54 protein-coding genes, 1 other RNA gene, 1 pseudogene and 2 riboswitches are annotated in these 54754 nt (G+C 48.5%); of the genes and pseudogenes, 19 read left to right on the top strand and 37 right to left on the bottom strand.

All coding sequences use genetic code 11. From position 1 onward, the window contains the following. Positions 1-146: 146 nt before the first annotated feature. The 15 genes from PCH02S_RS29205 to rpoE all read right to left on the bottom strand — a co-directional run bounded on the left by PCH02S_RS29205 (position 147) and on the right by rpoE (position 13172). On the bottom strand, positions 147-416 hold the full coding sequence (locus PCH02S_RS29205; RefSeq protein ID WP_246069293.1) for a pro-sigmaK processing inhibitor BofA family protein: 270 nt from the start codon (positions 414-416) through the stop codon (positions 147-149). Between the two features lie 2 nt (positions 417-418). Then, complete coding sequence (locus PCH02S_RS29210) at positions 419-706, bottom strand: DUF2508 family protein (RefSeq protein WP_127457619.1); 288 nt, start codon at positions 704-706, stop codon at positions 419-421. Positions 707-847: 141 nt separating this feature from the next. Then, complete coding sequence (gene recR, locus PCH02S_RS29215) at positions 848-1444, bottom strand: recombination mediator RecR (RefSeq protein WP_127457620.1); 597 nt, start codon at positions 1442-1444, stop codon at positions 848-850. A 45-nt stretch (positions 1445-1489) separates the two neighbouring features. Beyond that, positions 1490-1801, bottom strand: coding sequence for a YbaB/EbfC family nucleoid-associated protein (locus PCH02S_RS29220; RefSeq protein WP_127457621.1), 312 nt, complete (start codon positions 1799-1801; stop codon positions 1490-1492). 25 nt (positions 1802-1826) lie between these two features. Further along, positions 1827-3563, bottom strand: a complete 1737-nt coding sequence (gene dnaX, locus PCH02S_RS29225; RefSeq protein ID WP_127457622.1) for a DNA polymerase III subunit gamma/tau — start codon at positions 3561-3563, stop codon at positions 1827-1829. 174 nt (positions 3564-3737) lie between these two features. Then, an RNA gene (gene ffs, locus PCH02S_RS29230) (signal recognition particle sRNA large type) lies at positions 3738-4001 on the bottom strand. A gap of 67 nt (positions 4002-4068) precedes the next feature. Next, positions 4069-4482, bottom strand: a complete 414-nt coding sequence (locus PCH02S_RS29235) for a hypothetical protein (RefSeq protein ID WP_127457623.1) — start codon at positions 4480-4482, stop codon at positions 4069-4071. 91 nt (positions 4483-4573) lie between these two features. Beyond that, the gene (rpmE, locus tag PCH02S_RS29240; RefSeq protein ID WP_029197218.1) at positions 4574-4771 is read right to left on the bottom strand and encodes a 50S ribosomal protein L31; all 198 of its coding nucleotides are present in this window, start codon (positions 4769-4771) and stop codon (positions 4574-4576) included. Positions 4772-4899: 128 nt separating this feature from the next. Then, entirely contained in the window at positions 4900-6174 is a 1275-nt protein-coding gene (locus tag PCH02S_RS29245) for a radical SAM protein (protein ID WP_127457624.1), read from the bottom strand. A gap of 43 nt (positions 6175-6217) precedes the next feature. Beyond that, entirely contained in the window at positions 6218-7522 is a 1305-nt protein-coding gene (gene rho / locus PCH02S_RS29250; RefSeq protein WP_127457625.1) for a transcription termination factor Rho, read from the bottom strand. Positions 7523-7591: 69 nt separating this feature from the next. Beyond that, a complete protein-coding gene (locus PCH02S_RS29255; protein ID WP_127457668.1) occupies positions 7592-8851 on the bottom strand; it encodes a UDP-N-acetylglucosamine 1-carboxyvinyltransferase in 1260 nt (419 codons plus the stop codon). A gap of 273 nt (positions 8852-9124) precedes the next feature. Further along, positions 9125-9979, bottom strand: coding sequence for a class II fructose-1,6-bisphosphate aldolase (gene fba, locus PCH02S_RS29260; RefSeq protein ID WP_127457626.1), 855 nt, complete (start codon positions 9977-9979; stop codon positions 9125-9127). 132 nt (positions 9980-10111) lie between these two features. Then, positions 10112-10504, bottom strand: coding sequence for a response regulator (locus PCH02S_RS29265; RefSeq protein WP_079418635.1), 393 nt, complete (start codon positions 10502-10504; stop codon positions 10112-10114). Between the two features lie 156 nt (positions 10505-10660). Further along, positions 10661-12265, bottom strand: coding sequence for a CTP synthase (locus PCH02S_RS29270; protein ID WP_127457627.1), 1605 nt, complete (start codon positions 12263-12265; stop codon positions 10661-10663). Between the two features lie 325 nt (positions 12266-12590). Next, on the bottom strand, positions 12591-13172 hold the full coding sequence (rpoE, locus tag PCH02S_RS29275) for a DNA-directed RNA polymerase subunit delta (protein WP_127457628.1): 582 nt from the start codon (positions 13170-13172) through the stop codon (positions 12591-12593). Between the two features lie 389 nt (positions 13173-13561). Here rpoE and PCH02S_RS29280 point away from each other — a divergent pair, with 389 nt between their 5' ends. After that, positions 13562-14740: a S8 family peptidase gene (locus tag PCH02S_RS29280; RefSeq protein ID WP_127457629.1), complete on the top strand. Its 1179-nt coding sequence runs from the start codon at positions 13562-13564 to the stop codon at positions 14738-14740. A gap of 55 nt (positions 14741-14795) precedes the next feature. Here the strand turns inward: PCH02S_RS29280 and argS are convergent, their stop codons facing one another. The 4 genes from argS to speE form a co-directional block, all read right to left on the bottom strand. Beyond that, positions 14796-16469: an arginine--tRNA ligase gene (gene argS / locus PCH02S_RS29285; protein ID WP_127457630.1), complete on the bottom strand. Its 1674-nt coding sequence runs from the start codon at positions 16467-16469 to the stop codon at positions 14796-14798. A 5-nt stretch (positions 16470-16474) separates the two neighbouring features. Further along, positions 16475-16885, bottom strand: coding sequence for a DUF1934 domain-containing protein (locus PCH02S_RS29290; protein WP_127457631.1), 411 nt, complete (start codon positions 16883-16885; stop codon positions 16475-16477). Between the two features lie 217 nt (positions 16886-17102). Then, entirely contained in the window at positions 17103-17606 is a 504-nt protein-coding gene (locus tag PCH02S_RS29295) for a DinB family protein (RefSeq protein WP_127457632.1), read from the bottom strand. 902 nt (positions 17607-18508) lie between these two features. Continuing rightward, positions 18509-19336, bottom strand: coding sequence for a polyamine aminopropyltransferase (speE, locus tag PCH02S_RS29300; RefSeq protein ID WP_127457633.1), 828 nt, complete (start codon positions 19334-19336; stop codon positions 18509-18511). A 284-nt stretch (positions 19337-19620) separates the two neighbouring features. Between speE and PCH02S_RS29305 the strand changes: the two genes are divergently transcribed. Beyond that, on the top strand, positions 19621-21723 hold the full coding sequence (locus PCH02S_RS29305) for a transglycosylase domain-containing protein (protein ID WP_127457634.1): 2103 nt from the start codon (positions 19621-19623) through the stop codon (positions 21721-21723). Positions 21724-21905: 182 nt separating this feature from the next. Here the strand turns inward: PCH02S_RS29305 and PCH02S_RS29310 are convergent, their stop codons facing one another. Further along, positions 21906-22397, bottom strand: a complete 492-nt coding sequence (locus tag PCH02S_RS29310) for a YwhD family protein (protein WP_127457635.1) — start codon at positions 22395-22397, stop codon at positions 21906-21908. Positions 22398-22647: 250 nt separating this feature from the next. Between PCH02S_RS29310 and PCH02S_RS29315 the strand changes: the two genes are divergently transcribed. The 4 genes from PCH02S_RS29315 (at position 22648) to sugE (ending at position 26910) form a co-directional block, all read left to right on the top strand. Further along, positions 22648-24603, top strand: coding sequence for a M1 family metallopeptidase (locus PCH02S_RS29315; protein WP_127457669.1), 1956 nt, complete (start codon positions 22648-22650; stop codon positions 24601-24603). 57 nt (positions 24604-24660) lie between these two features. Next, positions 24661-25479 (top strand): hypothetical protein, encoded by an 819-nt coding sequence (locus PCH02S_RS29320; protein WP_127457636.1) that lies wholly within the window; start codon positions 24661-24663, stop codon positions 25477-25479. A gap of 168 nt (positions 25480-25647) precedes the next feature. Next, positions 25648-25786: riboswitch (cyclic di-AMP (ydaO/yuaA leader) on the top strand. Positions 25787-25789: 3 nt separating this feature from the next. Then, the gene (locus tag PCH02S_RS29325; RefSeq protein WP_127457637.1) at positions 25790-26263 is read left to right on the top strand and encodes a C40 family peptidase; all 474 of its coding nucleotides are present in this window, start codon (positions 25790-25792) and stop codon (positions 26261-26263) included. 130 nt (positions 26264-26393) lie between these two features. Beyond that, positions 26394-26496, top strand: a riboswitch (guanidine-I (ykkC/yxkD leader). A gap of 93 nt (positions 26497-26589) precedes the next feature. Beyond that, positions 26590-26910 (top strand): quaternary ammonium compound efflux SMR transporter SugE, encoded by a 321-nt coding sequence (sugE, locus tag PCH02S_RS29330; protein WP_127457638.1) that lies wholly within the window; start codon positions 26590-26592, stop codon positions 26908-26910. Between the two features lie 37 nt (positions 26911-26947). Here sugE and PCH02S_RS29335 read toward each other — a convergent pair whose 3' ends face one another. Further along, entirely contained in the window at positions 26948-27841 is an 894-nt protein-coding gene (locus PCH02S_RS29335) for a class I SAM-dependent methyltransferase (protein WP_246069294.1), read from the bottom strand. Positions 27842-28040: 199 nt separating this feature from the next. On the opposite strand from PCH02S_RS29335, the gene PCH02S_RS29340 reads away from it, so the two are divergent. Further along, positions 28041-28616, top strand: a complete 576-nt coding sequence (locus PCH02S_RS29340; RefSeq protein ID WP_127457639.1) for a hypothetical protein — start codon at positions 28041-28043, stop codon at positions 28614-28616. A gap of 59 nt (positions 28617-28675) precedes the next feature. Here the strand turns inward: PCH02S_RS29340 and PCH02S_RS29345 are convergent, their stop codons facing one another. From PCH02S_RS29345 to PCH02S_RS29355, 3 genes are all read right to left on the bottom strand, one after another. Then, positions 28676-29632: a hypothetical protein gene (locus PCH02S_RS29345; protein ID WP_127457640.1), complete on the bottom strand. Its 957-nt coding sequence runs from the start codon at positions 29630-29632 to the stop codon at positions 28676-28678. Continuing rightward, positions 29629-30705: an ABC transporter permease subunit gene (locus tag PCH02S_RS29350; protein ID WP_127457641.1), complete on the bottom strand. Its 1077-nt coding sequence runs from the start codon at positions 30703-30705 to the stop codon at positions 29629-29631. The genes PCH02S_RS29345 and PCH02S_RS29350 overlap by 4 nt, the downstream gene beginning before the upstream one ends. Before the next feature lie 486 nt (positions 30706-31191). Next, positions 31192-32907 carry an ABC transporter ATP-binding protein gene (locus PCH02S_RS29355; protein WP_127457642.1) on the bottom strand — a complete coding sequence of 572 codons (1716 nt, stop codon included), beginning with the start codon at positions 32905-32907 and terminating at the stop codon, positions 31192-31194. 136 nt (positions 32908-33043) lie between these two features. Between PCH02S_RS29355 and PCH02S_RS29360 the strand changes: the two genes are divergently transcribed. The 3 genes from PCH02S_RS29360 (at position 33044) to PCH02S_RS29370 (ending at position 34929) form a co-directional block, all read left to right on the top strand. Next, positions 33044-33823: a lipase family protein gene (locus PCH02S_RS29360; protein WP_127457643.1), complete on the top strand. Its 780-nt coding sequence runs from the start codon at positions 33044-33046 to the stop codon at positions 33821-33823. Between the two features lie 84 nt (positions 33824-33907). Further along, a complete protein-coding gene (locus PCH02S_RS29365) occupies positions 33908-34411 on the top strand; it encodes a hypothetical protein (RefSeq protein WP_127457644.1) in 504 nt (167 codons plus the stop codon). Then, the gene (locus PCH02S_RS29370; RefSeq protein ID WP_127457645.1) at positions 34408-34929 is read left to right on the top strand and encodes a hypothetical protein; all 522 of its coding nucleotides are present in this window, start codon (positions 34408-34410) and stop codon (positions 34927-34929) included. Before PCH02S_RS29365 ends, PCH02S_RS29370 begins: the two co-directional genes overlap by 4 nt. Positions 34930-34986: 57 nt before the next feature. On the opposite strand, the gene PCH02S_RS29375 is transcribed toward PCH02S_RS29370, so the two are convergent. After that, positions 34987-35448, bottom strand: a complete 462-nt coding sequence (locus tag PCH02S_RS29375) for a DinB family protein (protein WP_127457646.1) — start codon at positions 35446-35448, stop codon at positions 34987-34989. Between the two features lie 28 nt (positions 35449-35476). After that, positions 35477-35986: a HugZ family pyridoxamine 5'-phosphate oxidase gene (locus PCH02S_RS29380; RefSeq protein WP_127457647.1), complete on the bottom strand. Its 510-nt coding sequence runs from the start codon at positions 35984-35986 to the stop codon at positions 35477-35479. Between the two features lie 302 nt (positions 35987-36288). Here PCH02S_RS29380 and PCH02S_RS29385 point away from each other — a divergent pair, with 302 nt between their 5' ends. Further along, entirely contained in the window at positions 36289-38142 is a 1854-nt protein-coding gene (locus PCH02S_RS29385) for a putative bifunctional diguanylate cyclase/phosphodiesterase (protein ID WP_127457648.1), read from the top strand. A gap of 57 nt (positions 38143-38199) precedes the next feature. Here PCH02S_RS29385 and cysK read toward each other — a convergent pair whose 3' ends face one another. Beyond that, a complete protein-coding gene (cysK, locus tag PCH02S_RS29390) occupies positions 38200-39132 on the bottom strand; it encodes a cysteine synthase A (RefSeq protein WP_127457649.1) in 933 nt (310 codons plus the stop codon). Between the two features lie 237 nt (positions 39133-39369). On the opposite strand from cysK, the gene PCH02S_RS29395 reads away from it, so the two are divergent. Both PCH02S_RS29395 and PCH02S_RS29400 read left to right on the top strand, forming a co-directional pair. Beyond that, a complete protein-coding gene (locus PCH02S_RS29395; RefSeq protein ID WP_127457650.1) occupies positions 39370-40032 on the top strand; it encodes a PDDEXK family nuclease in 663 nt (220 codons plus the stop codon). 328 nt (positions 40033-40360) lie between these two features. After that, entirely contained in the window at positions 40361-41131 is a 771-nt protein-coding gene (locus tag PCH02S_RS29400; protein ID WP_127457651.1) for an exodeoxyribonuclease III, read from the top strand. On the opposite strand, the gene PCH02S_RS29405 is transcribed toward PCH02S_RS29400, so the two are convergent. Together PCH02S_RS29405 and PCH02S_RS29410 are read right to left on the bottom strand one after the other, a co-directional pair. Next, the gene (locus tag PCH02S_RS29405) at positions 41112-42110 is read right to left on the bottom strand and encodes a GerAB/ArcD/ProY family transporter (RefSeq protein WP_164819781.1); all 999 of its coding nucleotides are present in this window, start codon (positions 42108-42110) and stop codon (positions 41112-41114) included. The two genes, PCH02S_RS29400 and PCH02S_RS29405, sit on opposite strands and share 20 nt — an antisense overlap. A 179-nt stretch (positions 42111-42289) precedes the next feature. Next, positions 42290-42556, bottom strand: coding sequence for a hypothetical protein (locus PCH02S_RS29410; RefSeq protein ID WP_127457653.1), 267 nt, complete (start codon positions 42554-42556; stop codon positions 42290-42292). A 24-nt stretch (positions 42557-42580) separates the two neighbouring features. Between PCH02S_RS29410 and PCH02S_RS29415 the strand changes: the two genes are divergently transcribed. Then, the gene (locus tag PCH02S_RS29415; RefSeq protein ID WP_127457654.1) at positions 42581-42763 is read left to right on the top strand and encodes a hypothetical protein; all 183 of its coding nucleotides are present in this window, start codon (positions 42581-42583) and stop codon (positions 42761-42763) included. Between the two features lie 116 nt (positions 42764-42879). Continuing rightward, on the top strand, positions 42880-43458 hold the full coding sequence (locus PCH02S_RS29420; RefSeq protein ID WP_127457655.1) for a TetR/AcrR family transcriptional regulator: 579 nt from the start codon (positions 42880-42882) through the stop codon (positions 43456-43458). 311 nt (positions 43459-43769) lie between these two features. Here PCH02S_RS29420 and PCH02S_RS29425 read toward each other — a convergent pair whose 3' ends face one another. Then, the gene (locus PCH02S_RS29425) at positions 43770-44681 is read right to left on the bottom strand and encodes a MerR family transcriptional regulator (RefSeq protein WP_127457656.1); all 912 of its coding nucleotides are present in this window, start codon (positions 44679-44681) and stop codon (positions 43770-43772) included. Positions 44682-44855: 174 nt separating this feature from the next. Between PCH02S_RS29425 and PCH02S_RS29430 the strand changes: the two genes are divergently transcribed. Beyond that, on the top strand, positions 44856-45782 hold the full coding sequence (locus PCH02S_RS29430; protein WP_127457657.1) for a methyl-accepting chemotaxis protein: 927 nt from the start codon (positions 44856-44858) through the stop codon (positions 45780-45782). 69 nt (positions 45783-45851) lie between these two features. Here the strand turns inward: PCH02S_RS29430 and PCH02S_RS37075 are convergent, their stop codons facing one another. The 4 genes from PCH02S_RS37075 to PCH02S_RS29450 all read right to left on the bottom strand — a co-directional run bounded on the left by PCH02S_RS37075 (position 45852) and on the right by PCH02S_RS29450 (position 49199). Further along, positions 45852-46139 carry an Arm DNA-binding domain-containing protein gene (locus PCH02S_RS37075; RefSeq protein ID WP_127457658.1) on the bottom strand — a complete coding sequence of 96 codons (288 nt, stop codon included), beginning with the start codon at positions 46137-46139 and terminating at the stop codon, positions 45852-45854. A gap of 518 nt (positions 46140-46657) precedes the next feature. Further along, positions 46658-47497 (bottom strand): sulfurtransferase, encoded by an 840-nt coding sequence (locus PCH02S_RS29440; RefSeq protein ID WP_127457659.1) that lies wholly within the window; start codon positions 47495-47497, stop codon positions 46658-46660. A 482-nt stretch (positions 47498-47979) separates the two neighbouring features. Next, positions 47980-48453, bottom strand: coding sequence for a GNAT family N-acetyltransferase (locus PCH02S_RS29445; protein WP_127457660.1), 474 nt, complete (start codon positions 48451-48453; stop codon positions 47980-47982). 68 nt (positions 48454-48521) lie between these two features. After that, positions 48522-49199 carry a hypothetical protein gene (locus tag PCH02S_RS29450; RefSeq protein WP_127457661.1) on the bottom strand — a complete coding sequence of 226 codons (678 nt, stop codon included), beginning with the start codon at positions 49197-49199 and terminating at the stop codon, positions 48522-48524. A gap of 39 nt (positions 49200-49238) precedes the next feature. Between PCH02S_RS29450 and PCH02S_RS29455 the strand changes: the two genes are divergently transcribed. After that, a complete protein-coding gene (locus PCH02S_RS29455) occupies positions 49239-49742 on the top strand; it encodes a GNAT family N-acetyltransferase (RefSeq protein ID WP_127457662.1) in 504 nt (167 codons plus the stop codon). Here PCH02S_RS29455 and PCH02S_RS29460 read toward each other — a convergent pair. The 3 genes from PCH02S_RS29460 to PCH02S_RS29470 all read right to left on the bottom strand — a co-directional run bounded on the left by PCH02S_RS29460 (position 49739) and on the right by PCH02S_RS29470 (position 52251). Next, complete coding sequence (locus tag PCH02S_RS29460; RefSeq protein WP_127457663.1) at positions 49739-50047, bottom strand: 4a-hydroxytetrahydrobiopterin dehydratase; 309 nt, start codon at positions 50045-50047, stop codon at positions 49739-49741. The genes PCH02S_RS29455 and PCH02S_RS29460 overlap by 4 nt on opposite strands. 66 nt (positions 50048-50113) lie before the next feature. Further along, positions 50114-51922 carry a DNA helicase RecQ gene (recQ, locus tag PCH02S_RS29465; RefSeq protein WP_127457664.1) on the bottom strand — a complete coding sequence of 603 codons (1809 nt, stop codon included), beginning with the start codon at positions 51920-51922 and terminating at the stop codon, positions 50114-50116. 35 nt (positions 51923-51957) lie between these two features. Beyond that, the gene (locus PCH02S_RS29470) at positions 51958-52251 is read right to left on the bottom strand and encodes a hypothetical protein (RefSeq protein WP_127457665.1); all 294 of its coding nucleotides are present in this window, start codon (positions 52249-52251) and stop codon (positions 51958-51960) included. Between the two features lie 191 nt (positions 52252-52442). On the opposite strand from PCH02S_RS29470, the gene PCH02S_RS29475 reads away from it, so the two are divergent. Together PCH02S_RS29475 and PCH02S_RS29480 are read left to right on the top strand one after the other, a co-directional pair. After that, positions 52443-54035 carry an SWIM zinc finger family protein gene (locus PCH02S_RS29475; RefSeq protein WP_127457666.1) on the top strand — a complete coding sequence of 531 codons (1593 nt, stop codon included), beginning with the start codon at positions 52443-52445 and terminating at the stop codon, positions 54033-54035. Beyond that, positions 54032-54754 (top strand): annotated as a pseudogene (locus PCH02S_RS29480) (DEAD/DEAH box helicase); the annotation flags it as partial. The gene PCH02S_RS29475 and the pseudogene PCH02S_RS29480, both read left to right, overlap by 4 nt.

Raw genomic sequence — 54754 nt, forward strand, 5'->3', positions numbered from 1 at the left:
GTTCAATATACCATACTAACTTTTCATTTGCAACTTGTTTTTCTCAAGTTACTCGTTATTCCCGCATGTCTCAGCGGCAACTTTTATAAGATAACATAGATGCTGCTTCCGAGTCAACCCATATGACAACTGTATTTTCCTTCCACCTATAACAAGGTCAGTTTTAATCCAACAAGCAGAAGAACCCCCGGTACACCTAACACCGTCACCGTTCCTAGTGTAGCTGTATTAATCGGCAAGTCCACCTGCGTATAGGTGCTCAGCAAATTCAAAGCATATAGCAGGAAGGCTGCTACAACAACATTCAATGTCAGACCAGACAATAATCTGCCAGCCCCTCTGTTACGCAATACGGTAACTAGCAGCAATAGTGAGGATAGTATGAGTAATACCCATACCGCATATTTAATATACACGTCTACACCTCCAGTAATCGATCAGTGTCAATCATGCTCAGATTTAGCCTTTTAGCCTGCTTAATGAGCATTTCAAATCTCTTCTCAGCCGCCTCCATCGCATAGATGGCATAGTCAATCTGATCCTTGTCCAAGGCAAACTCGAAATGCGCCTGAGCTGCCACCCAATTCGCATGTGCCGAACGGATCTCTTGCAGCAGCAATTGCTTGTCCCGCAGAAGCTCCTCTTTTGCCCCTTTTTTCGTCTGTGGATTCTTCCTTCCGTGCATACCTAACAGAGCTGGTCTCATCAGCAAACCTCCATGACCCCAAATACGGGTTAATCTACCCTTATGCTTATGGGAGAAATAGAGCAAATAGAACTATGCACTTCTTTTCACGAAACAAAAAAAGAGAGCTCTTCAGCTCCCTTTTGCATGATTAACGGCTATTTATAATTCCCTGCGGCCTTCCATGGCTTTGGACAGTGTTACTTCATCGGCATATTCTAAATCTCCGCCAACAGGTAGTCCGTGCGCGATTCGCGTAACCTTCAGGCCAAAAGGCTTCACTAATCGAGACAGGTACATGGCCGTAGCTTCACCTTCAATGTTCGGGTTCGTGGCCAAGATTAATTCCTGTACGGTTTCATCCCCTAACCGCTTGAGCAACTCGGCGATATGAATTTGATCGGGTCCGATCCCTTCCATAGGGGAAATCGCCCCATGCAGGACATGATAGTAGCCTTCGAACTCTTTGGTGCGTTCCAAAGCAACCAAGTCCTTAGGCTCCTGTACGACGCAAATGACGGAACCATCCCTGTTCTTATCTTGACAGATCCGGCAAGGATCAACATCGGTAATGTTGCAGCAGACGGAACAGTAGTGGAGGTTTCTTTTTACGTTGACGAGCGCCTTCGCAAAATCAATCACATCTTCTTCTTTCATACGAAGTACATGAAAAGCAAGGCGTCCCGCCGTTTTGGGGCCTACCCCCGGCAAGCGGGAGAAAGCGTCGATTAACTTAGAAATCGGTTCGGGGTAATACAAAGGAAGTTCTCCCTCATCTTTCAGAATCGTAGCTCATGGTTGTGATTAGAACAAACCAGGGATGTTCATACCACCTGTGAATTTGCCCATATCTTTATTCGCGATTTCTTCCGCTTTGGTCATCGCGTCATTGACAGCTGTAAGCACAAGATCTTGCAGCATTTCAACATCATCCGGATCAACAGCTTCAGGCTTGATTGTGATGCTTTGTACTTTTTTGTGTCCATTCACTGTACAAGTAACAACGCCGCCGCCAGCTGTGCCTTCAATGATTTTCGTGCCCAGTTCTTCTTGAGCCTTCATCATTTGCTCTTGCATTTTCTTCACTTGTTTCATCATTTGGTTCATGTTATTCATTTTTGTTTGCTCCTTTGTATTTAGTCTAGTCTTCTTTAATGGTCACTAAATCTTCGCCAAACAGTTGAATCGCTTCGGAGATCCATTCCTCTTTGGGTGGAGATCCTGGACTGCCTTCTTCCGCCACAAGTTCCAGAACTTCAGGCTGACTGGTAGTCGCATCACTCTTCGCGTCGTCCCACTCTTTGCGCATAACCGTAAGCAAGCGCATGGACTTGCCGAATACTGAGCTGAGTACTTGCTCGATAATGAGTTTGTTCTCCGGTTTCTCTGTCGTGTTACGGTGCATTTCATTCTTGAACGCAACCAATACCACATCATCGAGCATTGAGACCAGATCACCATTCACAAACCAAGCATGGACTGTAATCTTCTTCTCCTTGACCAGACCCAACACCTGACTCCATTTCATAAGAGCTGCTTTGGTTTCCGGACCTTCCGAAGCCTTCAGGTATCCATCAAGCTTAATCCCTGACTTCTTGGACGGCGCAGAGGCCACCGGCATTTTGGGCGCTGGTTTCGTTTCAACAGCCGCACCCGATACTCCCGATTTTAACAGTCCAGCTATCTGGTCTTCAAGTTGTTTGAGCTTCTGGGTCATTTGAGCAAAAAGATCGCCTTGCGGCATCCGGCTTCCCAGATCTGCCCCTGCGCTGACAGCCGCATGTCCTTCGCCGCTATGACCGCCGCACATTTTCATAATTGAAATCTCGAGCAGGGTTTGGGGCTGGACGGAATACTTCATTTCACTCTGATAATGATTCAGTATTTCTATCATGCCCATCATTTCGTTTGGCGTAAAATGGCTGGCAATTTCACTGAGCTCGCGCATATCAAACACGCGTTCTGTAATGACCGGCGAATTCGGCACCATGCGAACCATGAGCAAATCGCGGAAATAATTAATCAAATTCTCGATGCATTTGTCAGCACTTTTGCCTTCTTGCATAAATGTATCGATTAGCTCTAGCGCGGCGCCAAGGTTCTTGTCTTTGATACAAAGCACGAGCTTTTTGAATTGATCGGAAGCCACCCCGCCGGTGATGGACAATATGTCCGAGAGCTGCACTTCCCCTGTTGCAAAAGAGGTCGCTTGATCCAGAAGGCTGAGCGCATCGCGCATCCCGCCATCGGACAATCTTGCAATATAATGGAGCGCTTCCTCGTTAATGGAAATCCGCTCCTGATCACAAATATATTTCAGCCGCTGCACCTGATCATCCATCGAAACACGTCGAAAGTCAAAGCGCTGACAGCGAGAAATAATCGTTGCCGGAATCTTATGCGGCTCCGTCGTCGCTAGTATGAACATCACATGGGCGGGCGGCTCTTCAAGTGTTTTGAGCAGTGCGTTGAAAGCCTCTGTAGTCAGCATGTGCACTTCATCGATGATATAGACCTTCTGTCTGACTTCGGTAGGAGCATACTTGACTTTATCCCTAATATCCCGAATTTCTTCAACACCGCGGTTAGAAGCGGCGTCAATCTCAACGACATCCATGACAGCGCCGTCCGTGATGCGTTCACAGGCAGAGCAAGCATTGCATGGCTCTTCAGCTGGACCGTTTAAGCAGTTAACTGCTTTGGCTAATATTTTGGCCGTACTTGTCTTCCCTGTTCCCCGTGGTCCGTTGAACAAATAAGCATGGGTAAGGCGATTTTCTCGCAAAGAATTCTGCAGTGTCTGCGTGATATGTTTCTGACCGACAACCTCACGAAACGTCTGAGACCTCCACGTTCGATATAGAGCAATATGTGCCATAGTGTTCCTCTCCATTAATCCCTGCGTGGAATGCTGAATCCATTATACTATATCGCAACAGGGGATGAAATAGAGGATCAAACATGGAATCCGGATCTGATGCGGATAGACAAAATAAAAAACGCCCCAAAAGAAGGCGTCCAAGTTCAAAGTCATATGAAATTTCATTATAAACCGTGCACCTGTTATTGATAAAGTGATACAAGCGAACTCTTATCGTTAGCTCAAGTCAGGCAGCCCCTCGGCACATGAAACATCTCACTTACGGCTGCTTCCTTCCAGACCTGACCGGGTTCATGAGCATTCATTGCGAAGGACCCAACTCTCAACACCACGTGTAAGAGCCAGACCTCACATCACAGTACCGCTAACAGGAATTCAACCCCGCTACAGCGGATTGCGAGTTACAGGGCACCGCTACCTCCCCGTCTAGCACAGTAAAAATAGTATAGCTGATTCACCTGTAAATAGCAACTAAGGGGGAAAATATACCTGATCGCCTTGATTACCGTGACATTTTCACCGTTGTTTTGTAACGCGGCATATTGGTATCAAAAGCGTTTTGCACTTGAGAGCGAAGCTCTTCAACTTGCGCCGCCGTCAAGTGCGGCTTTGCTTTTATTTTCACGCGAGCATTGGGTCCGTTGATGGCAATATTGGATTTCTCGATTCCTTGAAACTGTGCGAGCACATTTTTCATTAAGTTTGAATCATCCTCGTAGTGATGATACGTCGGATTCAGCGGGTCGTTTGGATTCACATTGGTGATGCCTAAATACCCGTCCCGCTTGTAATTTTGCGCTTTATAATTGCCCGTATCCGTCTGCGGCGGGTTTTTGTTACTCGAATTGATGCCGCACCCGGCCAAGCTCATGGTAAGCAGAATGGCTAAGGTTATTCTTCGCATACCCTTGAACATAAAAACACCTCCCATTGGACTCTAAGTCTAAACTTAGGATGACCAAGGGAGGACGTCTTATGCTGATTGGCAGCAAAGTAATTGATACCAATTAGATTCCGTATTTCTTTTTGAACTTGTCGACACGGCCGCCTACATCGATAAACTTTTGTTTACCAGTGTAGAAAGGATGGCAATTGGAGCAAATCTCAACGCGAAGATTTTGCTTGATTGAACCCGTTTCGAACACATTACCACAAGCGCAAGTCACTGTGGTTGCATGATAAGTAGGATGAATACCTGCTTTCATGTTGGTTCACCTCTTTCCGCCCTGAATCATTTGCTGAATCAGAGTTAATGGACGTACCTTAGGTACTTTTGCATTGTAGCATATTCGCAAGTTCGAATGCAATGGAAAAACGAGTGGAACCCCCTAACTTAGAGAACCATTGTCGTATTTCTGTCGCTGGCGTAGAACTTTGGCGTATGCGAGTAAGATCCAAGCACAACATCAGGCAATTCCTGCTCGAAAATCTCAATCATTTGCTTCATGCCAAGCAGCTCGCCCCGAGCCTTAGGGATAATCCCCAAATAACTTTCAGGGTCAATATTCAGGTTGCGCAATTGAATTAATTTTAATCCCGTTCTTCGCACGAATTCGATCATAGCCTCAATCTCTTCTTCCCGATCCGTTACACCTGGGAAAACAAGATAGTTGATTGAAGTAATTACACCTTTGTCCGTTGCGTAGCGAAGGGATTTCTCAACATTTTTCAGCGTATAAGCTCTAGGCTTGTAATAGGCATTGTAGTGATCATCCAAAGCACTGATCGTACTCACACGCATTAGGTCAAGCCCGGCGTCTACGATGCCGCGGATATGGTCTGTCAGCCCTGCATTCGTGTTGATGTTGATGTAGCCCATCTTCGTCTGCTCACGAACCTGCTTGATAGCCGGAACAATAAGCGCCGCTTGTGTACTAGGCTCACCTTCACACCCTTGTCCGAAGGAGATGATGCTATCAGGCGTGCGTAGATGCTCCAGCATGATCTGCGTGATCTCTTCGATCTGAGGTTTAAAATTCATACGCGTCTGCGGAGCCACAAAGCCGCTCTCATCCGGCTGTTCCGATATACATCCGAAGCAGCCTGCGTTACAGGAATAGGAGACCGGAACAGCGCCTTCCCAACGCTGCAGGAAGGTATTCGAAGCGGTCAGGCACTCATAACCGAGTGCGCAGTTGGATAAGTGTGCGTACAAGCGGTTTTCCGGATACTTGGCCGTCAAGGTTTTGACCTGGGACTCCAGCTCCGTCACATCGCAATGAATCGGATTCCAGAAGTAGGGATTATCCGTTAGTCGAGCAGCTACATAGAAGGCATCATCCTTCCATACAACAGCCGTATAACCGAACAGCGGCAGCGCCTTGGTCTTGTCGGATTTGACGTAACCAGGCAGCAGCAGGCGGGTAAACCCCTGCGGCAGCAGCGCACCGACAGCATGATAATCGCCTGGCACCAGCTTCATATCGCCAGTCTCAGCATCTATGCCTACTGGCCGTGTAAAAGGAAGACTGACAAGCGTCGCCCCTTCGGGCAGCGGAATCAACTCGTCTTCCATAATTTCTGTAATCATTTCAGCATTTCGACCAAGCGCCAAAAAATCCGGATGGTCAAAAACGTTTCCTTGTGAGTCTGAATAAACCAAATTCATAACGGTACTCCTCTTTATGCGTTAACGCATCTTCCGCATCTCATTAAGATGCTGAGTTTTTCACTTTCCCTTTGCTCGCCCCTGTGGACGGTGAAGAGCCCGTCGATGGAGAAGCCAAAGAATCCAGGAACTCTTGATTCGTTTTCGTTTCGGCAAGTTTTTTGATGAAGGACTCGGTGTATTCGTGCGAATCGTTCATACCTTTGCGGAGCGCCCATACCTTCTCGAGTTCATCTTTGCTCAGCAGCGCCTCTTCGCGGCGCGTACCGGATCTGCGAATGTCGATAGCAGGGAAAATACGGCGTTCCGCCATTTTACGATCCAGATGCAGCTCAAGATTACCTGTCCCTTTAAATTCCTCGTAGATGACGTCGTCCATACGCGAACCCGTCTCCACAAGTGCTGTAGCGAGAATCGTTAAGCTGCCGCCTTCCTCGATGTTACGGGCAGCTCCGAAGAAACGCTTCGGACGATGAAATGCGCCAGGATCAATACCACCGGATAGTGTCCGGCCTGTTGGCGGAACTACAAGGTTGTAGGCCCTAGCCAACCGAGTGATGCTGTCCAGCAAAATAACAACGTCTTTCTTATGTTCAACTAAACGCATAGCGCGTTCCAGGACTAATTCAGCAACTTTAATATGATTCTCAGGCAGCTCGTCAAAAGTAGAAGCAACAACTTCTCCTTTCACAGAACGCTGCATGTCCGTAACTTCCTCAGGACGCTCATCGATCAACAGAACGAAAAGCTCAATGTCAGGGTAGTTCGTAGAAATACTGTTGGCAATTTCTTTGAGCAGCAATGTTTTACCTGCTTTGGGAGGCGCAACAATCAATCCACGTTGGCCTAGACCTACAGGCGCAAGCAAATCCATGATACGCATGGAAACTTTGTTAGGCTCTGTTTCAAGCGTAATACGCGTATCCGGATAGAGTGGCGTCAAGGCAGGGAAATGAAGCCGCTCGGCAGCTGTTTCCGGTTTCTCGCCATTAACCGCTTCAACCTGAAGAAGCCCGAAATAACGCTCATTCTCTTTAGGAGGACGGCATTTGCCTGATACAATATCCCCGGAGCGCAAATCGAATTTGCGAATCTGGGAAGCAGAAATATAAATGTCTTCTGAGCTTGGAAGATAGTTAATGGGACGCAAGAAACCAAAGCCCTCTTGAAGAATTTCGAGGACACCTTGCATAAACATTAGACCACTTTCAGCAGCTTGTGCACGTAAAATTGCAAAGATGAGTTCTTTTTTCTTCAGCGTACCGTAGTATGGAATCTGATGTTTCTTAGCTAGTTTATATAATTCAGTAAGCTTGAGTACTTCAAGCTCAGCAAGCTGCATGCTCATGATTCAACCACCAAACTATTAAATTTTCAATTGGATTCTAGCATTGCCTGTTGTCTGGAACTTTATTCCTTACTCCTCGCTCTCGCGCCAAACCTCGGCACCCAGTGAAGATAAATTGAAGACTAAGTTCTCATACCCACGGTCAATAAACTCTACCCCGGACACCTCTGTGATACCGCCAGTTCTTACGCTAAGACCGGCAAGTACAAGGGATGCTCCTGCTCGCAAATCCGTTGCCCGAACCTTCGCCGAGCTAAGCTCGGATCCTTCGATAATGGCGGAGCGTCCTTCAACTTTCATCTTAGCTCCCATCCGCACGAGCTCAGGAATGTGCTTGAAACGATTGCTGTAAACATGATCCGTTAGTATACTAACTCCTCTAGCTTGGCACAATAGGCTTGCCATTGGAGATTGCAAATCTGTTGCAAACCCTGGGTAAATTAATGCTTTTACATCGACGCTAGAGTACTCAGGCTGACCTACTACACGAATGGATTCATCCATCTCGTAGATATGTACACCCATTTCTTGAAGTTTCGCTGTTAATGCTTCCATATGTTTAGGAATGACGTTATCTACAGTCACATCGCCGCGCGTAGCAGCTGCTGCAATCATATACGTTCCTGCTTGAATACGGTCAGGAATGATGGAATGGCGGCAGCCATGCATCTCCGTTACCCCTTCGATCCGAATGGTATCGGTACCAGCACCCTTGATTCTTGCACCCATCGAGTTCAACAATGTAGCTACATCTATAATTTCAGGCTCTTTCGCCGCATTTTCAATAATTGTATTTCCTTTTGCACGTGAAGCCGCCAACATAATGTTGATCGTCGCCCCTACGCTCGCCATATCCAAATAAATCTTAGCTCCACGCAGCTCTTTGGCCCGAATTCTTAATGCGCCATTCTCATTGCTTACTTCAGCCCCTAAAGCTTCAAAGCCTTTGATATGCAAATCGATTGGACGCGGTTCAAAATTGCATCCGCCCGGCAAACCAATATTCGCTTCCCCAAACCTTCCGAGCAGCGCTCCCATCAAATAATAGGAAGCTCTTAACTTCTTAACTTTTCCATTAGGCATTGGAAGAGACTTCATTCTGCTAGGATCGATCGTCATCCGATCTTCGTTCCAGTCGATGGTAGCTCCTAAATCCGTCAAAATTTCTGTATATGTAGCCACATCGCTTAAATGCGGCAGATTATCCAACGTTACCGGCGTTTCAGCAAGAATCGCAGCTGGAATAAGTGCAACCGCACTATTCTTAGCTCCGCTAATTTGAACAGTCCCTCGTAGTGGACGTCCCCCGACCACCATTAATTTCTCCAACATGATTCTCCCCCTAAATCCAGGTGCCTTCCTGTAACGCAAACTCCTCAACCTAAACGCCAATTGCAACCAAAATTGTATCACAATCTATTGAAATGAACATGAACAAATAAAAGGAAATAAGAACATCAATAACAAAAACGCTTACAGTCCTAGTAACAACTGAAGACAAAAAATAGAAGAAGGAAACGCCCGCAAGCATGCAAACGGCGGACATTTCGCATCCTCCGTTTGCGTCTTGCGGCATTTCCCACTGCATCTATACAATTATAATTAAGCTTGGTTGCTGCTTCCGAACAATTGAATTTTGGATTTTACAACTTCGACCATTGCGTTACGAGCTGGGGTTAGATATTTACGAGGATCATAAATTTTTGCGTCCTTGTTCAGAACTGCGCGGATCGTGTCTGTGCATGCTACTTGGTTCTCAGTGTTAACATTGATTTTACCAACGCCTGCAGCGATCGATTTACGAATCATTTCGTCAGGAACACCGGAACCGCCGTGTAATACAACAGGAACTGGGATCGCTTTGGAAACTTGCTCGATAATGTCAAAATGGATGTTAGGCTCGCCAGCGTACATACCATGTGCTGTACCTACTGCGATTGCCAAACAGTCAACGCCTGTCTCTTCGTAGAAGCGGATAGCTTCTTCAGGTTTTGCAAGGTTAGCGTGCTCTTCGTCTACGGAGATGTCATCCTCAACACCACCGATTGTTCCAAGCTCACCTTCAACGGATACGCCCATTGCACGAGCCGCTTTAACAACTTCTTTCGTCAAACGGATGTTTTCTTCGAAAGAGTAGTGTGAACCGTCGAACATAACGGAGCTGAATCCTGCGCGGATACATTTCATTGCTACTTCAAAGGAGCTGCCGTGATCCAAGTGCAAAGCGATTGGCAGACCGGATTTTTTGGCTGCAGCTTCAGCAATTGCTACTGTAAATTCGATACCCATATATTTCAGTGCGCCTTCGCTAACACCGTAAATGAAAGGGGATTTCAGTTCCATTGCCGCTTCCACAATCGCTTGAGCAAACTCAAGGTTGTTCATGTTAAATTGACCCACCGCGAATTTGTTCGCTTTTGCTTTAGGTAAAAACTCATTCATTGAAACCAATGCCATGTTTCTCTTCCTCCTAGAACCTTTTTGTAGTTTTGCGTAGACCGCTCTTGTCATACCTGAGTTATTATAGCACATATACTTTCAAATGATAACCAAGCCCACGCTTCTCAGCCACAAAAAAAGACCCTATGACTAGGATCCCACGGCAAAACCACTGCTTGACTCATTATTTAACTGCATATTAACCGCCATGCGCAACTCATCAATGTCAAACGGCTTCGTGAAATGCATGATTGCACCCAGGTCCGTCGCTTCTTTAATCATATCCAGCTCGCCATAAGCTGTCATCATGATCACTTTGATCGAGGCATCAATTGCTTTAACGTGCTTGAGAATATCTAGGCCATCCATACCGGGAATTTTCATATCCAGTAATAGTAGGTCCGGCGAAGAATTTTTGACGATTTCTAAAGCCAATTTACCGTTAGAGGCTTGATAAGTGTCATATCCTTCATTGCTGAAAACCTCCATTAGCAGTACGCGAATTCCATTTTGATCATCGACAATTAGCACTTTTTTCTTCATCAGCCCAGTTCCCTCCCGAAAACGAATAACAAATCCCCTGCACTTCACAGATACATAACGTATTCGCTATTCATTTCCGTTTTCCTTCACGAGAGAGAACCAAATTGAAAACTTTTACAAATAAGTTGTTTTACAGGAGGTAGTTCACATAGCGAGTTAGCTACGTTCAATTCCTTGAGCTGCTTTCACGAATTCACGGAATAGCGGCTGCGGACGGTTCGGACGGGATGTGAATTCCGGATGGAATTGTACCGCCAAGAACCAAGGGTGGCCTGGAAGCTCCACCATTTCGACCAAACGGCCGTCCGGGGACGTACCGGAAATGCGCAAGCCAGCGGATTCGATCAATTCGCGGTACTCATTGTTGAACTCATACCGGTGACGATGTCTCTCGTAAACAAGCTCATCATTGTAGCATTTCTCCGCCAATGAACCTGGAACAATTTTGCATGGATATAGACCAAGACGCATAGTACCGCCCAAATTCTCAATATCCTTCTGCTCCGGCAGAAGATCGATAACCGGATAAGCCGTAGTCGGATTAATCTCGGAGGAGTTCGCACCATCCAAACCTGAAACAGAACGCGCATACTCAATAACAGCCACCTGCATACCCAAGCAAATACCGAAGAAAGGAATTTTCTTCTCGCGGGCATAACGAATAGCAGACACTTTGCCTTCAATACCACGATCGCCGAAACCGCCTGGTACTAAGATTCCTTGTACGCCGGAAAGCAGTTCATCTACGTTGTGATCATAAACTTCTTCTGCATTTACCCAACGAATGTCGATCTCGGAGTCGTTATCGATGCCGGCATGTCCTAAAGCTTCAACAATGCTCAAATAAGCATCATGCAAAGCAACATATTTTCCGACAATGGCGATTTCCGTTTTCTTCGTCAAAGATTTGACTTTACGAACGAGACTTTCCCATTCGGTCATGTTTGGCTCATTCGTTTTAAGCTTCAAATGATTCACGACATAATCGTCAAGTCCTTGTTCGCGAAGCATCATTGGCACTTCGTAAAGCGTTTCTGCATCTTTACACTCGATTACAGCGGCTGGATCAATGTCACAGAATAAAGCAAGCTTACGCTTCATATCTTCTGTCAAAGAATGTTCGGTACGGCAAACAATAACGTGTGGCTGAATGCCTAAGCCGCGCAGTTCTTTGACACTGTGCTGTGTCGGTTTTGTTTTCACTTCACCTGCAGCTTTGATATAAGGAATCAGCGTAACGTGAATATACATGACATTCTCGCGGCCGATATCATTTTTCATTTGACGGATCGCTTCCAAGAAAGGAAGGCTCTCGATATCGCCAACGGTTCCGCCGATTTCGGTAATGACAACGTCGGATTGTGCCTCACGGCCCGCTCGCAATACACGGTCTTTAATTTCATTCGTAATGTGAGGAATAACTTGAACCGTACCCCCGAGATATTCCCCTCTACGCTCTTTGGTAATAACGGAGGAGTACACCTTGCCTGAAGTCACGTTCGAGCTTTTGGACAGGTTGATATCAATGAAACGCTCATAATGGCCTAAATCCAAATCCGTTTCAGCTCCGTCATCAGTTACGAAAACTTCACCGTGCTGATAAGGACTCATTGTCCCTGGATCCACGTTGATGTACGGATCAAACTTTTGAATCGTAACTTTCAGACCTCTGTTCTTCAGCAATCTTCCTAAGGAAGCTGCAGTAATTCCTTTGCCAAGGGATGAAACTACGCCCCCCGTAACGAAAATGTATTTTGTCACTATGTACGCCTCCTAATAGTTTTTTAGTTGAAAATTGCAACGTACGCATACGTTTAGTAGTGCCAGATCACCGGCCTGTGTCTTTCTATGCAAAAAGCTTACACCGTAAGCATTCGCTATCGTTGTCGTGGTGCCACTGCCTCAGATTTAGTGTCTACTAAATGAGGGTTTTCATGAAAATCTGGTGAAAAAACAGCCTGAAAACAAAAAAAAGTGACACCCGTGAGTAGACGGGGCACTTTTTGAACGCTTGCGCGATTTGTTAAGATTCTTTTAAAGCCCATGCAATAGTTTACTCTGAACGGGCAGCGGCTGTCAAGACAAGTTATTTGTCGTCGTCATCCTCGTCATCCAGATCGGAATCATCCTCATCCAAATCGGAATCTTCGTCGAGATCGTCCTCATCCTCGTCGTCAGACTCCTCGATACCTTCTTCGCCAAGATCCTCTTCGATCTCTTCATCCTCAAAGAATTCTGTATCTTCTTCCGCTTCTTCCTCTTCGGATTCCGTGCCAAACGCATCGTACTCGTCTTCCTCTGCGTATGTATCTTCTTCCTCCGCGTAGATGTCTTCATCCAGATCGTCGTCTTCATCATTGATGATTCTTGGACGCTTCGCGTTACCAACCGCATCATCTGATTTCTCGACAGGGTACCAACGCTTCAAGCCCCATAGATTCGTACCTACGCAAGCAAAACGTCCATCGATGTTGATTTCCGTATATAGTTGGGCAATCACTTGCATAACGTGCTGCTCGGATAACCCTTTAATTTTTGCAATTTCTGCCATCAAGTCACGGTAATAAAACGGCGTATTCGCCGATTTCAATAATTCAAACGCCAAATCCACCATCGGCATTTCGCGTGCTTGTTCTGTGGTGATTTTGAGTGTGTATTCGCTACTCATCTAAGGCACATCCCTTTCGACCGTCTTCTTCACTTCTTCTATCTACCTTATCCAATATCTTCATTAAGTAAAACCTATTTTTTCTAAAATTGCAACTACCCGCAAAAAACCTTTCGGACAGGCCCCCCTAAAATGAATACAAGCGAAGGTCCCCCTCCGCTTGCGACTGTATCCTAAGGAAGCGGTATGAGCGAGTCACAGCCGTTTCCAGTACCTGAGGAAGAGACACTCCTGCTCGCGCCTCTCTATTTATCCTATGTAAAACCAGCACATCTGACACGGCTTCGCACCCATTTATTTCTATAAAGGCTATCACACGGTCAGAAGGGGTGACCTGTACATAGGATAGGGGAGACTCGATTATTAGCTGTCATGGGGGGATGGCACGTATGGATATAGCCACCTTTCTTCATTCGCTTCATGAGGAAATCGGACTCACCAAGCAATCCGGGAAGAAGCATTTGATCCGTTTCTCATCAGCCAAGGACTACTACGCATGCAAATCCGAGCTGAAGCGAATGAGATCCCGCCTGGCCAACCTGTCCAAGGTTCGCACGATCGACATCATTCACGCCTTCTCCTGCACACTCCGTCCCGACTCGAAACTCAAGCAGTTCGCAGGCAATCCGGTCATTGAAGAAGATACCAAAGTTACCGTTCACCAATCGGTCGGAAGCAGAACCCTCATCAAACGTGCAACCACGCTATCTGGCTCCGGCTCCCAGACCATCCCCTGGGGCGTTGATCAAATTGGCGCACCTGAAGTTTGGGGCAAGTCGCTAGGCCAAAACATCCATGTAGGCGTCATCGATACAGGCATCGACTACAATCACCCAGACTTACGCAATTCAATCTCACGGGGAATCAATTTATTAAATAGCAGCATGCTCCCCTATGATGATAATGGCCATGGCACGCACATTGCAGGCACCATTGCCGCGACTGGCCGCAATTCGGGAATCGTCGGTGTCGCACCCAGATCGATTATTCACCCTGTCAAGGCATTTGACCACAGTGGAAGCGCTTATGTCTCAGACATTATTGCCGGAATCGACTGGTGCGTAAACAATGATCTCGATATTATCAACATGAGCTTCGGCATGAAGTCATACAACCGTGCGCTGGAGCAGGCTGTTTTGAACGCGTATTACAGAGGAAAAGTCATTGTAGCTTCGTCCGGTAATGATGGCAAACGAAAAACGATTGATTATCCCGCTCGCTTCTCCCAGGTCGTTTCCGTTGGAGCCACAACGCGGCTAGGCCGCATAGCTCCCTTCAGCAATCGCGGCAAACAAATTGACATCTATGCGCCAGGTGAACGAGTTTACTCGTCCTGGCTGCACGGCAAATACAATGAGCTTAGCGGCACTTCCATGGCCACCGCTCACGTCAGCGGCGTTATCGCGCTAATGCTGGCCATCAAGCCCTTGTCGCCGCAGCAGATCAAAAGCGTGCTGCGGCGGTGCGCGCTCGGCATTAACAAGCGCGAAAGCACACGCTGGCAGCCAGGGCACCTGAACGCCAGACGGGCTTTGCGGGCTGCGAGGCAGATCAGAGACTCGCAATGAAAAAGGAGTTAAGCGGCTTATGGCTGCTTAACTCCTTTTTGGTGGGAGCGGAAACTTACATCCGCTCCGGTGCGGATACGCCGACTACGCGAAGCGTGTTGGCGAGGGTCGTGCGCAGTGCGCCAAGCAAGGCAAGGCGCGCTTGCGTCAAGGCTGCGTCATCCGTGATGACGTAGTGGCCTCTGTAATAGCTATGGAACTGGCTGGCCAGTTCGTAAACATAGCGGATCATCCGATGCGGCGCGTACTGCTCCGCCGCGATCGCGATCTCTTCCGGAAGCTCTCCGATCTTGCGCAGCAAGTCGAATTCCGCTTCCGAGGAAAGCTGCGCAAGGTCAACCTGCTCCAGCGGGAGCACCGCGATGCCTTGCTCCTCCGCCTGGCGGAAGATGGAGCAGATCCGTGCATGTGCGTACTGCACATAGTAAACCGGGTTCTCATTGGACTGAGATACCGCTAAGTCCATGTCAAAGTCCAGATGCGAGTCCATGCTGCGCATTGCGAAGAAATAACGGATCGGGTCGACGCCGACTTCGTCCATGAGATCCTCCATCGTGACCGCTTTGCCGGTACGTTTGGACATTTTGACCTTTTCCCCGTTTTGGAAAAGGCTCACCATTTGCGCGATCAGCACAATAAGTCGATCCGCTTCGAAACCAAGCGCCGTCATGGCCGCTTTCATCCGCGGGATGTAGCCGTGATGGTCGGCGCCCCAGATGTTAATCAAGCGCTCAAAACCGCGCCCGAACTTATTGCGGTGGTAGGCGATGTCCGGCGTCAAGTACGTGAAGGAGCCGTCATTTTTGATCAAAACACGGTTTTTATCGTCACCCAGCGGCGTCGTATTCAACCAAGTAGCGCCTTCTTCTTCATAGATATGTCCATTGTCACGCAGTTCTTGTAGAACGGGTGGAATCAGGTTATCTTCATAAATCGACGTCTCAGAGAACCAGTTGTCGAAACGTACACCAAAGCGGCCTAAGTCGCGTTTGATTTTGTCGAGTTCTTTTTTCAAGCCATACGTACGGAAAAAAGCACGGCGCTCATCGTCCGGCAAGCTCAGCAGACGATCTCCTTCTTCTGCGGCAAGATCTGCCGCAAAGCCCTTGATATCTTCCCCGAAGTAGCCGTCTTCCGGCATTTCGGCATCTTGTCCAAGCGCTTGCAAATAGCGGGCTTCGATGGATTTGGCCAGATTTACGACTTGGTTCCCCGCATCGTTAATGTAGTACTCCCGGGATACGTCATACCCCGCAAGGTCCAGCACGTTACACAGCACATCCCCTACAGCTGCGCCGCGGGCATGTCCGAGATGCAAGGAACCTGTCGGGTTGGCGCTGACGAACTCAACTTGCACTTTCAGCCCTTGTCCCACGTTCCTTGCCCCGTACCGCTCACCCTGGGCGAGCACGTCCGCGATAACAGGATAAAGGTAAACTTTGTTCATTTTAAAATTAATAAAGCCCGGCCCGGCAATCTCTGCTTCCGCGATATTCGCTTTATCTTTCTGCAGGTTCGCAATGATCTGCTCGGCGATTTGTCTTGGATTCTGCTTGGCAATACGGGTCAACTGCATCGCAATGTTCGTTGCGAAATCCCCATGCGTTTTTTCCTTCGGTACTTCCAGAATGATCTCCGGCAACTGCGCGGCATCCACAATGCCAGCAGCAGCAACGGCATCTGCTATCGCTTGTTTCACGATGACTTTGACTTCGTTTAATACGTCCATTCTTCTTACTCCTCCTGAATTAACAACTTAATCCTGTATGTCCCCGCGTGCGTGCCGGATGCATATAAATCGTATTTCCATCGCGTGATTCCGATGCCCTGTTCCGCTTCGCTTGTCAGCTCGTGCGTCTCGATTTCGAGTTCCAGGCGACCTTGCGGCGTATGATAAAATCCGAGTCGTTTCTCGCCAGGCACAAACGTTTGCTCCGCTTGCACATCTCCTTGGCGGACGATGCGGATCTGATTCTCTTCCAGCTTAATAAGCGTCACCGTTCGTCCAAGTTCGCTGCGTTCTTCTTCATAGCGGATGTAGGTGTGATTGCCTTTGCGGTACAGGTCTCCCCGCGCCTTCTGCACAGTTGTCTCGCTCCCGCTCCGGCTCTCAATGCGAATGCGCACACGCGCTTTATCCGTCATGATTCGTCATTCTCCTATTCTGCAGGTCCTCTTTGCACCTTATGTCAAGATAAGGCAAGTTAGGTATTAGTTTATATGAAAGGTTCGACGAATTCAATGTATCACTGCGATCAGCGTTCAGGAATGATGTCGAAGCCAGCTGTTTCCTCATGCCAAAAAGCCCCAAATCTCACGAATGCGTGAAATCTGAGGCTTTCCTTGGCATGCTTTGTCGTTGTTAAATGGCTGGAATTGGCATCCCAATGTTTGCCCACTGCTCTTTGGAAGGACCATAGGCTCCAATAACAGGCACGCCTGCTTGGCGCATCAAAATCGTGAGCTGTCCACGGTGATGGATTTCATGCTTAAGGAACGCGAACAGCGTTTCGCCGATCGTCCACTGCTGGCCGAACATGTTCACGACTTCCAGCATTTTTGCGTCTGTTAACTGTGTGCGGGCTGCTTCCAGAATCCCGGCTGTTGTTGAGCGGTAAGCATCCGCTACGGTCGCAGCCTCTGATGGCGGGCTGATGGCCGCAGAAGGCGCATCGAATTTGAGCCCGGCTACGAGCAGCATTCCGCGGTCATTGTGCACTAAATGCCACGCGATAAAACCTAGCGGCCTATAGCCTTCGGCTTGCGGCTGTTGTAGGGAGGCGTCTGTTAAGGCGTCGAGCAGTTGCTGTGTTGTGGCGGATTCGCGCTGGTATTCGTTAATAAAGCTATCTACGGTAGTGAACATAGGAATTACCTCCATGGTTGTGTGATTTCATACTTCATGTAATTAGTATAGTGGAGTGTGACTGACAACAGTATGGCAGTGTTGTGGAGGTGGGGGAATTATTTTTGGTGGTGCTTGGGGGAGTCCACTGCGAGCACTACTTCTTGGCTAACGGACTGAGGGGACTCTATTCGCCGATTTTGGGACAAGTTTAGCTTCTAACGGACTCACGTGCCGTTATTTGCCATGAAATGGCCTAGAACAGCGACAAAACCACTAAATAGCGGCTGCTCAGTCCGATACCACTTCAAATCCGCTGAATTCCGCAGAATAACGGCTCCTGGGTCCGTTACAAAACATTGGCTACTTGGAAGAGCTGGTGGGTGAGCTGCTATTGGTGGGTTTCATGGTACTTTAACTAGTTGGCTTCTACTGGTGGGTTTCATGCTACTTAACTAGCTTGCTTCTACCGGTGGGTCTCGTGGTACTTAACTAGCTTGCTCTACTAATTGGTGGATTCTGTTACTTCGATCACCAGCTTCCCCATGCGAGCACTACTTCTCGGCTAACGGACTGAGGGGACTCTATTCGCCGCTTTTGGGACAAGTTTAGCTTCTAACGGACTCATGTGCCGTTATTTGCATGAAATGGCCCAAAACAGCGACAAAAGAGCTAAATAACGGCTCCTCAGTCCGTTAGAACCCCAAATTCACTGAAATCCTCAGAATAACGGCTCCTGAGTCCGTTACAGAACATTGGCTACTTGGGTTGGGATCGGGGGTTGGGGTTGGGGTAGAGCTTCGGCTTGGGGTTGCACTTGAACTCGCACTTGCACCTACACTCACGACCAAACTCGGCCCCGCCTTGCTACACCACAAACAAAAAAGCCGCCTCCCTCTCGCAAGGGCTGACGGCTTTTTCATTTATTTGATCAAATCTTCAACAAATTTAGGCAACACGAATGCTGCTTTGTGTAGGCGTGCTGTATAGTACTTCGTCGGGAATTCCGGAATGGAAGCTTCCTCGACTTGAAGAGGGTCATGCTTTTTGCTGCCCATTGTGAAGGTCCAGAGACCGCTTGGGTACGTCGGGATATTCGCGCTGTATACGCGTACGATCGGGAAGATTTCTTTGACGTCACGGTTAACGGTTTGGATCAGATCTGCTTTGAACCAAGGGTTGTCCGTTTGAGCAACGAAAATTCCGTCTTCTTTTAACGCATCATAAATGCCTTGGTAGAAACCTTTGGTGAACAGTTCAACCGCGGGGCCAACTGGCTCTGTGGAATCGACCATGATAACGTCGTATGTATTTTTGTGATCATGAATGTGCATGTAGCCATCGTTTACGATCACTTCAACGCGCGGGTTGTCCAATTCGCCGGCAATGGTTGGCAGGTACTTTTTGGAGTACTCAATTACTTTACCGTCGATGTCGACCAGAACGGCTTTTTTCACTTTCGGGTGCTTCATGATCTCACGGATTACGCCGCCGTCGCCGCCGCCCACAACAAGGACTTTCTCAGGGTTCGGGTGAGTCACAAGTGCAGGGTGAGCAACCATTTCATGATAAACGAACTCGTCTCTTACCGTTGTCATGACCATGCCGTCCAGGGTAAGCATCGTTCCCCACTCTTCGGTTTCGATCATCGACAGATCTTGGAAATCCGTTTGCTCTCTTACGTAAGTCTCTTTTACTTTCGCTGTAATGCCGAAGCTGTCTGTCTGTTTCTCTGTGTACCACAAATCCATGTTCATACCTTCTTTCGCTTCTATATTGGATGAATAATTACTGACATTCGTTATCTCTAACAGTGTTCCACCGGTCCAAAATGTCATGCAAAGTCGGCTAAAATTTCCCGTCCCTTCACACGCACAAATTGTATTATAGTTCATTACCCCCAAATTGCAATAATTTCCTAGGCCTTTTCCCGAATTCACAAAAAATATTTACAATTTATTGAATACGGAAACCCATGCTTTTCCATACTGGTTAATACGTCCTTAGGGCGAAGCAAGAAAGGAGGTAGGAATCGATGTCCGATAATGAAAACAATCGTCAGCCTTCTTCAGGCACTCCGCAAAAACAAAGGGAGCAAGAGGTGCCTGCGTCCATGCGATGGATGCGCCGTATTAAAAAAATGTTCTCCTTCTTCTTCACTACCTGTGTGTTCATGCTCATTGCTGCGGCCATCTTTTTCGTATATCTACGCTCGCAGACGCTGCCTGTCACGAAGATGCTGCAAACTTCCCAAATGTTTGATACACACGGCGAACTCATCGACACATTCTATTCCGGGCAAAATCGGCAGGTCGTTCCATTAAATGAAATCTCCCCATACCTTATCAAAGCTACACTTGCCGTGGAGGATCAACATTTCTATGATCATTTCGGTGTCGATGTGAAAGCTGTTGCCCGTGCAGCGATTGTCAATGTGAAAGCGATGGCGAAAGTGCAGGGTGCAGGTACCATCACGCAGCAGCTGGCGAGAAATTTGTATTTGACGCATGACCGTACCTGGGCGCGTAAAATCAAAGAAACGATGTATGCCGTTCAATTGGAGATGCAGCTAAGCAAGGATGAAATTCTTGCAGATTATTTAAATCAAATTTACTACGGTCATTCGACCTATGGCATAGAAACAGCTTCAGAGCTATTCTTCGGCAAACACGCCAGTGAATTGACGTTAGCCGAGAGCGCCTTGATTGCCGGTGTCCCGAAGGGGCCACGTTACTACTCCCCTTATTATGATATGAAAAATGCGCTGGACCGGCAAAAAATCGTGCTCCAAACGATGGTCCGCAGCGGATTCATCACGCAAGATGCCGCAGACGCTGCCGGCAAAGAGAAGTTGACCATCCAACCGCTGACGAAGAAAAAGCCGGCAGCCGCCCCCTATTTCAGAGATTATGTACGGACGCTGGCCACCGAAAAGCTCGGGATCCCTGAGGAGCAATTCGACGAAGGCGGCATTCGCATATACACGACGCTCGACAAGAAAGCGCAGGAAATTGCCGAAAATGTCGTCAACCAACAGTTAACCGGCAAAACAGAGCTGCAGGCGGCTCTCGTCGCCATTGATCCGCGTACCGGCGAGATTAAAGCGATGGTCGGCGGACGCGACTATTCAGAAAATCAGTTCAATCGAGCTTTGTCGAATACAAGGCAGCCGGGGTCCTCTTTTAAACCAATTGTGTATATGGTAGCTCTGCAAAATGGGTATACCCCCGTCACACAGGTGAAAAGTGAACCGACGGTGTTCACGTACGACGAAGGGCGGCAACGTTACACGCCGAGAAATTTCAACGATCAATATGTAAACGCGAATATCGATATGCGGCAGGCGATCTCCAAGTCCGATAACATCTATGCGGTTCATACGATTCTGGACGTTGGCCCTGCAAAGGTGATTGATCTAGCCCACAAACTGGGCATTGACTCACCGATGAAGCCTCTGCCTTCGCTGGCGCTCGGTTCCTTCCCTGTTAGCCCGCTAGAAATGGCGTCTGCATTCGGAACCATTGCGAATCAGGGTCTGCATAAGGAAGCGACAGCGATTGTGCGGATTGAGGATGCGAATGGTCAGATTTTATATCAAGCAGCCCCGAAAGAGGAGCAGGTAATTGACCCTGCGGTTGCTTATGTGATGACGAGTCTCATGGAGAGTGTGTTCGAGGAAGGCGGTACGGGTAACCGTGTTGCCAGCACGATCAAACGGCCGATTGCCGGTAAGACCGGAACGACCGATACGGATGCTTGGCTGGTCGGCTTCACACCGGAGCTCGCTACTGCGGTATGGGTCGGCTATGATAAGGACCGGGACATCTCTACCGTCGAGTCTCATCTGGCATCGCCGATTTTTGCAGAATTCACGGAACAAACGCTCGAGGCCATTCCGCCTAAACTTTTCCAAATTCCAGAAGGCGTAGCCAATGTCTATATTGATCCTGTGAGCGGAAAGCTGTCCAACGAGGACTGCCCGAACGCTCATCTTGAGGCATTTCTCGCCGGCACGGAGCCAACAACTTACTGTACGGGCAAACCCGCCAAACCCGCTTCGGGCGATGATAAAAAGAACACGCCAAAAGGCCAAAACGGCTCTTGGTGGAACGATCTCAAACGCTGGTGGAACGACTGATTTCCAGCTCCCACGCGGCTTTCCGAGAACACAAAAAGGCAGAACTAAGCGCGTCTTAGTCTGCCTTTTTGCTGTCCTAGTATATGAGGTAACATACACTAGGGTCTAGTATACTCGGTTCACATGAACGTAACAATGGATGACACATAATGTTCATAACTTCCAATTATGCCTTGGTACAATTACGAAAGGGCATCTTTCAGCACTTGATCCGAGCGGTTCCACCATTCTTCGTTATGGCTGATCAGCTGTTTTTTCAAGGCTGCACGCTCGCTGTCTGACAAGCCATCCAGGATGAATTTACGCTTCATGGCACCATCCATCTTGTTTACATGATCGGCCAGAATCTTCCATCCCCGGCGTGCCTCCGTATCGATCAGCATCTCGCAAGCAGACATGCCGGCATAATATGCTCCCTCTTCGGTGCGGTCGACGGCAACCCATACGATCCACGCCTTGCGTCCGTTCGGCACATCCTCTTTGTTCGTCGAAAATTTAATGCCTTTCTCGATTTTACTCTTGGCATGCAGTGTGCCCTCATCGAGATAGGCTTCATCTCCATCGATAATTACCCCTGATACATTGCTAAGATCGATTGCTCCAGCACCGAATCCTTTGTGATTGACTTTGGAGCTTACTATATTTAAGGCCAGCTTCTTTTTATCCGCTTCCATCGTTGCACCTTCCACTCATCGTAATGTTAAAATGATACCTTTGCTTTTATTGTAGCTAAAGTACTCCATGAGAACAAGAGCAGAGAACCCGGGCTTGGCCAGAGCCTATTTCAGCCGTGTTAACAAATCTTTTCCACTCACAGAAATATTCCCTAGGTTGTCTACATATACATGCTGTAGATGCTTGTTAGGCGGGGTGAATCTATTGAGTGTTTTATTCAAAAACCGAAAGCTACAATGGTTCGTTGTCATGCTCCTTGCAGCAGGCACTGTCTTGCTGTCTGAAACTTTGCTCCCATCTGCAAGTAAACTGACGGTGCCCGTCGTCTCCAAGGAGGAACCGTCCGCTCCGGCGCCGGACATGCAGCCTGCTGATCGCGACAAATCTTCGGACAAACAAACGCAGGAACCGCTAAGCTACCGCATTGCGGAGTATCACATGAATGTTGCCTATACGCCGGAAACGAGGCAGCTCAAAGGGCAGCAAGCGTTATCGTGGGAAAATCCGGGAACGGTTCCTGTGCAAGAGATTTATCTGCATTTATATCCGAATGCATTCGCATCTAAGAAAACCACGTTTATGCGGGAGTCCGGCGGCAAGCTAAGGCAAGATGAAGCTACGGCGGATAGTACGGGTTGGATGGACTTGCTTTCCGTAAAAACGGAAGATGGCGAGGACCTTACGCCACGCATGTCGTTTGTACAACCTGATGACGGCAATAAAGACGACCACACGCTGCTCAAAATACCGCTGTCGAAACCCGTAGGAGCCGGCGAACGAGTCACACTCAAGACGGAATTTCTCGTCAAACTGCCCCAGGCCTTCGCCAGAATGGGCTATGTGGACGACTTCGTGATGGCTGGGCAATGGTTCCCTAAGGTCGCTGCTTATGAACGGGCCGGCACAAGGGGACGCACCGAGCCAGGCTGGAATCTCCACCAATACCATGGGAATTCGGAGTTTTATGCGGATTTCGGCCTGTATGACGTGAAAATTCAAGTGCCGGCGAATTACACGGTTGCCGCGACAGGGTTCCCTGTGAAACCGGCGGTGACGGAGAACGGGACGAAGACGTACCAATTTTATGCCGATGATGTGCATGATTTCGCCTGGTCAGCTTCGCCTCACTTCGTGTATGTGGAAGAACCCTTCTCTACGCCGCAAATACCCGGTGTGAAGATCAAGCTCTATCTGGATCCCAATCATCAGGATTTGAAAGACCGTTATATGTACGCTGCCAAAAAAGCGCTATCCCGCTATAGCCAGTGGTACGGATCGTATCCTTACTCGACTTTGTCTATCGTTGTACCTCCTCCCGGAGGCAGCGGCGCAGGCGGGATGGAGTATCCTACGCTCATCACCGCTTGGGGCGCGGACGATAAGACGCCGGATCAGGAATTGGAACGCGTTGTCGTGCACGAGATCGGACACCAATATTTCTATGGCCTTGTGGCGAGCAATGAGTTTGAAGAGGCTTGGCTGGATGAGGGCTTCACCTCCTACGCCGAGGATAAAGTGATGGAGGCCGACTTCGGGGCAACCCCTAATTTGCCGGTCGAGTCCAGCTACATTACTTCTCCGAACGCCCTGCGACAAAACGCATGGGCCTATACCGGACATGATCAATACGCAGAGAATGTGTATACCAGAGGCAAACTCGTGCTGAAAGCCATCGAGAAACAGGTCGGCACCAAAAACATGGATCGTATCATGCGGACTTATTTTCAAAAATGGCAATTCAAGCATCCCTCCACCAAAGATTTTCAAAATGTGGTCGAGGATGTAACCAAAACGAAGTGGGACGACTTCTTCAATGAATATGTCTACGGCTCAATGATGGTTGATTATTCGGTTGAAAGCATCCATGTGAAAGCCACTGGCAGCAAAGGAGCCGGCCCTTACGAGAGCACGGTCCTCATCTCCAAGCGCGGCGGCAATTCTCCTGAAGTGCCGATTCAGTTCCATTTCGCCGACGGTACGGTGCTCGACAAAACATGGGACGGCAAAGAAAGCAGCATTGAGTACAAACTAACCCATACGACGCCTATAGCCTGGGTTCGCATCGATCCGAACTACTCGCTCATTCTGGAGAACAAGCATATTAATAACTTTATGCTAGCAGAAGTGGACACCAAGTGGAAACTTCGCCTGAATCTCGGCATTATTCAATTCCTGCAAGCTATTTTCGGGTGGGTGGCCTGGTAGGCCCCCACTCTACAAGGCAAGTTTGCCTTCAGAAAACAACGCTTAGGAGGGACACCGGTGACAACCTATCTCAAATCCGGCTTCAGGGCGGCGCTACGGCAACCCTTCGCTACGATTGTCTTGTTCATCTACCAAATGTGCTGGGGGATGCTCCTATATAAGCTTGTACAAGGGGTGTTAGTTCCCCTCATGCACCGGTTTCCCGGCGGTGACCAGCCGAAGCAAGCACTCCAGCTTTTTCTGGCCGAAAGCCAGTTTCAGTTATTCAAAACGGATCTTAGCCATTCTTACTTGTGGTGGCTGGCCGGCCTGCTCCTGGCGCGCATGTTCCTTACCCCGATGCTGAACGGCGGTGTCTATTATTCGCTCACCCATTCCGATCAAAATGCCGGCTATCGCTTCGTCCGCGGCATCAAGGAACTCACGCTCCCCTTCTTCGCCGTGTATTTGATTCGAATCGCTTTGTCTCTGCTGCCACTCATCTGGGTGCTGCCCAAAGCGCAGAAGGTGTTCGCTCACAGCACATCTTATGAACAAGCTTCCCTCGATTTACTGCCTTGGTTACTGGGTATGCTGGTGTACGGCTTTCTGCTGCATCTGCTCTTCATGTATGTGCAGTTCGCCATTGCGGCACGTCTTGGTATAGTCTCCACGGTCCTAACGTTCATGCGGTACTCGCTTCCGATTATCGGCCTCTCTCTGATACTTTTGCTGAGCTCGGGACTTTTGGCAGGGATCACGGTAACAACGACCTATATCTGGGCAGGTCTGGTAGCGCTAATCATTTATCAACTTTTCCCGCTCTTTCATATTTTCATGCAAATGTGGTCCATTACGTCGCAATTCCAGCTTCTTTCCGCCAAATTAAGCCGTTAAAAAGCAATAAATAAAACCATAAATGGTTTAGATTTGTTCAATCCCCTTGCAAAAGGGGATTTTTTTGTCTGTAAAGCGAACCTTTACACATTTTTTCAGACCCAATTGCACGAAAAAGGAGGAATTTCGATGTTTATGACGAATTTAAGAGACTAGCATTAAAAAACCAAATATTTCATGCCGAATTCCTCATTTCTTGGGGAAACGGGGGAACCATACCGGGTGAATTGATCTTGCAAGACAGGGATCATAGGGAACCTTCAACCGAACCCTCCAGCTAACCTCGTAGGCACCGGAAGGAGACAAGCAGTTGAAAAAGGTTGTTGCTCTTCTTTTTAGTCTTGTTTTGTTTTTGAGTGTAGCTTTAGGGAGTGTGTCTGCGTCAGAATCCACATTGGACTCAACGGTTGACGAATTGATGGGAGTACCGTACCGCGATGCGGGAACGACAACAAGAGGCTTTGATTGCTCTGGTTTCACCGCGTACGTATTCAACAAATTCGGCATTGACCTTCCTCATAGTTCAGCAGCTCAAAATAAAGAGGGCTACTGGATCGACAAAAGTGATCTTCGCAAAGGTGATCTTGTGTTCTTCGACACAGGGGGCAAAGGCATTTCTCACGTTGGTATCTACTTGGGTAACGGTGAATTTATTCATTCCGCATCCAATGAAGGTATCGTGAAAAACAAGCTAAGCGAATCTTATTATGCGAAAAGATACGTATCCGCTAGACGTGTTCTGTGGGATGATATCTACAATCAACTAACTGCTGAATCCAAGTAATTTTCTTGTTTCATCATGAATAAAGCCCAGACAAGCGTTAGCTCGAATGAGCCGCTTCTCAGGGCTTTTATTCATTTCTTGCGGTTATTTTGTAACTTGACATAGCGTGTAAGCCGTCCTATAATTACGGCATCATGTTTCTAGGGTTCCGTGGCGCTGCAGCGCCAGTCTGGTCCGAGAGAAAACACACAGCGAATACGCTGTGATCACGGAGGGGAAAAAGCCCGGGAGTCTTATCGCACCAGCGATACTGCTTCCAGGCTTTTTCTTTTTGCCGCGGTCAGATAGGCATCTTCGCATATTCTTTCTCAAGGAGTGATTCACAGATGGCATGGCTTTACTTGGTCATTGCAGGTGTTTTTGAAGTGGTATGGGCGATTTCATTGAAGTTCTCCAACGGTTTTACACGGCTGGTTCCCTCCAGCATCACTATTGTCGGCATGATCATCAGCTTTTATTTTCTGGCGGTAGCTACGAAAACTCTTCCCATCGGCACCGCCTACGCGGCTTGGACGGGAATTGGCGCTGTAGGCGCGATTATTATCGGCACCCTATTTCTGAATGAGCCCGTTAGTTTACTGCGTATCCTATTCATGATCCTCATTCTGGTCGGTGTTCTCGGCCTGAAATTTACATCCGGTCATTAAGACCGCCGTTTACATCTTTTTCTTCGGTCGATGATTCCTAAGCCACGATGTAGCTAACATACCAGAAGGAGCTGCCGACGAATATTCGCAGATGCTCCGACAGCGGCTTAAAGATTTCATTCAACTCTTCGTACGAATAGTAGTTTTTAATAATTTCATGCTTGGAGCCATCGGCCAGCTCCCTTCTTTTGTACGTATCTTCGCTATGTTCGCTCGTAATCAGCTCGCCGCCTCTTCCCGGGACATACACATTATCCGCAATGAACACGCGGGCTCCCCGACCAAGCCGCTCGTGAAATCCTTGCAGGAACGAATCCAGTCGATTTTTCGGGATATGCGAAAACCAGAAGTTGGCGAGTCCATAGTCGAAATCCCCTTGTACTTCCGAAAGCCGGTAAGCGTCTCCTTCAACGAAAGAGGTATTATGCAGCGGCAAAAATTTGGCTGCAGCTATTTGCAGCACCTCCGGTCGAACGTCCACCCCAACGATGTGTTTGGCTGTCTCCGCCATGAACTGCGTCCAATATCCCGTACCGCAAGCCACCTCCAGGACACGGCTCCCAGCGACCTGCTTCTTCACGATATCCGCCAGCATCGCAAGCTCTTGCTGATAGTCCGCATCTTCGCGGGCATAAATCCGTTCATATTCCGCTGCTCGCGCGCCGTAGTAATCCTGCATGCCCTCTTTCTCTTCATTTAAAAGCCGCTGCCTATCCTTCACCTCGTGAACGATCCGCTGTTTAGCTGCCAATAAGTCGGCAAAAATTGCTCCGCCCTGCGAAGCATAATTCGCGAGTAGACCATGCGTCGCCATTACAATAAGCTGTGTCATCGACAAGCCTGTTTCCTCTGCCATGCGTTCCAGATCGGTCTTCACCTTCTCAGGCAAGTAGACGGAAAGTCTTTTGGTCTTATCATTTTTATCGTCCATTGGGAGATTCCTCCTTTGCATTTTCATTATTTTAACATATATTATGTGTCATTAAAACATATTTATTGTACTTCATTATATTAAAAAGAAAATTTAGGCTGCATAACTAAGGCGACACTAGCCACTCACCCTCGCAAAACCCTCTAGTAAACATAGAATACAAAGCAAGTATATTCATATGTTGATAGGAGATGGAGAAATGATTCCCAAACAACGAATGGCTGGAAAACCGAGCAGAATTGTTCGGCTTCCCAAGAGCGCAGGCCTGCCAAGAAGCAAAGCCATGCTGCTGTACCGCACACAGCTTAGAAAGTATCATAAGCCCGGTTCGGGTCGCTTTCTAAGCCAACGCACGGTTTCGATCGGCACCGACAACTCGTGGTTCAATGCGCAAATCATTCCCCGCGATCCTGCGTGGGTGCCTGTTACTAATGCCAACTACGTTTGGTACTCCGGCAACTTGAACAGTGAGAATGCGATCATTTCGACACGTTTCACGCTTTCTGAACGTAGAGCCATTCTCGGCGCTTCTCTCTTCCTATCAGTCGACAATTATGCCGTTGTCATCATCAACGGCGTGCCGCTCCTCTTTGACGGACCGCAGAATACACCTTCCTTCTACAATCCGGGCCGTACTTTCGACATTCGCCGATTTGTACGGCGCGGACGCAACGATGTCGTCATCATCGCCTTTAACCTTGGCGGGCAGCGCACCGCAGAAAATCCTGCCGGTGTTGCCGCCAGGCTCGATTTTCGACTCAGCAACTTGCAGTAAAAGATCATCCGCATATGAAAAGGCCGGGTCTCCATCCTTAGATGGAACCCGACCTTTTTTTACATGAACTGTCGTTCACTTCCGTAGCGACGCTTCAATTGACTTAAGAAGAACTGCAGCGAGAGGAATAACAAGGCGAAGCTGGTTCCTACGCTCAAAATAATCCAAGGATGCAGCCTAATATATCTGGAGCCGTACGCGATAAGGGACAACCATTCTCCCGATGTCGTAATGGTAATGGAGTAGCCGGCGTCGCTGTCGCCAATTGTTTCCGTACCGCCAAGTACGATATTAAAGACCGCCAATTGCCCTAGCAGAAAGAGGACTTGCATAAATTCGCTAAGAAACATGAACGTCATTTCATTCCTCATGCAGGGGATTAAATGCCGGACCGTGCGGTGAAAAACAGAGCCTCCCATTAAACGCGACGCTTCAATAAATAATTTATCATTATAATAACGCGTTCGTTCGGCAATCTGATGAGCTAGCGGAAATACGCCGATGAACGTGACGAGAATAATAAAGGTAGCGGAGAAGAGCAACTTGTAGTGCGCGTCCGCTTTCATCCACTGATCGAGCCTCAGCCCGAAATACATCCCGGCTAATGGCGGAAATAGAAATACAAACGCAGGCACGGAAGCCACTACCCACTGCATCGCTTTTAGAACCCCCCACCCTCGGCCAGTGGTCCCGCTCCATAATCCCCAAGGCAGTGCGATAACAAAACGGAGCAGCGTTAGAACTAAAGTCGTTCCCAGCGTATATTTCAAACCGTTAAGCAGCAGGCTCAGCATGTCAAAGCCCCGGTGATCCGTCCCCAACAGGAACGTGCTGTTCGGTGAAAACGGCGGAATGTTGTAGCGTGTTTTCCCATCTTGCTGATACTGAATCATGTTGATTTTGTCCTCCGGCGCGATGCCGTGCGGTTTCAGCCATGTACCAAATATCGCAACAAGAAGAATTAGCACGATAAGAGCAATAGAGAAATAGAATGCGCTAGATGAACGTTTGATCATTGTGAGGCGACCTCCCCTGTGCGAACGACAAACTTTTTACGCAGCAAGGCATACAGCACGTGAAAAGCCATCGCGAGCAGTACGAGCGACATGCAAATGACGGACATCGATGTGACGCTTTGCATAGCAGGCGAAGTAATGAAGCCTCCCAAGCCGAAAATGCCGCAGATTGCTTCCGCAACCGCCATACTCGCCAGTGCCAGCGTCGTCGCCTTCGGCAGGATCGAGAGCAAATCGAGCATGACGTTGCGCAGTACGTGAGAGATCAGCACCTCACTGCGGGTCAATCCTTTGGCTTGTGCGGTAAGGACATAATCCTGCCCCAACTCCCTCGCAATCGCGACCCGCATTGTACCGTAAATCGTAACCGACGGAATCAGCGCGATGGTGAGAAATGGGATGAGGAACGGCGTTTTATCACCGACTTGCACGATCAGCAGTACATAATGGCCCAGAAACTTCGTCGCATAGATTGCGCCTAATTGAATAAGAACAATTAAGAAGAAATCGGGTAAGCCCACAAGCAGAGCCTGCGCGCCATCTAGTACAAGACCTAAGCGGCGCCACAATGACGCCGACATCGCCGTGAGCATGCTAAGCACAATTGCCAGCAGCAAGCCTGGGATGAAATATGTACAAGTGCGAAGCAGCATATGGGGAAGCTCTCCGATGACAGAGAGTTCATTGCGGTTGTACGGACTGCGGAATTTACCGAAATCGCCTTGGAAAAAGCCCTGAATTTGGTCTTTCACGGAATAGCCGTAGTATCGCCAGGAAATGATGGGCCGCTCCAATGGAACCGTTGATGCGCGGTAAATGCCTTTGATCGTCAACGCTTTGCTGACGTAGTCCCATGACTCGCCATAAGGAACGGACAGCAGGCCCGTTTTGTCATTGAGGACGCGGCTTCCTGGCAGTTGATCGCTTATTTTGTGAATGTTTGCATCCGGTCCGAGCGTGACCCGAATTTGATCTGGCTGGGTAGATAAGAAGGCATTTCGGATGTTGCTCAGAAAGAAGATGCATACAAGTGTAAACACCCCGAGCAACAGCCACCGAATCGTTGACTTCAAAACCGTTCACCTCATTCTATTATTCACCGTTGGTAGATAACTATTTCATAGTTTACCATGATTCATTTGGGAGTACTATCCATTTAAATGACATTTTTCCTTAAGCGAAGGGAACTACAGGGCCCTATTCGTGCTATATCTACTCAATTCAGCTGTAGGAGGGAACTACGGGGTGCTATTTCCCCGAAAAAGCTAGAATTTAGGCTGATATCTTTAAATAGAGGACGGCAGTTCCCCTCCAGTTACGTACATATCCATTCCCCGCAAAATAAAGAACCAGTGTTCCCTTACGCTCGGTGCATGTACCGGTGTTGTATCGGAGTTGTATCGGAGTTGTATCGGAGTTGTATCGGAGTTGTATCGGTGCTGCAATCAGTGCTGTACCGCTCCGGTCCGCCCCTGCTGTCCACCAGGTAGCGCCATAACAAAAAAACCTGGCCCACGATCACAAAGATCGCTGCCAGGTATTATTCAAACTCCGCTCGCTTAGGAGCTAAACTGCGCTTGATGCAGACGGCTGTAAACGCCGCCCACTGCGATAAGCTCCTCGTGACCGCCTTGCTCCGTGATGCCTTGCTCCGTCACGACGACGATGCGGTCGGCATTCTTGATCGTCGCCAGCCGGTGGGCGATCACAAGCGTGGTCCGGCCCTGCGACAGCTCGGCGAGCGACTGCTGAATCGCCGCCTCGGTCTCGGTGTCGAGCGCTGATGTCGCCTCGTCGAGGATGAGAATCGGCGGATTCTTCAGGAACATCCGCGCGATCGCGAGGCGCTGCTTCTGTCCGCCCGAGAGCTTGACGCCGCGCTCGCCAACGACCGTGTCCAGTCCCTTCGGCTGGGACTGGATGTATCCTTCCAGCTGCGCACGCCGTGCAGCTTCCCAAATCTCGGCATCCGTCGCGCCCAGCTTGCCGTAAGCAATGTTCTCCCGCAGCGTGCCGGAGAACAAGAACACATCCTGCTGCACGATGCCGATTTGCCGGCGCAGCGATTCCAGCTGGATACTTCGTATATCCATGCCGTCAATGGAAATGCTGCCTTCGTTTACATCGTAGAATCTCGGCAGCAAGCTGCAGATCGTTGTTTTGCCTGCACCGGAAGGACCTACGAACGCAACGGTTTCTCCTGCCCGAACGGTTAAGGAGATATCATTCAAAACCCGGTCTTCCTGCCCGTATCCGAAGGAGACTGAATCAAATGATATTTGGCCGACCAGATGGTCGACTTTCACGGCGTCAGGACGATCCGACACTTCGGCCTCTGTATCCATTACTTCGCAATACCGCTTAAAGCCGGCAATACCCTTGGGATAACTCTCAATGACGTTATTAATTTTCTGAATCGGACCCAGAAACACATTGGTCAATAGAACGAAGGCAATAAATTCCCCATAAGAAATTTGCTTATCAATCACGAACCAAGTTCCGCAAATCAACACGAACACTGTCACCAAACGCATGAGAATATAACTTAAGGAGACATTCCATGCCATGATTTTATATGAAAGCAGCTTTGTGATCCGGAACCGCCCATTGTTATCCTCAAACAGTTTTTTCTCGTGCGACTCATTCGCAAAAGCCTGAACTACACGAATACCGCCAATGTTATCTTCGACTCTGGCATTAATGTCGGCGAGATCGCCCATCATCCGGCGGAACGTTTTGGTCATTTTTTGATTAAAATACACGGCGATCCAGAGCAGCACAGGCACAATCACAAAAGTTAGCAGTGCCAACTTCACATTAATGCTCAACATCAGTAACAGCGCGCCGATTAGCGTCATTACCGCAATAAACAGATCCTCAGGACCATGATGCGCTACTTCGCCAATCTCCAGCAAATCATTCGCCATACGCGACATTAATTGGCCTGTTTTGTTATTGTCATAGAACCGGAAGGAAAGCTTCTGCAGATGGTCAAACATTTTTTTCCGCATATCCGTCTCAATATTAATCCCCAGCTTATGCCCCCAATACGTAACGATAAAATTCAACACGGTATTCAACCCGTAAACGGCAAGCAGCCCTGCACAAGCCCAAAGAATCCAAGCCCAATTCCCGGCAGGCAGCAATTTATCGACCACTTGATTAACAGCTAGCGGAAAACCAAGCTCCAGAAGCCCAGCCACAACAGCGCAGGTAAAATCCAAAATAAATAAGTGCTTATACGGCCTATAGTACGAAAAGAAACGCTTCAACACGTTAGTTCACACCTCCATCGATTATTATACATCAAAGAAAATGAATCAGGAAAAAAATAGGCGGTTGCCGGACGACAGCTGTCCACAATTCTCATATATATAGTTGAACAGCATTCTGTGTGTGGAGGAACGGACAATGCTTATCAACACATTGGACACACGAACCGCAATCTTCCTTGCCGCTATGTGCAGTCAAAGCTACGGGCTGTTTGCGAATGGTCCGGAAAGCGTCATTTTACCACGCAATTATCGGATGGTTGCTCCCTTTACGGCCACCTCGGTTTTTAGCAATAAAGAGTTATTCGGTTTTATTGCAGAGTCTGATACGCAAATTGTGATTGTTTTTAGAGGCACGAGCTCGACGTCAGACTGGATTTCCGATGCAATAGCCAGACAGACGGCATACCCCTACGCCAAAGACGGAGGCCTTGTCCACAAAGGCTTTCTCGACATCTACAATAGCGCACGCAAGCAGATTATAGCCGTCATGTCCAAACTCTCCCCACGCAAAACCCTTTACCTCACTGGACACAGCCTTGGAGGATGTCTCGCCAATTTGTGCGCCCTCGATCTTACGGCTAACACGAGATTTAAGGAGCCCTCTGTCTATACCTATGGTTCACCGCGTGTTGGAAATCCGGCATTTTCCAGCCTTTTCAACCGTAGAACCGGGCCTCGTTATCGCATATATAATACCAATGACGTCGTCCCGGAGCTTCCGCCTTTCATCTATCGATCTCCCCGAACCGACCAAGTCTACCACTATCTGCATGTCAAAAAAGGCGTCGAGCTCACCTACCAAGCCGGCTCCATGTCTGCGAACCACGCCATTAGCGGCTACTTTGCCGAATTGGCAAAGCTGGATCCCCGCTATGCGGAACAATTGCAAAGTCGAACACCAGGATTTTGTCCGTGATCCTTGATCCATAATTCGAGACCCGTGAACCCGTGACGTACCCGCAATGTTTAAACAGCACAATAACGGCAAGGATAGAGGTTGATGCTTATTTTCACACAAAAGGGGAGCTCAGCCTTGGTCCTGGTTTATTTCCTTGTTTTAACTTGGTATTGCCTGCATGTGTTAGTTACATTGCCCAAAAAACTGCCGCTCATGGCGAATGTGCTGCTCTACATGCTTTTGTCCATCATTGATATTAATCGCATGGCATTATTCAGTAATAATCTAAGCTTGTACCGCTTTAGCACCCAAGTCCCTGAATTTCTTTCCATGATCCTATATCGAGATTTCATCTATTGTTTTACGCTGCTTACTTTTGCCAATGTGTATCTCACAGCTTCCAGAGTTCTCACAAGAGTGCTTATTTCCGTCTATACCTTCCTCTTTCTCCTAATGTGTTGCTTCATTCTCAATCGGACAGCTGCCATAATCAGTCTGACATGGAACACCTATTATGACAGTATAATGCTGTTGATCATAATGTTTGTGACGTATGGCCTAGGCCGTTGGCTGCTGCATTTCACACGGAAGGAGAAAAAGGCATGAATGATGATGTCTATTACGACAACCACTTTAATGCGAATGAGTGGTTTGTTATCGCTATGATCGTTCTCGGGCTGCTTGCCGTTGTGATATTGCCCAAAAAATTCACCCCTGTACAAACTTTATTCACCTTGCTGATCGGGATTGTATTTGGTCTTATTTTTGATCATACCATTGGACTGCCTCCCTTCGATCTCTACGATGTCGGAGATGATTCCAAGTACCATTGCTTCGATATCTTTTCCTATGCCATGTACGCTCCATTTGGCTACCTCTTCATTTATCTATACAAATGGCTGGGTCTAAAAGGTTATTACATCATTCCTTACATAATAATCTGGTCACTCCTGAGTGTAGGCATTGAATGGCTGAGCTCGTTGCTTGGCGTCTTTCATTATAAAAATGGGTACCGGCTCATGTTCTCCTTCCCTATTTACCTGTTTCTGCAGTCGATTCATTACCTGCTGTTTCAGACACTGCTCGTGAACAAAAGCTGCGTAAACGGAAATAAAAATGCCTAAAAAAACAAAAGGTCCCCTTCCACTCACATCGAGCTGGATGGGGATCTTTCTTAATTTTTATGCGTTTTCCTTCACAGCAAAATGTTTCTGAATCAATGAAATTTGACCGGCATGGATACCTGTGTGATACATCAAGCGCCCCACCGCTTCCAAAGGCGTCGATGTCCCAATAGCCGTCTCAACGGGGATATGCCATTTTTCCTCCGGTAATTCACGCATAGCTTCAATTAAGTAAGCGTTGGACGCGGCCAGAAGGTCGATCAATTCCTCCTTGTTCGCAAAGACGGCTTTACTGGCGGAAGGACCTCCGCTGGTTTGCAGCTTAAGCCCCTCTGGAAAGCTTCGACCAAAAAACCAGTTGGCGAACATATATTCCACTTCCGCATTATGTCGAAGCATATAGCCAATCGAAGCAGAACCCAATTCAAGGGTCAGGTCGGCCTCCGGCAACTTTCTCATTGAGGCGTGGAAACGGTCTTGAATCGCGTTCCAAATCGGTAATACGGTTGCAAAACTCATAGTGATTACACTCCCTTTTCCGAATAAATTATGAGGACTTTGGTTGCTGGTGGCCATCTCTTGCTACATGATCAAATTGTTCCGCTGTTAAGTTGATATCATAGGCTTGACCAAAGCCTGCCACATACCGGCCCTGCAGAGTTGTCAGTTCAAACAGCGAGAAGTCCAGCGTCTTCAGCATATTGATCGTCGGCTTGCCGAATACTTCTCCGAAGAGTTCAAAAATATCTTCATGCCCCTCGTTGCCGATGTTTACGGCTTGGCATACAAAGCGCGCCCGTTGTCTGGCGAACAAATTCTCAGTGGAAGTTTCATCTTCAATCAGCATGACATCCACGGAGGGATTGGACTCCATATAGCGGTAATGGTTGGCAATCCGGCTGAGGTAGATATACAACTTGCCATCTTTTTTAACAAAAGGGGCATACGAAATAAAAGGCTTGCCCTGCTCATCGACTGTGCTCAACATCAGGGATTTCAGGCTGTCCGTAAATTTTAAATACTGAAGTTTCATACTTTCTTTGTCCAATTGTTTCATAGGGAGTTCCTCCGCATTTCTTTAAGTTATGTACGATAAAGCTTACTTTCATTGAGGCGGTTTCACTTCATGTTCCCCACCCAATTATTGATAATGGTTTTCATTATCATTATATTGATAATGAGAACCATTATCAATAGAGAAATGAACTTTTGGTCAATTTATTATTTATCGACGTAATTCGCCCGGATTTCTGGCAAAGGTTTACAAATATCTTGTTTTAATTTACAATTTTCAACAGGAACATTACTTATTCGACACAAACCTACAGAAGACAAATTTTGATAGGGGCCTTTATACAAATGGATCTTTTAATAAGCGAGAATCGCAGTCAAAGAAATCTGATTGCCTTGCGATTATTGCTGCTAAATTTCACGATTATCATCCTTGTCATCACTTTTGCTTACATGAGGCTTGGGTTAACTGCTCCCCATTATTTGTGTATGGCTGCCGCCAATGTCTTGACCCTTATTACCTATGTCATCTTTTATTCCTATCACAAGGATTCCGGTTGGATCGGCTATATCCCTATTGGGGGACAATTTCTCAACACAATGCTTCTCATGATGTTTGTGCCTGCCGTAACGAATACATTTAGCAGTATCTACATCGTTGTTATAGCCGCCGTTTTTATGCGCAGACAAGTGATGTTTGTCGCCATTTCACTTGTCTTGGCAGCGGATGCCTATTTCTTCTTTTTTGTAGAAGCCAAAAGCTTCGTGCTGTCGTCTCAAATCCTTACGGGCATTCTTACATGGTCATTGCTCATTATTATCAGCTTGCTCCTGGTTTCCAGCAATAACAGAAAGCTCATGGAACGCTTCTTCACGCTTCAGAAAGATACGCTGGATAAAGCCGAGCAGATCAAACATATGGCTTCCACCGATCGATTAACGCTACTTCCAAACCGGTTCTCCGCTTATGAATTTTTAGAACAGGCGATTCAGCAAGCAAGTGCTGTTAATGGCCGAGTTTGTGGGATCTGGGTGAATATTGATAACTTCCAAATGATTAATGATTCTGTGGGGTATGCCACAGGCGATCAATACTTGCGTTTTTTTGCCCGTAAAATGGTACATATGTTCACTCCTGGCATGCATGTTTCGAGATCAGGAGGGGATGAGTTTAACCTCATTATGGATGTAGGCGACAATGATACGGATTTCATAAATACAGTTCATGCCATTTGGAAAGCTTGCCAATCCCCTTTTCAAGTTGCCGGCGTTTCCTTCCCGCTCAAAGTGAGTATGGGAGTCGCCCTGTATCCGGATCATGGGCAAACGGCCGAGCAGCTGCTCAAATGTGCCGATGTCGCTATGCGTAAGGCCAAAGCCGACGGGAAGCATCAGTTCCGTATTTTTGATGAAACGATGCGATTAGATCAGCTTTACAAGCGGAAGCTGGAAGATGCGCTGCAGGGCGCATTGGCACAGAATCAGTTTACGCTGCACTTTCAGAAGCAAATTCATGTGCCCAGCGGAGAGGTCAAAGGGTATGAGGCTCTACTGCGTTGGCAGCAGCCTGATGGGGTGTACATTCCCCCTAGCGAATGGATTCAGCTGGCTGAAGAGACCGGGCTCATTGTGCCGATCGGCTACTGGGTACTGCAAACGGCTTGTCATACAGCTAGGAAGTGGCAGATTGCCTCGCAGATGTCTTTTACCATATCCGTCAATATCTCTGCGCTTCAATTAATGCAGTATGATTTTGCGGATCAGGTTCTAGCCATATTGGAGGAGACTGGACTGGACCCCCGCCACCTTGTGCTGGAACTTACAGAGACTCTGCTTATTCAATCCCTCGAAACATCGACCACCCACCTCAACCTCCTTAGGGATAAAGGGGTGCGCATCGCGCTCGACGACTTCGGCAAAGGCTTCTCTTCCCTTAGTTATATTAAGCAATTGCCTGCTGACATTATCAAAATTGATAAGTCCTTCATTGATCATATTGATGATTCAACCGTAGATCGGGTAATTATGGAGTCGATTATCTCCCTCGTTCAGCGAATTGATAAAGAGGTAGTTGCCGAGGGTGTAGAGAAGCAAGAGCAGCTGCTCATTCTGCAAGCGGTCGGCTGTGATTATGTACAGGGGTACTATTTCAGCAAACCGCTTCCTGAGCATCAAGCTTTTCATGCACTTGTTCAAGTTTAACGACAAAAAACCGCTCCCAAGTCGGGGGCGGTTTTTTTGTGTGAAGTAACATCTCCCTCATTCGTCAAAGAGTGCCGTAGATAAATACCGCTCTCCGGTATCCGGGAGGATGACCACGATGGTCTTGCCTCTATTTTCCGACCTTTTGGCGATTTCCGTCGCCGCATAAGCAGCTGCCCCGGATGAGATGCCGACCAGCAGACCCTCGGTCTTCGCCAGCGCGCGAGCCGTGGCGAAAGCATCCTCGTCGGATACGCTGAAGACTTCATCGACGAGGGAGGCGTCGTAATTATCCGGCACGAAACCGGCGCCGATGCCTTGAATCTGGTGCGCGCCACGCTGGCCGCCCAGCAGGACCGGTGAATTGGCCGGTTCTACGGCGATGACTTGCACGGATGGGTTCCTTTTTTTCAAAACATCCCCCACGCCCGTTATCGTCCCACCCGAACCTACGCCTGCAATAAAAATATCGACATTCCCGTCTGTATCCCGCCAAATCTCCTCTGCCGTCGTCTTCCTGTGTACCTCAGGATTAGCTGGATTGCTGAATTGCTGCGGAATGAAAGCATTTGGCAGCTTCGCTGCGAGCTCCTCTGCTTTCTTCATCGCTCCCATCATTCCTTCTGAAGCAGGCGTAAGCACCACTTCCGCACCCAGCGCTTTCAGTAATTTCGTGCGTTCCATACTGAACGATTCTGGAATCGTAATGATTAAGCGGTATCCTAATGCCGCTGCTGCGAACGCAAGGCCTATCCCTGTGTTCCCGCTGGTTGGCTCTATAATAACGGTATCCGGTTTGATTTGGCCGGATTTCTCGGCTTCTTTGATCATGGCGAAACCAATACGATCTTTGACACTTCCGGCCGGATTAAAATACTCCAACTTCGCCATGATCTTGGCTTCAAGAGCCTGCCGTTTATTGTAATTCCAGAGCTCTAACAGCGGTGTGTTGCCGATTAGCTCTGTCAAATTATTGTATATGGTCGCCATCTCGTATGACCTCGCCTTCTATATTTATTAAACCCATGAACTTACTCGGATAATAAAAGATAAGAAAAGTATAGCTTGGAAATGGCGAAAAATGAAATCAGTAATGTTGATAAGGGAGTGCGGTATTTTCTTATATATGAGACTTTGGTATACTGATTCAGACGAAGAACGTCCTTTTGCCTCGCGGCACAAGGGCGTTTTTTTATTTTATTTGCAGCACTGAGGAGGTTGGGAGTATTGGATTTCGAAAGATTACATGCTTCATTTTTTGAGAAACACGCAGCTTTACGGAGCGGCGAACGAAAGGGGCGGTTAGTGAGGGGACATGCGTATGCAGAGAAGCTTTTTCTGCAGCAGGTTTGGATGCCGTTGTTCGGAAATTTCGACAACTTGCACCCGGAGTATGAAATCTATGATTGGAACCGTAAATCTCAGTTTCTCGATTTTGCGTACATGACACCTTTTGGGAAGTTCGGTATTGAATGTGACGGCTTTCAGAACCATGTCAAAGAGATGGATCGCGAGAAGTTCAGCTATGCGCTGAATCGCGACACTTTCCTGACTGCTTTGGGCTGGAAAATGATGCACTTCTCCTTCGACGACATCCAGAGCCGCCCCGAGATCTGTCGGATGCTTCTACAGATGGTAGTCGGGCCTTGCACGCTCCGAAACGACGCCGCTGCTCCAGTACCTGTCATGGAGAAAGAAGTGTTGCGGCTGGCTTGGATGCTCGGTCGGGCGATACGCCCACAGGACGTTATTCAGCTATTTGACGTTGATTTCCGCACTGCTCGCAAGTGGCTGCGTGGCTTGGTCGAGAAGGGATGCTTGTCACCCATGACTACGGGGAATAGCGTCCGATCCTACGAGGTGAAGGAGGGATCTTGGGAGCATCTGTGATGTCCGGATGCTCCTATCCCCTTGGAGAGAGGGGGGCATTGGATGAAATCCAATGTAGGGGCTGCTACAGAGGTCGAATGAGTGACTTCATTGGATGAAATACAGTGGAGCACCTAATTCGAGGTTAAAAAGGGGGGTTCTAGCTGCTTCCCTTGGAAATCATCCAATGGGTTGGCTAATTTCGGGGTAAATATCTGCCTTTTGTTGGATTTCATCCAACGGGCGGTGCCTAAATCCCTCTCTCAAACCGCTCACTTAATGTAGCAGTAGTCAATCTTATGTTACACTGTGATGAGAAATCATCGCGAATGTTAGGAGAAATTGACGAATGAAACTGGTATCGTGGAATGTGAATGGGCTGCGCGCATGCGTGAATAAAGGCTTCGTAGATTACGTCAAGGAAACGGACGCCGATATCGTCTGTGTTCAGGAGACGAAGCTGCAAGAGGGACAAATTTCCCTCGAACTTGGCGAGGATTACAAACAGTACTGGAACTACGCCGTCAAAAAAGGTTACTCCGGCACGGCTGTTTTCACGAAGCTTGAGCCGCTTTCCGTACGCTATGGCATGGAAGAGGACGAAGAGCCCGAGGGTCGGATCATCACGCTCGAGTTCGAGGATTTTTATCTGGTGACGGTGTATACCCCGAACGCCAAACGCGATCTTTCCAGGCTGGACTACCGCCTGGAGTGGGAGGATCGCTTCCGCAGCTATCTCAGCCAGCTGGACGCGAAGAAGCCGGTTATCGCCTGCGGCGATCTGAACGTCGCTCATCAGGAGATCGACCTCAAGAATGCCAAAGGCAACCACAACAACTCCGGCTTCACTCTAGAAGAGCGCGGGAAAATGACCGAGCTGCTGGAGGCCGGCTTCATTGACACTTTCCGGCATCTCTACCCTGACCGCACCGACGTCTACAGCTGGTGGTCCAATATGCCCGGCGTGCGGGCGCGAAATGTCGGATGGCGCATCGACTATTTTATCGCTTCTTCGAGGCTCGGCACCAACATCGTCAGCGCTGACATCGACTGCGCAATTCTGGGCAGCGATCATTGCCCTGTTCGTTTGGAAGTGGATTTTAACCGGGTGGAAGGCTAGAACCTTCTCCCGGGGACTGACTTCCTGTATGTTTCAATTTATTTTTACGAATGAAATAAAGACCTATTAAAAGCAATGGAATTACCATACATATACTGATATCATAATAACCCCAAACCTTGGTTGCAGATTTAAAACTAGCGGTATTCGGTAAAGCGATAAAGATGAAACAAAAGCAAATCATGGCGGTTGGAACAGTCAGCATTTTGTAAGTCTTCAGCTTGATGAACTGAGCACCCATATTTACTGTGAAATATTGGCCAAGCACCAGAATACATTGCGCTACTACAACGTTTAACCCGATACATCCGATAATTGCCCCGATGAAAAAGTTTTTTCTTAGTTTCTTACTCTCTTTAACATGAGGTATGAGGATAAGCAAGCAAAAGATTTCCATACACGGCAGAAATGTCGCAGGCAGCGATCCTAGCAGAACAGGCCTCATCCCTTCCTCCAATATGGGTTGAATACGACTTATTTCCATCTGGGGCACTAGCAAGACAATCAAAGTAAACATGATTAACATAATCCATGGGAAAAAGATCTCTGAAGCTCGTATGATAGTCCCTATTCCTAACCGAACAGCAAAAATCAACAGCCCGTAAAATAGCAGTTCGAGAACTTCAATCGGAGTATCCGGCAGCACCATACTTGTGAAAAAATCTCCTATTTCCCAGGTAACAACTACCACTGTAATAGCGAAGAAAATAAGAAAGCTGATATTCAGAACAGCTCCCAGCCATTTTCCGGCAATGAGCGGCGTATACTGAATGAGGGATAGTCCCGGATAGAGCCCGCCCAGCACAGCGTATATCCACACGGATATCAAGCCAAACAAAGTGCCCAAGAGCCCCGATATCCATGCATCCTGATGACTCGCGCCAGCCACGCTTGAAGGCAGTATCAGGATGGAATCGCCAAGGGTGAGCAGAATGACAAGGATTGTGAACTGGCGTATGCCAATGACTCCTTTGTCCAACTGAAGCATCGGTTTTGATTAGCAAAAATACAATACTAATAGATTAAGTATTTCCAATGTTTTATAGGATCATACAAGAGATTCATAGAGTATGATATTGCCTCAGCAAGACTGTGCGCCACATCGTTGTAAAAACCAAAAAGCGCTCTCTCACCATCCGGTGGGAGAACGCTTTTTAGCTAGGAATAATCATATGTCAGGTCACGCCGCCCACGAACGAAGGTTATGATGCACCTATACATGTAGATCAGAAGCACAAACATCTCAAGCCCCCAAATGATATAGGTCGACGTCTCGCTCACTTCAATTTGCAAATAGTTAAAGTCTGCAAACTGCTTGCGCACGAATTGGTCCGCCACCATTTGAGCCACATGATTGACAATCGGCACGTAGTCCTTGCCGTACCCTTGCTCTGTCATATAATCTTGAACTTCCAGCTTGAGCATATCAACTTCACTCCATGAGAATGCATGCACCCACTTCATAGAGCCATCCGAAGCTGGACTAAAGCTGACGATGAAATCGTTCTTGTTGCCGTTCTTCCATTTATCCTGAAGGGCATGGATACGGTGTTCAGCTCTACTCTAGCAAAATGCGGCGATGGCTTCGTCGTTCAAGACGGACGAATAGCGTCCGAATTGGTAAGGGGATAATAATTGACAGTAACCGTGTTCTTATCTAAAATAATATAGACAGACCTGTCTCTTCCTTTATTAATAGACATTCTTTTTAACATATAGAAAAATATCTTTGGGTAGGTGAATTTCAGATGGAGAAGAAAGAAACAGCCAAGGAGCGCATTTTGCGAGTTGCCGATGAGTTGTTTTATCGTGAGGGTGTGCGTGCGGTCGGCATCGATCGAATCATTCATGAATCCGGTGTGGCCAAAGCCAGCTTCTATCGAAGCTTCGCGACCAAAGATGAGTTAGTAGCTGCGTACTTAGAGCTCCGTCGTCTCCAGTTTCTAGGGAATATCGAGCATGCACGGAAGGAACATCCGGAGTCCAAGCTCGAGCAGCTCCTTTTTTTGATGGACTATTTAGCTGAACGTATGAAGCGTCCTACGTATCGGGGGTGTTCCTTCATGAATACAATCGTGGAGTTCCCTGAACCAACGCACCCTAACCATGCCAAAGCACTTGAGAGCAGAAGCGACATTTGGGACGAGGTAACATTATTGGCCGAGGAGGCTGGCCTCCCCAATCCGCGTGACCTCTCCGAGCAGATTCGGATGTTATGGAGCGGCGCCGCCATGGTAGCTTATATCAACAAGGATGATTTCAAGCCTGAGTTGTTCTCTGTGGCAGCTAAGACGCTAATTAACAGCCATCGTGTTGCGGCAGTATGAGGCATCAAGATGACACGGCATGGCGAAAAAGCCCGACTCCCATTAAAGGGAATCAGGCTTTTTTTTGTTCGCTGAGTCTGCTAGGCTAACTTCTCCTCACCCGTCGCAATCGGGTTATCTTCCCACGAGATCCAGTCGCTCCAGCTGGCGTTTGACTTTATGTATGAAAGTGACAGAATTGGCACATCAGACGATGTTTACTTCCTCCCTTAATCCCAGAAAATGACCATACCAACATAGTGAGGTTTCGAGACTGGCTATACCGAACCTTACCAACACTTCCCAATAAGAAACCAGCAAGGGTAGTTCCATTAAATGAATGAATGTTCAGCGCTCGTATTCTCAAAGTTTCCATTCCGATACCACGTTTCCCAATCAGCTTTGCTATTGGAAAGCACATAATCGGCCAGGCGAGTCTCCCGGTTATCGAAGGCGGCACCGCCTACTGCAAACGTGACGGAGGGCATTTCACTGCGGCACAGCTCGAATGCGTCCTCGACTTCTTTGAGCAACGCGGGGTTCGTAATCGAAACAGCGACTACCGACGCTTGGATTAACGAAATGAGCCGACTTAATTCCCGCATAGGCGTATCCGGCCCGAGGTAGATGACCTGCATCCCCTTGTTCCGCAGAAACAAGCTGAACAGCATGAGTCCCATCTGATGATGTTCTCCTTCGGGACAAAGCGCCAATACCTTGGGAAGATGCGGTCTGGTCGGCAGCAATCTTAGAAATTGCGAGCATCGCTGCATAATCAACTGCGAGGCGAAATGCTCCTGCGCAACCATGAACTCCCCGCTCCGCCAAGCTTCGCCGACCCGATTCAGCACGGGGGTCAAGATGTAGTGGAACACGTCCTCGTAATGATAGAGCGAGAAGGCAAGATCAATGGTTTCATTCGCTTGTTCTGGCTTCATGATCGCCAGGTAAGCGAATAGACGATCAATCATCGTCGCATAAGGGGCTCCAGGTGGAGCGGCCAGCATGTCCTGATTCACGTCCGCTGCGTCCTGATCCAGCCGAGCGATCGCCTCGCTGACTTTCAAGCCGTTGTGTTCGATTTGCACTTTGATTTTTCGAAGCTTTTCAATATCCGCATCTCGATAGAGCCGATGACCGCCCGCGCTGCGCACAGGGGATACGATGTTATATCTGTTCTCCCAGGCGCGTATGGTCACAGTAGGGATACCGAGCAGTTGGGATGCTTTCTTAATGCTGTACACGACAAGCTCACCTCGGTTTTGTTATACATAAGTTATACATAATTAACATAAAAAAGACAATTAAAGGGGCATATCCGATATAGGTTTGTTTTTAATATATAGATATTGTATAATATTTTTATAATACATATACAAACATTATACATTATAACTCATATAAAGGGGAAATTATACATGTTTGAACAGCAAGCCGCTCCCTACAAGAGCACACAGGTATTGCCCAATGATGCCGTGTTGGCAGCATTGGAGCATTCTTTGGCTATGATTGAGTTCGACACACATGGCAATGTTTTATGGGCAAACGGCAATTTTGCCAAAACCATGGGATATGCCGAGGCTGAACTGCCGGGCATCCACCACCGCAGGTTCTGCACGCCCGAGTTTGCAAGCAGCTCCGCTTATGAGCATCTGTGGAATCAGTTAAGGAGGGGTACCTCCTTTCAGGAGAGAATTTCGCGGGTGACGAAAGATGGCAGACTGCTTTGGTTTGAAGCGACGTATACACCGGTCATGGACGCGAACGGCAGTGTGCAGGGCATCGTTAAAGTGGCGACGGATATTACAGCGCGCGAGAACGCCACTGCGAGAATGACGGCCGAGCTGCAACTGATGTCTGAACATCTGCTCAACCAAACAGAGGAAGGCATTAAGGGAAGCCGGGAAATTGAGGGAGCAATGGAGCTATCCGTTCAGCAATCCAACGACAACATGGAGGTTCTGCAAAGTTTGGAGAAGGAAACGAAGTCGGTGAGCAGAATGATTTCCATTATTCAAGAGGTCGCTTCGCAGACGAAGCTGCTCGCGTTGAACGCCGCCATCGAAGCGGCTCATGCCGGAGAATACGGCCGCGGCTTCAGTGTCGTGGCAGATGAGGTTCGCAAGCTTGCCAAGCAAGCTGATGATACGTCAAAAGAGATTAACGGGAATTTGAAGGGCATCGCTGCGCAGGTTGATAACATCTCCACAGGCATGAAGCGAGCCCAAACGACGATTGCAAACAGCCTGGTGCGCGTTCAGCTTGCTGGTCAAGCTTTTACAGCGATCAGCCAGTCCGCCGACGTGTTGGATACGCAGGCTAAAACGATGGTCGAGCTCTTATAGTAACAAGCCCACCTTATGCCGGAAGCGCCGATTGGTGTTAACCCCTCTACCCGTTCCAACACTGATATATCATAATGGGCAGGAACAAGGTGATGAAATGGGGGATAATAAGTGAATATTCTTTATTTTAAATCCGAGTCTGACAATTGTCCGTAAACTACCGTGCCCAAGAACTGAGAGTGCTTGAGCAAGATCCGCCTCAGCTTCCTTGCGTGTAGCAAAACCTGCCTTCATTTTCTGCGGTCTCTTGCCCGTTTTTAGGTGTTTGCCCATTTCAACTGTGTACGCGTACGTTCCATTTTTGCGCTTTGAGACACATCCACGCATTGCATTCAGCCTCCTTGTTGATTTTCTCATTCATTGAAACGTGGAGGTGATAGAAATTGTACAAAGACATCTAACAACAAGTAAAGCACACTAAGTCTGTTGACCCTCCGTTTATTATTTCCGATATTGCTGACTCAATTAGCGTGCAATAGCAAAAAACAAAGAGGGAACCTGTTGGGGGATCCCTCTTACTGTGTCGCGTAGCACGTACTGGCGTTTGTATTGCATGCCTCGTTTGGCAAAGTAACATATAAATCACAATCAGGCGTTTGTAGGCATCTCCTCTGCTTTGGACCCGCTGAGATTAGCATAAGCAAGCAAAACAAACGGTCAAGTGGCAGTGAGGTGCCTGAGCAACTCCGAATTTCTATACGATTACCGAGTTCTAGTCCAATCGCAAGTTTGCTCATCAACTTCACTGTAAACATTTTCACCAACTTGTCGTTGACTCCGTATTGATTTGATTTGGGACTGTTCGAAGGCACAGCAAAAAGGCGTACAGCAATCATACACTGTACGCCAAACGCCCGTCGGACGCGGGCTTTCCGCTACTTCTCCTCACCCGTCGCAATCGGGTTATCTTCCCAACTGATCCAGTCGCTCCAGCTTCCGCTGTAGAGCTTCACGTTGTCAAAACCCGCTTCGCTCAGGCCCAGGACGTTCGGGCAAGCCGTCACACCGGAGCCGCAATAGACGATGATTTCATCGGCATCGCGCAAGCCGGCAAAATGCTGCTCCTGCTTTGCCGCAGGCAGCCAAGCTCCGTCAGCTCCGAGCACGCCTTTCCAGAAGTAGTTCCGTGCGCCGGGAATGTGACCGGCTACTCTATCAATCGGCTCTTCCAAGCCGAGGTAGCGGCGCTCCTCACGCGAGTCCACGAGCACGACGCCAGGACGACCGAGCTTGTCCTTGACCTCATCCATGGAAGCCAGCATGGTGCGCTGCACTTTCGGCGAGAAGGTCCGCGGGAACGTGGCTGGCACTTCATCTGTAACAGGGTAGCCCGCAGCTTTCCATGCGGTATATCCTTGATCGAGCACGTACACCTCGGAGTGCCCGAGGAATTTCAGCATCCACCATAGGCGCGAAGCCACGGCTCCGCCTTGATCGTCGTAGGCGACGACGGTTTTGGTACTGTCGATCCCGAGGCTGCCCACGAGGATGGAGAATGCACCGAGATCAGGAAGCGGGTGCCTGCCTCCGTGCGCCATAATGGCACCGGACAGGTCCTTTTCCAAATCCACGTATACAGCTCCCGTTATATGATCTTGCTCATAAAGTTTTCTGCCAGATTCAGGTTGTCCTAACGCAAAACGGCAATCCGCAATGACGATATTGGCATCGCCCAGTTGTCCGAGCAGCCATGATTGACCTACGATATTTTCCACAGATTATGCCACCTTTCCCTACCTGCATTAATTCCAGTTACCTCCACTTATTTTATCGTAAAAATGTTGCGCACGGAAGTTATGTTTCGGACAAACGAAAAAGACCGTCGAGGCGGTAGCCTGACAGTCCGACCAGTCGAGAAGACCGAGAAGCAACGATTGCCTGAGATCGGCGATAGTTTATGCAATCTCGAGGTGCAGGAGCGGTGACCTTTTGCTGCCTCCACAGAAATAGAGGAACTGCGGTCCTCTATTTCTGCAATCCTCGCGAGTTCCACTTCCTCAGCGGAACTACAGGGCTCTATTTGCCCCTGAAACTCCACATTTCCGCCAATTTCGGCGAAATAGCGGCTCATAGTTCCCCTTCATCCATCAGAGGGGCAACTATCGCGCGAATAGCGGACTGTAGTTCCCTCACACTCGGCAGCAACCATCCATCCGCCACTGCCCACCAGGCAACAGCCAATCGCATCAAGCTACAATTAATCACCGATACCAATCGTAGGATTCACGGAATAAGTGAGCCAATCGCTGCGATCTCCGCCCATTTTATCGTAAAAAGCCTGCGCACGCAGGTTATCCGTTGCAGTGGTCCATGATAGATTCGCGTAGCCATGTCTGGCCGCATACCCTTTGCAGGCGGCGAAAAGCTTCGCAGCCGCGCCATGACCGCGTTCCACTTCAATAACGTAGAGATCGTTCATAACCGCTACTTTGGAGGCACGCAATGTACTGAAGGTAAAATATAAGGTCGCAAAACCGACCAATTTCCCCTCTTCCGATTCCGCTACAAATTGGATGCCGTCCTTTTGCTCCAACAGATGGTGAATCAATCCGTTCAACTTCTCATCCTCTGGCTGGCGATATTGGTAAAAGTCCACGATATAAGCGAGCATTAACGTTTTTAACTGAGCAATATCTTGTATAGCAGCTTCACGAACTGTAACTTGGGCCATGGAAATGACCTCCTCATCCAAATAAAATCGTTATCGTTATTGTATCCAAAAAATCCAAAATCTGTCTCTCACTGCTCCTCCATCTCCTTGCGATACAGCAGGTAAATCATCCAAGCTAGCACCAGGCAAAATCCCGCAGCCCAATAGAAAATGGACGCCACATGCATGGATACGCCATAATAAGCAGAGGAATAAAGAATAAATGCAGTCAAAAGAGCGGGAAAAAGCACATGATTCCGGGGACGCCACGCTTGATTAGCATGTTTGGCATCATTACGTTCAAGCCGCATCGTGAAGCCTAATCGGTTCTTGTTCAAGAGCAATGCCGTCAGGCACGCAAGCAGTGCGGCATAGATTTTCAGAGGACGATACCAGGAATCCAGGTTGTCAAAATAATCGTAAACGGGAACATCCGTTACTAGCGCCACCCCGATTAGAACAATGAATAAATAAATCGTATAGCCGACAGCTCCAAGCAATACGATCATGAGTGCATGCAGCTTGCGCAATCGTAATACATAGTGAACACAGATGGCTTCCAGCACGATAGCAAGCATCGGACTCCAAGACTTCGTGTCCACAAGGAACGTAAATAGTTCGACCAAACAGGAGATAACCAAGGTGAAGATGAGCACAAGTGGCCATTTCTTATTCACAGAAATTCGAAATGTATGTAATCCCAGCATGAGCATAGAAAACAGAATACAGGCAGTAAATGGAATATGTAAAAGCCAAAGCCAACCCATGCGATCCTCCAACCAATAAATGAAAAGGTGATAATAATAGTGGTAAAAGCAAGCTTACCCTGGCGAGTTGTACCGTTAACTAACGCGCAATGCGAGGAGTTATGTACGTGGAAATATCCTTCTCCCTACGAGCTGTACAATTGGCCCTCTTGGGAAACCATGCTGCGGGAGCAAACCGAATTCGCTGACCCGCACATTCGGGCAGAACAGTACCGAGCCGTCGTCGATGATTATGGCAGACTATCCGGCTTCGTCCAGTTCTTCCCGATTGTCGGCGTCACGCGCTTAGGTCTGGGACTCCGTCCGGATCTCTGCGGGAAAGGCAGCGGAATTGGCGTCCAATTCGTGCAGCTCCTAACCCGTGAAGCGCTGAAGCGCTCCCCCGGGCAGGAGGTCGACCTTGAAGTGCTTGTCTGGAATGAACGCGCCATCCGCACTTATGAGCGTGCTGGTTTCACCATCACGGATACCTATGAAAAGCAGACGCCCACAGGCGTATCGAATTTTCACTGCATGGTGTACGACGAGAGCTTATCTAATTAAGCGTCGCCGGAACCCGCAACAACCTCTTCAAATGCTTGATCAAACCTGGCAGCGGATTGAAAATCCAACTCTGTCAAACCGCCTGCATGCCATGACGTGAGCCGCAAGGTCACCATTTTATAATCAATGGCGATCATGGGATGGTGGTTATCCGCTTCAGCGATACGGGCAACATGATTCACAAAAGAAATGCCCAGCATGAACTCCGCGAAACGATATTTTCGCAAAATCCATTTATGATCGTCCGTCGTCCAGCCGGTGAGCACCCCAAGCCTTTGATCAATCTCGCTATCCTCAAGTTTCACGCACTTCCGCCCCTTCCAGCCTTACTCGTTACTTCCGGATTCCTCTCCTAATCCCTTACTTCCCCCTTACTCAAAATCATAAGCAACCGCCTCGGCTTCGCTCTCACCCGCATACGTGCGCAGCAGATCAAGGAATGGCTTCCCGTAATTGCGGTATTTGACCTCGCCGACACCTTTGATTCGCAGCATCGCAGATTCCGAGGTTGGACAGCTTTCACTCATCTCACGCAGCGTGCTGTCGGAGAATATGATATACGGCGGCACTTTCTCGCGTGCGGCAATTTCCCGGCGAAGCAAACGCAGCTGCTCGAACAACGTATTGTCGATAGCAGCAGCTTTGACGGGCTGTTTGCGCACCTTCTGGTATACAGGCAACTTCCCTTGAAGCACTTCCGCTGCGGGCTGCATTAATCGGACCACCGGGTACTGGCCTTCGGACAGCTGCAAGAATCCCTCCGAGATCAGCACATTTATCAGATCGGAAATTTCTTTTTCCGGCAAATCTCGCATAATGCCATGCGTCGGCAGTTTGTCGAACCGATATTCGACAATTTTCTTCGCTTTCGAGCCCTTCAGGACAGAAGCAACCATCGAAATCCCGAAACGTTCATTCATGCGGCGGATGCAGGAAAAAATTTTCTGCGCTTCAACCGTAATATCCACGGTATCGCGATCGTCTTTGCACGAGCTGCAGTTGCCGCAGGTGTCTTTCACATTCCGCTCATCAAAATAATGTAAAATAACATTCCGCAGACATCTTGGCGAATAACAGTAGTCAATCATCGTCTGCAGCTTTTTATATTCGTTGGCTTTGCGTTCAGGCGAAAGCTGGTTCTGCTCAATGAGGAACTTCTGCGTCATAATATCCTGTGCGCTGAACAGCAGAATGCATTCGCTCGGCTCACCGTCACGTCCTGCGCGACCGGCTTCCTGATAATAAGCCTCCATATTTTTCGGCATATTGTAGTGGATGACATAACGCACGTTCGACTTATCGATGCCCATCCCGAAGGCATTCGTGGCGATCATCACCCGAATATCGTCATAGAGAAACGCTTCTTGCATGTAGGAGCGCTCATCGTCGGTTAATCCGGCGTGGTACTTGCCTGCGGCGTAGCCTTTTTTCCGCAATGATTCGTACAGCTCCTCCACATCCTTGCGGGTAGCGGCATAGATAATGCCCGGCTGGTGCGTATGCTCCTTTACATAATTGTGAATGTAATCCCGCTTGTTCTCTCCGCGAAGAATCGTCAGCTCCAGATTATCCCGCGAGAAACCGTTCACAAAGATGCCCGCATCCGACAGGTCGAGCAGCCTTGCAATATCCGCCGTCACTTCGGCTGTCGCTGTAGCGGTAAAAGCCGCTACGATCGGGCGATTCGGGAGCTCGCGAATAAACGGAGCAATCGAGACATAGCTGGGACGGAAGTCATGCCCCCACTGGGACACGCAGTGCGCCTCGTCAATGGCTACAAAGGGTAGATTCAGTGCCGACATCCGCGCGCGAAACCGCTCTGACTCCAGCCGCTCGGGCGCGATATACAGCAGCTTGTATTTGCCCTGCATCGCGCCTTGCATCCGCTGTTCCACTTCTCTGGCTTCCAGCGTACTATTAATGAACGTCGCCGGCACTCCGAGCACGCCTAGGGCATCCACTTGGTCCTTCATCAAGGAAATCAGCGGAGAGATGACGAGGGTCACGCCCTCCATCAGCATCGCAGGAACCTGATAGCAGATCGATTTACCGCCGCCCGTTGGCATAATGCCAAGCGTATCCTTCCCCTCAAGCAAGTTGGAAATGATATTTTTCTGCCCCTCGCGGAATTCCGGGTACCCATAAACTTGTTGTAAAACCTTCCTTGCCCCATCCAGCATAGCTTTTATACACCTTTCTTTAGCTCACTCAAAAATCAGACCAAATAGATGACGGAAACGAGCTTTTCCCCGTCGTGAACCTTCAACACATGATTACTCGGATCATGGCGAACCGAGCCTGCACCAACATGCATTACAGGGCTGTTGCCCAATCCATAGAAAATATCGTCAGCCAGCGTACGCAAGCACTCTTCCTGTTCTTCGGGCTCAAGCTCCTCCCAATCGTCCGCACTCATCTCCAGCAGCTCATAGAAACCATTCACCATCGCAATGCCGCGTACAAAATCAGTGACAATATCCTTATATTCTCTTCCGAATTTAATACCCATTGTAAAGTCTCCCTTCGGTAGCTAACCTTCTAGCTTCACTTTATCATATTATAGGTTCGAATGCAGGGTTAACCGTTTTTCCCCCGGATAAAAAAATACTGTTTGGCATAAACTGTGGAAATGGGCAATTTCGGAAAAAATCTGTTACTATGGAAGAAGGAATGTACCGCTCGGAGGGTAGGAAAGCACACATGCTGAAACTGCAGATTCCCAAAAATCGAATGAACTACCTAATCAAGCAAATCCCGCTGCATTTCGATGCTGCCGTACTGGAGCAGGGCTGGGAGTATTATCATAAAGGCCGCGTGGCGGATGTCGATCTGAAGGGCACAAGCATTCAATCGACGGTTGCAGGCAAGAGACTGCACAACACGACGGTCAACTTAGAGAATTTTCAGGACAGCTCATGCAGCTGCTCCTTTGATGGTTTTTGTCAGCATATCGGAGCTACGTTCTTCAGCTTATACGCTCCCTATGGACGGCCCGAACTGCTGCTGCAACAGTTAAAGCAACAAATTTTCGCCCGCAAAAAACCATTGCGAGGCGCCTCCCCGGCACAGGAACGCAAAGAAGCCGCCAAGGCTACTAAACCCGAAGAAACGGCTTTGCCTGCTGATTGGCATCGTTTTTTTGAGGGGAGATTTCATGGGTTCTCGATTTCGCATCAGCACTCCATTGAAACGTTTTATGACTCTGCGTTAGAGTCTTTGCCTGGCTTTGCCGCCGATTGGAAAAGCTCGATGCGCGAGATCTATATGCTTCATATCGTGCTGTTCATGATGCGTAAGATCGAACAATTTTATCAAGAGACCAAAAGCTCTTACTTGTCTTATTATCACGAAAACGGGTGCAAAATCGCCGCAAAAAACTGTGAGGATAAGCTCGCCCAGCTTACACAAGGGATGGATCTGAACGCCTCCTTCGCGGCTGAGCCCAAACATATGCTGGCTACGCTCAAAATGCTCGGTGAATTCGCGCTGCAAGGAAAAGACAGCCCGATTGACTGGCTTTTCGTGTATCGATTCATCTGGTGGAAGCTGTCCGCGCAAACAACCGCGCAGAAAGAGGAGATTCAGCGCCTCGACGCCCTTCTGTCCAAGAAGGATCAGCCTGCCAAGAGAAAAGATGCGCTGATTGCGGCTAGAGCCCATTTTCACATTATTCAGGGGGATACAGACAGTGCCTTCAAGCTGCTGGAGCTTTTGGCTCATCCTCATGCTAAGGATTACTTCCTGTACCTGAATTATTATTACAACGATCAGCAGTGGAACGACATGCTGGTCTGGCTCCGCTGGTTGTTCAAGTCGATTGCCCAGGCCAATCACGATGATTTCCGGACCTTTTGCCAATACTGGCTTGACACGACCAAGCATTTGGAATCCGACAGCGAATGGGTACAGGTCATGGAGTCCCTGCTGCCTCGCTCTTACTACTATTACACAGCCTATTTGCTGCAGACCAAAAGGTATCGGCAATGGGTGGATTTGCAGCTAGCGAACCGTATTTCGCCATTAAATCTATACACGTTGGAGCTAAAAGCGATCGAAGAGCACGATGCCGCTTTGCTGCTCCCTCTGTATCATCAAGCGGCAGAACGTGCGGTTTTGGAGAAAAACAGAGCTTCCTACAAGACGGCTGTCCGGCTTCTGAAGAAGCTGCACAGCTTATACAAACAGTTAGGCCAGAACGATCGCTGGGAGCACTATGTGTATCGTTTAGCGGATAAATTCTCACGCTTGCGTGCCTTCCAAGAAGAGCTTAAGAAAGGAAAATGGATTCGATGATCGAAACCAGCGCGCTGACGGTTCATGTAAGCTCCCTCCCCAGCGGCTCCTTGTTTCTATGGGGATCCCGCGAGAACGGCGGCATTTGGGACGCCCTTGATTTGAAAAATATGCTTTTTGCCTGGCACCGCGCTTCCTTCTATGGCACTTTCATGGAACCCAGCGAATGGCAAAATCGCGAAGGCATTGAGCTGCAGCCACTTGAGGCGCTCGATTATTTCAGCGATCCGCAGCCTGTGCAGCATTTGCAGCTTAGCTGGCATCAGGACTCCGCGGATTTCATCCGCTTGGCCCCTGCGGTTCGCGAGGCACTAGCCACCGGAAGCTTCATGCCGGATTACGAGAAATGGAAGGCCGGCGAGATGGGCTGGAAGCTGCAGCTCCCAGAGGAGTTGCAATCTCTGGAATCGCCAGCCGTTTCCCGCTGGATTCATGCGCTTATCCCCGAATGGGTGGACGCAGACGGCATCATGAAAGACAATCTGCGCAAGCTGGAGGCGGCGTACCCGCTTATGCGGCGAGGCGAAATCGCCGCCGACCTCTGGCTCGACGAGGAAGACTGGCTCGTCGCCATCGGCTGGCGCCAAGACCGGTCGCCGATGCGCACGTGTCTGCAGCTCGCAGAGCCGGACCTGGCGCATGGCGCAGGCTGGCAGCTGCGCGTGCTGCTGCAGGACCGGCTGGCGCCCGACGTGCTGCGCACGGTGACGCCCACCGGC

It is taken from the genome of Paenibacillus chondroitinus NBRC 15376, from assembly GCF_004000765.1.
Lineage (GTDB): Bacteria > Bacillota > Bacilli > Paenibacillales > NBRC-103111 > Paenibacillus_E > Paenibacillus_E chondroitinus.

Coding starts and splice junctions, on each gene's coding strand:
- PCH02S_RS29210 (WP_127457619.1), bottom strand. CDS start 706: ATGAGACCAGCTCTGTTAGGTATGCACGGAAGGAAGAATCCACAGACG.
- PCH02S_RS29220 (WP_127457621.1), bottom strand. CDS start 1,801: ATGAATAACATGAACCAAATGATGAAACAAGTGAAGAAAATGCAAGAG.
- dnaX (WP_127457622.1), bottom strand. CDS start 3,563: ATGGCACATATTGCTCTATATCGAACGTGGAGGTCTCAGACGTTTCGT.
- PCH02S_RS29235 (WP_127457623.1), bottom strand. CDS start 4,482: ATGTTCAAGGGTATGCGAAGAATAACCTTAGCCATTCTGCTTACCATG.
- rpmE (WP_029197218.1), bottom strand. CDS start 4,771: ATGAAAGCAGGTATTCATCCTACTTATCATGCAACCACAGTGACTTGC.
- PCH02S_RS29245 (WP_127457624.1), bottom strand. CDS start 6,174: ATGAATTTGGTTTATTCAGACTCACAAGGAAACGTTTTTGACCATCCG.
- rho (WP_127457625.1), bottom strand. CDS start 7,522: ATGAGCATGCAGCTTGCTGAGCTTGAAGTACTCAAGCTTACTGAATTA.
- fba (WP_127457626.1), bottom strand. CDS start 9,979: ATGGCATTGGTTTCAATGAATGAGTTTTTACCTAAAGCAAAAGCGAAC.
- PCH02S_RS29265 (WP_079418635.1), bottom strand. CDS start 10,504: ATGAAGAAAAAAGTGCTAATTGTCGATGATCAAAATGGAATTCGCGTA.
- rpoE (WP_127457628.1), bottom strand. CDS start 13,172: ATGAGTAGCGAATACACACTCAAAATCACCACAGAACAAGCACGCGAA.
- PCH02S_RS29280 (WP_127457629.1), top strand. CDS start 13,562: ATGGATATAGCCACCTTTCTTCATTCGCTTCATGAGGAAATCGGACTC.
- argS (WP_127457630.1), bottom strand. CDS start 16,469: ATGGACGTATTAAACGAAGTCAAAGTCATCGTGAAACAAGCGATAGCA.
- PCH02S_RS29290 (WP_127457631.1), bottom strand. CDS start 16,885: ATGACGGATAAAGCGCGTGTGCGCATTCGCATTGAGAGCCGGAGCGGG.
- PCH02S_RS29295 (WP_127457632.1), bottom strand. CDS start 17,606: ATGTTCACTACCGTAGATAGCTTTATTAACGAATACCAGCGCGAATCC.
- speE (WP_127457633.1), bottom strand. CDS start 19,336: ATGGATTTGTGGTACACAGAGAAACAGACAGACAGCTTCGGCATTACA.
- PCH02S_RS29305 (WP_127457634.1), top strand. CDS start 19,621: ATGTCCGATAATGAAAACAATCGTCAGCCTTCTTCAGGCACTCCGCAA.
- PCH02S_RS29310 (WP_127457635.1), bottom strand. CDS start 22,397: ATGGAAGCGGATAAAAAGAAGCTGGCCTTAAATATAGTAAGCTCCAAA.
- PCH02S_RS29315 (WP_127457669.1), top strand. CDS start 22,648: ATGCTCCTTGCAGCAGGCACTGTCTTGCTGTCTGAAACTTTGCTCCCA.
- sugE (WP_127457638.1), top strand. CDS start 26,590: ATGGCATGGCTTTACTTGGTCATTGCAGGTGTTTTTGAAGTGGTATGG.
- PCH02S_RS29335 (WP_246069294.1), bottom strand. CDS start 27,841: ATGGACGATAAAAATGATAAGACCAAAAGACTTTCCGTCTACTTGCCT.
- PCH02S_RS29340 (WP_127457639.1), top strand. CDS start 28,041: ATGATTCCCAAACAACGAATGGCTGGAAAACCGAGCAGAATTGTTCGG.
- PCH02S_RS29345 (WP_127457640.1), bottom strand. CDS start 29,632: ATGATCAAACGTTCATCTAGCGCATTCTATTTCTCTATTGCTCTTATC.
- PCH02S_RS29360 (WP_127457643.1), top strand. CDS start 33,044: ATGCTTATCAACACATTGGACACACGAACCGCAATCTTCCTTGCCGCT.
- PCH02S_RS29365 (WP_127457644.1), top strand. CDS start 33,908: ATGCTTATTTTCACACAAAAGGGGAGCTCAGCCTTGGTCCTGGTTTAT.
- PCH02S_RS29370 (WP_127457645.1), top strand. CDS start 34,408: ATGAATGATGATGTCTATTACGACAACCACTTTAATGCGAATGAGTGG.
- PCH02S_RS29375 (WP_127457646.1), bottom strand. CDS start 35,448: ATGAGTTTTGCAACCGTATTACCGATTTGGAACGCGATTCAAGACCGT.
- PCH02S_RS29380 (WP_127457647.1), bottom strand. CDS start 35,986: ATGAAACAATTGGACAAAGAAAGTATGAAACTTCAGTATTTAAAATTT.
- PCH02S_RS29385 (WP_127457648.1), top strand. CDS start 36,289: ATGGATCTTTTAATAAGCGAGAATCGCAGTCAAAGAAATCTGATTGCC.
- cysK (WP_127457649.1), bottom strand. CDS start 39,132: ATGGCGACCATATACAATAATTTGACAGAGCTAATCGGCAACACACCG.
- PCH02S_RS29400 (WP_127457651.1), top strand. CDS start 40,361: ATGAAACTGGTATCGTGGAATGTGAATGGGCTGCGCGCATGCGTGAAT.
- PCH02S_RS29410 (WP_127457653.1), bottom strand. CDS start 42,556: ATGCTCAAGCTGGAAGTTCAAGATTATATGACAGAGCAAGGGTACGGC.
- PCH02S_RS29415 (WP_127457654.1), top strand. CDS start 42,581: ATGCACCCACTTCATAGAGCCATCCGAAGCTGGACTAAAGCTGACGAT.
- PCH02S_RS29420 (WP_127457655.1), top strand. CDS start 42,880: ATGGAGAAGAAAGAAACAGCCAAGGAGCGCATTTTGCGAGTTGCCGAT.
- PCH02S_RS29430 (WP_127457657.1), top strand. CDS start 44,856: ATGTTTGAACAGCAAGCCGCTCCCTACAAGAGCACACAGGTATTGCCC.
- PCH02S_RS37075 (WP_127457658.1), bottom strand. CDS start 46,139: ATGAGAAAATCAACAAGGAGGCTGAATGCAATGCGTGGATGTGTCTCA.
- PCH02S_RS29445 (WP_127457660.1), bottom strand. CDS start 48,453: ATGGCCCAAGTTACAGTTCGTGAAGCTGCTATACAAGATATTGCTCAG.
- PCH02S_RS29450 (WP_127457661.1), bottom strand. CDS start 49,199: ATGGGTTGGCTTTGGCTTTTACATATTCCATTTACTGCCTGTATTCTG.
- recQ (WP_127457664.1), bottom strand. CDS start 51,922: ATGCTGGATGGGGCAAGGAAGGTTTTACAACAAGTTTATGGGTACCCG.
- PCH02S_RS29470 (WP_127457665.1), bottom strand. CDS start 52,251: ATGGGTATTAAATTCGGAAGAGAATATAAGGATATTGTCACTGATTTT.
- PCH02S_RS29475 (WP_127457666.1), top strand. CDS start 52,443: ATGCTGAAACTGCAGATTCCCAAAAATCGAATGAACTACCTAATCAAG.